Source organism: Rathayibacter sp. AY1A4, from assembly GCF_002930955.1.
Lineage (GTDB): Bacteria > Actinomycetota > Actinomycetes > Actinomycetales > Microbacteriaceae > Rathayibacter.
This window is the reverse complement of record NZ_PSTN01000001.1, coordinates 1-57,671: the sequence shown is the minus strand read 5'-3', so window position 1 is coordinate 57,671 and position 57,671 is coordinate 1. Positions and strand designations below refer to the sequence as shown.

The window sequence follows — 57,671 nt, the reverse complement described above, 5'->3', positions numbered from 1 at the left end:
AGGATGACGGCGGCCGGGGTGCCCCAGGCGGCGGTGCCCTGAGCATTCGTCTCGCGCTCGGGCTGCTCCGCGACCACGTCGGGCAGGCGCACCGAGACCTCCGCGCAGCCGGTGCTCGTCGCATCGGCGGCGGGCTCGAGGGCGACGCTGGCCGAGCAGCCCGAGAGCAGCAGGACGGCGGCGGCGGCGAGGAGGGGGGAGCGGAGTCGGCGGGGGGACATCGCCGTCAACGCTAGCGTGTGAACCATGGCAGAGGATCGGAGTCCCACCCTGGCCGAGCTCAGCGAGGGCGAGGTGCTCGCGAGGGTGCTGGCCCGGCTCGGCGGCCCGGGCGCGGAGACCCTGGTCGGGCCCGGCGACGACTGCGCGGTGCTGCGCGCTCCCGACGGCCGCTTCGTGGTGACCACGGACATGATGGTGCACGGCCCCGACTTCCGGCTGGCCTGGTCGCGCCCGGCGGACCTGGGCTGGAAGGCGGCGGCCTCGAACCTCGCCGACGTCGCGGCGATGGGGGCCCGTCCCACCGGGCTCGTCGTCGCGCTCGCGGCACCCCAGTCGCTGGGCGTCGACGTGCTGGAGGGGATCGCGGGCGGCCTCGCCGCCGGCTGCGCCGCGATGGCGCCGGGATGCGGAGTCGTCGGGGGAGACCTGTCCGCCTCCGCGACGCTGACGCTCTCGATCACGGCGTTCGGCTCGCTCGACGGACGACCGCCGGTGCTCCGCAGCGGTGCGAGGCCGGGGGACGTGCTCGCCGTGGCCGGCCCGCTGGGACGAGCGGGGCTCGGGCTGCGCCTGCTGTTCGAGCAGGCGCGGCGGGACGGGGAGCCGTCGGCCGACCTCGCCGCCCGGCTCCGCGAGCGGCATCCGTCCCTCCTCGAGGCGCAGCTGTGCCCGACCGCGCCGATCTCCGCGGGCGAGGCCGCGGGCGGGACCGCCACCGCGATGATGGACGTCTCGGACGGCGTGGTGCTCGACGCCCGTCGGATGGCGCGTGCGAGCGGAGTGGCGATCGACCTCGATGCCGCGGCGGTCGACGTGCACGCGCGCGGGCTCACGGGAGTGGAGGGCGTGGACCTCGACCTGGCGAGGGCGCTGGTGCTGGGAGGCGGCGAGGACCACGCGATGCTCGCGTGCTTCCCGCCCGCCGCGGCGCTGCCGGAGGGCTTCGTCCCGCTCGGGGTCGTCCGCGAGGGGGGCCCGGAGGTGCGCCTGGGCGGGGTCGCGCTCGAGGGGCGCGGGGGCTGGGACCCGTACCTCGGCTGGGACGGCGCGGCGGGCTGAGGCCGGTCAGCCGGCCGCCGAGGAAGCGGGCGAGGCGGGGGACGCCCACCAGATGGTGGTCTCGCCGTAGTCCTTCCTCCGCTCCCGCTCCAGACCCGCGGGCCAGCGCGGCTCCGGGCTGCGGGAGCTCCGCTCCACGACGACCACCGCGTCCTCGCGCAGCAGCGGCAGCACACCGGCGAGATCGGCGGCCAGGTCGTCCTCGCCGAGGTCGTAGGGCGGGTCGAGGAACACCGTGTCCGTATTGAGGGCCGGGGAGCCGTCGAGGAAGGAGCGGACCGAGCCGGTCACCACCTCGATCCGCGGGGCGGGCCGCTTGTTCTTGGCCGCCGCGGTCGCGATCGCCCGTGCGTTCTCGCCCGCGGTCCTCGCGGCCTTCGGGTCGCGCTCGACCAGGACGACCGCGCTCGCTCCGCGGCTGGCCGACTCGAGCCCGAGGGCGCCGGAGCCCGCGTAGAGGTCGACCACCGTCGCGCCGTCGAGGGCGTCCCGGGCCTCGAGGGCCGAGAAGACGGCCTCGCGCACGCGGTCGCTGGTGGGGCGGGTGCCCGCGCGCGGGACCCGGAGGGTGAGCGAGCCGGCGAATCCGGCGATGATCCTGGTCACCGGACCGAGCATAGGGCGGCACCCCTGCCCACGGCGTCCGGCGGCCGCCGCGCGGCTCCCGCCTGGCGGCACACTGCGAACTCGCGGAACCTGGACCCTTTTCCCGTCAGGACTGCGAGAATCCGTAGCTATGACGTCGCTCGAAGACACCCGCTCCGCTGTCGGCCGCCGAGCGGCTCCCGAGACGCCCCTGACCCGCGAGGAGTTCACGGCGCACTGCGGCGCCGTCCTCGGGAACCTCACCCGCGTGATCGACGGCAAGTCGGCCGAGGTCTCGATGGCGCTGACGGTGTTCCTCGCCGGTGGGCACCTCCTGATGGAGGACGTCCCCGGCACCGGCAAGACGGTCCTGGCGAAGTCGCTGGCGGCCTCGGTCGGCGGCAGCGTCGCGCGCATCCAGTTCACGCCCGACCTGCTCCCCTCCGACGTCACGGGGGTCTCCGTCTACAACCAGGCGACCCGCGACTTCGAGTTCAAGCCGGGCCCGGTCTTCGCGAACATCCTGATCGGCGACGAGATCAACCGGGCCTCGCCCAAGACGCAGTCGGCGCTGCTGGAGTGCATGGAGGAGCGCCAGGTCTCGGTCGACGGCACGACCCACCTCCTCCCGCGCCCCTTCGCCGTGATCGCGACGCAGAACCCGGTCGAGATGGAGGGCACCTACTCGCTGCCCGAGGCCCAGCGCGACCGCTTCATGGCCCGCCTCTCGCTCGGCTACCCCGATGAGCGCGCCGAGCTCGAGATGATCCGCACCCGCGACTCGGCCAGCCCGCTCGAGGAGCTGCGGCCCGTCGTGGGCCTCGCCGAGCTCGAGCGGATGATGGCCTACGTGCGCTCCGTGTACGTCGCACCGCCTGTGCAGGAGTACGTGGTGGCGATCATGCAGGCCACGCGGGTGGACCCCGAGCTGCGGCTCGGGGGGAGCCCGCGCGCCACGCTCCAGCTGATCGCCGCCGCGAAGGCGCTCGCCGCCCTCAGCGACCGCGACTTCGTGGTGCCGGACGACGTGGACGCGCTCGCCGTCCCCGTGCTCGGCCACCGCCTCCTGCCCGCCACCCGCCTCCCCGGCCGCTCCGGCGCCGGATCCTCGCACTCGGTCACCGAGATCGTGCAGCGCATCGTCGCGGCCACCCCCGTCCCCTTCGGCAACCGTGGCGACTGAGGCCCGCGCCGCCGAGACGCCGTCGTCCCGTCTCGGCGGTCTGCCCGCGCTCCGCGGGGTCGCGCTGACGCTGCGCGGCTGGGCGCTCGTTCTGCTGGGCGTCGCGGGAGTGGTGATAGCGCCGCTGTCGGAGTTCCGCGAGCTGCTGTTCGTCGGCCTGGTGCTGCTGGGCCTGCCCCTGGGCGCGCTCGTCTCCCTGCTCCTGGCGCCGGCGTCGTTCCGGGTGCAGTGCCGCTTCGCTCCCCAGACCGTCGCGGCCGGCGACGTGGTGGAGGTCGATGTGCTGCTCGAGAACCGCGGCCGCGCCGTCCGGAGCGGGGCCCGCGCCCACGACCGGCTCGAGCGCGTGGAGCGCGGGGTCGTCGTCGGCCGCCCGGTCGCCGAGGGCGTCTTCGGGCTGCCGGGCGTCCCGTCGGGCGGCCGCGTGCGCGCCCGCTACCGTCTGCCCGCCGAGCGGCGCGGGATCCACCGCATCGGCCCGCTGCGCCTGGTGCGCGGCGACGGCCTCGGGCTCGCGCTCCGCGAGAGCGTCGTGGGGGCTGCGCAGCCGTTCGTCGTGACTCCGCGGGTCGTGCCCCTCCAGAGCGACGTCCTGGACGCGCACGGAGCAGGCGGATCGAGCCCGGTCGCGCACGCGACGGCCGGCGCCGGCACGGACGACGTGATCCCGCGCGACTACCGCCCGGGGGACGCCATGCGCCGGGTGCACTGGCGGGCGAGCGCCCGCTCCGGCGAGCTCATGGTCCGCCAGGACGAGCAGAACACCGATCCGCACGCGTGGATCCTCCTCGAGACCCGGGCCGAGCGCGTGCTCGAGCGGCGCGGCGACGATCGGCTCGAATGGGCGGTGTCGATGACGGCCTCCCTCGCCGTGCACCTGCTCGACCGCGGCTTCGAGACCCACCTCGTCGAGACGGGTGCGGACGGCGAGCCGGAGCACTCGGAGGACGAGCGCGAGGTGGCCCACGACGTGCTGCTGCGCCTGGCCGAGCTGGCGCCCTCGCGCGACTCGGTCGACGCGGTGACCCGGATCTCGGCCGACATGCGCGACACGGGGGGAGTACGCCCGGTCTTCGCCGTGCTCACCCGACTCCTCGAGTCGGACCTCGACGCCCTCGGCTCCCTGGCCGCGCAGTCGCGCCCCGCGATCGCCTTCGTCGTCGCCGGCACCGCTGAGGAGGAGGCGGCTCTCGCCTCGCTCGGCTGGTACGCCGTGTCCGTAGACCAGAGCGCCTCCGTCGAGGAGGCGTGGGCGCAGGCTCTCGCTCTGCGGGTGGTGGCGTGAGCCGCCGCGTCGAGAGCGATCCGCGCGCCGGGTCGGCTCCTCTGAGCGGTCTGCTCTTCCTCGCGATCACGGCCGCCGCCGCCGGGATCGGGCGGCTCCTCGTCGGCGTCGACTGGCTGGTGCTCCTCGCGAGCGCGGTCGCCGTGGTGCTCGGCGTCCCGGCCGCCGCCCGGGCTCTGCGCGTGCACCCCGTCGTCCCGCCGATCCTCGGCACGCTGACGATGGTCGGCGTGCTGACCGCGATGTTCGTGCCCGGTCGGGCCCTGCTGTTCGTGATCCCCACACCCGGCGCCGTCGCGCAGGCGGAGGCGCTCGCGCAGGGCGGCTTCCAGTCCATCGCGCAGCAGGGGCTCCCGGCCATCGCCGACGACGGCATCTCGTTCCTCCTGATCGGCGGGGTGGTCGTGCTCGCCTGGGCGGCCGACCTGTTCGCCTTCTCCGTCCGCCTCCCCGCCCTGGCCGGTCTGTTCCCCGCGGCGCTGCTCGCGGTGCCGGCGATCGTGGACCCCTCCGAGGTGTCCTGGGCGAGCCTCGTCGTCACTGCGCTCGCCTACGCGGGCGTGCTCGCCGCCACGGCCGCCCCCCGCCGCCCGAGCGGCCCGAGCGCGGCCTCGGCCGTGCTGCCCGCCTTCGCGGCCGTGACCGTCGTCGTCCTGGGCGCGGGAGTCGTCGCCGGGTCGGCGGCCGGCTACGCGCGCACCACCGCCCCCTCGGGCGTCTCCGGCAGCCTCTTCAACGGCGCGATCGACCCGGTGGTCGCTCTCGGCGCGGACCTGCGCCGCCCGAACCCCGTGACCGTGCTGCGCTACGCCACCGACTCCGACCTGCCCGTCTACCTCCGCGTGCTGACCGTCTCGGACTTCGACGGCGACGACTGGGCGCCGAGCGAGACGGAGCAGACCGCTCCGATCGACGCGCCGATCGCGCCCGAGGGGCTCTCCGAGAGCGTGCCGCGCGAGGCGGAGGAGGTCGACGTCTCGGTGGAGACGCTGCGGAGCCAGTGGCTCCCCGTGCCGTATCCGGTCTCGTCGCTGACGGGCGTCGGCGACGGCTGGCTCCAGGACGTGCAGGACGGCTCGATCCGCGGCGACGCGACGACCCGCTCCGGAGACGACTACCAGGTGCAGGCGCTGCGGCTCGAGCCCGACCCGCAGCAGCTGCTCGCCGCTCCCGCGCCGTCCGGCGTCGACCGGTACCTCTCGCTCCCCGACGACGTGCCCGAGATCGTCCGCACCACCGCCGAGGAGGTCACGGCGGAGGCTCCGACCGCCTACGACCGGGCGCGCGCGCTGCAGACGTACTTCCGCTCGTCCGAGTTCCGCTACTCCGAGGACACCCCCGCGGAGGAGGGCTACGACGGCGACGGAGTCGGCGTGCTCTCGGCGTTCCTGACGACGAAGGAGGGCTACTGCGTCCACTTCGCCTCGGCGATGGCGGTGATGGCGCGCGAGCTCGGGATCCCGTCGCGGCTCGCCATCGGCTACCAGCCCGGCTCCGTCGTGCCCTCCGGCGGCAGCGACCTGACCACCTACCGCGTCCTCTCCTCCGACCTGCACGCCTGGCCCGAGCTGTACTTCGAGGGGGTCGGCTGGCTGCCCTTCGAGCCGACGCCCAGCCGCGGCGCTCCGGCCTCGTACACCCTGCCGAGCGCGACGGCGTCCTCGGGCCCCACCGCCCCGGGCTCGACCGCGACCACCGCGCCCGGTGCGACCAGCGCTCCCGCCGCGACGCCCACTCCGACGGCTGCGTCGGCGACGCCGACCCCCGGCGCCGTCGGCGCCTCGAGCACCACGGCGGCTCCGGCGGCGACGCTCTGGGTGCTGCTCCTGCTGCTCGTGCTCGTCCCCTGGCTGATGCGCGCCGTCCAGCGCGCGCTGCGGCGCCGGTCCGCGCGCTCCGGCTCCGTCGAGGCCGCGTGGGCCGAGCTGCTGGCGACCGCCCGCGACCTGGGCGTCCCCGTGGAGGACACGGAGTCTCCGCGCGCGCAGGAGGCCCGCATGGCTCCCGCCCTCGACCCCGGAGCGGCGGCACGTCTGCAGGGGCTCCGGGAGCGCGTCGAGCGCCGGCGCTACTCGCCGTCCGCGAGCGAGTCGGAGGCGTGGGACGACGCGACCGCCGTGGCCGCCGCGCTCCGCGGCTCCGCGGGTGCCGGTCGTCGGGTGCTCGCGTCGGTCGTGCCCCGCTCGGCGCTGGACCCGGTCGCCCGGCTCGCGCGTCCGAGGTCCGACCTATGATCGCTAGGTGATCCCGGACCCCCTCGACGCCTCGCTCGCGCCGCTGATCGGGCCGCGCACGGCGAGCGCGGTCGAGAAGGCCTTCGGGTACCGCACGGTCGGCGAGCTCCTGGGCCACTACCCGCGCCGCTACGCGAAGCGGGGCGAGCTGACGGCGCTCTCGCGTCTCCCCGTGGGAGAGAGCGTGACGATCGTGGCGGAGGTGCGCGAGGTTCGCGAGCGGCCGATGCGCAACCGGCGCGGCACCCTGCTCGAGGTCGTCATCTCGGACGGCTCGGGCACGCTCTCGCTGACGTTCTTCGGACAGCCCTGGCGCGCGGCGAAGCTCCACCGCGGCGTGCGCGGGATCTTCGCGGGCACGGTCTCGATGTTCCGCGACACCCCGCAGCTCACGCATCCCGACTACCGCCTGTTCGACGACGAGGAGGCCGCCGCGACGGAGACGGGAGGCGGTGAGCTCGCGAAGGACTGGGCCGAGCGGCCGATCCCGATCTACCCGGCGACCAGCGCGATCTCGAGCTGGCAGCTCCAGGCCGCGATCGGCGTGCTGCTGGACGGCCTGCGCGACGTGCCCGACCCGATGCCCGAGCAGGTGCGCGCCGGCCGCTCGCTGCTGGGCCTCGGCGAGGCGCTGGAGCTGATCCACCGCCCGCAGCGGGAGGGCGAGGAGGCGCAGGCGCGCGAGACGCTGCGCTTCCACGAGGCGTTCCTCCTGCAGCTCGCCCTGCTCGAGCGCCGGGCCTCGGCGCGCAGCAGCCCCGCGACCGCCCGCGTGCCCGGCCCCGGCGGGCTGCTCGAGCGCTTCGACGCCGCGCTGCCCTTCGCCCTCACCGGCGACCAGACCGCGGTGGGGCACGAGATCGCCGCCGACCTGGCCGCCGAGAGCCCGATGACCCGGCTGGTGCAGGGCGAGGTCGGCTCCGGCAAGACCCTCGTCGCGCTCCGGGCGATGCTCGCCACGGCCGAGAGCGGCGGGCAGGCGGCGCTGCTCGCTCCCACCGAGGTGCTCGCGGGGCAGCACCTCCGCTCGATCGCGAGGACCCTCGGCCCGGAGCTCGCGGCCGAGCTGGTGCCGACCCTCCTCACCGGCGGGCTGGGGGCGGCGCAGCGCCGCGCGGCCCTCCTCCGGATCGTCTCGGGCACGGCGAAGATCGTCGTCGGCACGCACGCCCTCCTCGGCGACGCGGTCTCCTTCTACGACCTGGGCCTCGTCGTGATCGACGAGCAGCACCGCTTCGGCGTGGACCAGCGGGACGCCCTGCGCCGGAAGGGCGCCACCCCGCCGCACGTGCTGGTGCTGACGGCCACGCCCATCCCGCGGACCGTCGCCATGACGGTCTTCGGCGATCTCGACACCTCGACCATCCGCGAGCTGCCCGCCGGGCGCCCCGGCATCACGAGCCACGTGGTCCCGCTCGCCGACCACCCCGCGTGGATCGCGCGGGCGTGGGAGCGCGCCGAGGAGGAGATCCGCTCGGGCCACCAGGTCTACCTCGTCTGCCCGGCGATCGAGCCGGGGGAGCCCGCCGAGGGCGCGCAGCCGCCCGAGGAGGACGCCGCCGCGCCGCTCACGACCGTCGCGGCCACGCTGGAGGGCGTGCGCGCGCATCCGCTGCTCGGGAAGCGGCGGTCGGCCGCGCTGCACGGGCGGATGACGACGGAGGAGAAGGACGCCGTGATGCGCTCCTTCGCCGCGGGGGAGATCGACGTCCTGGTGTCGACGACGGTCATCGAGGTCGGCGTGGACGTGCCGAACGCCTCGATGATGGTCGTGCTCGACGCGGAGCGGTTCGGGGTCTCGCAGCTGCACCAGCTCCGCGGGCGCATCGGGCGCGGCGGCGTCGCGGGGGTGTGCCTGTTCGTGACGGCGGCGGAGGCGGGGACGGTCGCGCGCGAGCGGGTGGAGGCGGTCGCCGCGACGCTCGACGGCTTCGCGCTCGCCGAGGTCGACCTGGAGCTGCGCCGCGAGGGCGACGTGCTGGGCGACTCGCAGTCCGGCGGGCGCTCGTCGCTCCGCCTGCTGCGGGTGGTGCAGGACGCGGACGTCATCGTGGAGGCGCGGGCGCTGGCCGAGCGGCTCCTCGCGGAGGACCCGTCGCTCGCCGCGCACGACCGGCTCCGTGCCGCGCTCGAGCGCCGCGTGCAGGACCGCGACCGGGAGTTCCTCGCCAAGAGCTAGGCGGTGCCCGCCCGCTACTCTGTCGGCATGGCCCGCATCGCCGTCGTCCCCGGCTCTTTCGACCCCGTGACCCTCGGTCATCTCGACGTGATCGAGCGGGCCGCGCGCCTGGTCGACGAGCTGCACGTGGTGGTGGTCCACAACCCCGCCAAGACCGCGCTGCTGCCGATCGCCCAGCGCGTCTCGCTCATCGAGCAGTCGATCGCGGAGGCGGGGGTCGAGGGGCGGATCGTCGTCGCCTCGTGGAGCATGGGCCTGCTCGTCGACTACTGCACCGACGTCGGCGCGAGCATCCTGGTGAAGGGCATCCGCTCGCAGGTCGACGTGGCGTACGAGACCCCCATGGCGATCGTGAACCGCAACCTCGCGCACGTCGAGACGGTGTTCCTCCTGCCCGATCCCGCGCACGCCCACGTGTCGAGCTCGCTGGTGCGGCAGGTCTCCTCCCTCGGCGGCGACGTCGCCCCCTACGTGCCGCCCGCGGTCGCCGCGTACCTCGCCGCCGGCTGAGGCGCCGGCGATCGTCCACTCGGGTGATCCCGGGCCGTGGACCCGTGCGCCCGTGGCAGCCGGGAGAATGGACCGGTGAGCGAGACGCGCGTGCAGGCCTGGGCCCTCGACGGCATCCCGGAGGTGACTCCCGGTGACGACCTGCTCGAGCTGATCCTCGCGGCCGTCGCCGCCGCCGCCGAGGAGGACCGGCCCGCGGACGGCGACATCCTCGTGGTCACGAGCAAGATCGTCTCGAAGGCGGAGGGGCGCGTCGTCGCCGCGGCCGACCGCGAGGACGCGATCACGGCCGAGACCGTCCGCGTCGTCGCCACCCGGGCGCACGGGTCCGGCGTCACCCGCATCGTGGAGAACCGCCTCGGGATCGTGCAGGCGGCGGCCGGAGTCGACGCCAGCAACGTCGCGGAGGGGACGGTCCTCCTCCTCCCCGTCGACCCGGACGCCTCGGCGCGGGCCCTCTGCGCGGGCCTGCGAGAGCGGCTCGGCGTGGAGGTGGGCGTGCTCGTCAGCGACACCCTGGGCCGCGCCTGGCGGGTCGGGCAGACCGACGCGGCCATCGGAGCCGCGGGCGTCCTCGTGATCGACGACCTCCGCGGCGGGGTCGACGCCCTGGGGCGCACGCTGGGAGTGACCATGCCGGCCGTGGCGGACGAGATCGCCGCGCTCGGCGACCTGGTGAAGGGCAAGGCGAGCGGTCGCCCCGTCGCCGTCGTCCGCGGGCTCGCCCGCCTGGTGACGGGAGTCGAGAGCCCGGGCGCCCGCACGCTGACCCGCACGGGCCCCGACGACATGTTCCGCCTCGGCGCCGACGAGGCCTTCGCCGAGGGCTTCGCGGCCGGAGCCGCCTCGCGCGAGGAGCGCGCGTGACCGGCTGGAGCGCGGTCGTCGTGTTCAAGGGCCGCGGCGGCTCGAAGACGCGCCTCGACGTGCCGGGCCGCGCGGCGCTGGCCGAGGCGTTCCTCCTGGACACGCTCGCCGCCGTGGCCGCCGCGGAGCCGGTGGCGAGCCTTCTCCTGGTCACCTCCGACGCCGGTGCGGCCGACCGCGCACGGGCGGAGCACCCGCAGCTGGTGGTGGTGCCCGACCCGGGGACCCTCGACGCCGCCGTGTCCGGGGGAGCCGAGGCCGCCCTCCACCGCCGGCCGGGCGCCCCGGTGATCGTGCTGACCGGGGACCTGCCCGCCCTGCTGCCGTCGGACCTCTCCGAGGCGCTCGCGACGCGGTCGCTCCCGGCCGTCGTCCCGGACCGCGAAGGGAGCGGCACCACGGCGCTCCTGCTGGCGGCCGGAGCCCTCGTCGCTCCGGCGTTCGGCCCGGGCTCTCTGGCCCGGCACCGCGACGCGGGCTGCGCCGTCGTCGTGCTGCCCGGCTCGTCGACGCTGAGGCTGGACGTCGACACGCTCGCCGATCTCGGAGACGCGGAGGAGGCCGGCGTCGGCCCGCACACCTCCCGCGCGCTGGCCGCAGCGGCCTGACGCGCAGGGAGACCGAGCCGCGGACGCGATCAGCCGGCGAGCAGCCCCGCCTCGAACGCCGCCGTCAGGCCCGCGTCGATCGCGAGCGGTGCGCCGTCGACCGAGCGGACGGGGATCGCCCGCCGGGTGCTCGACACCAGCCACGCCGCATCGGCACCGGTGAGCGCCGAGACCGGCAGCTCGCGGCGCGACGACGCGAGCCCGCGGCGCTCGCCCAGCGCGAGGACCCGCTCGACCGTCGTGCCGGCGAGCACGCTGTCCGAGAGCGGCGTCGCGAGCACCCCGTCGCCGAGGAGCACCAGGCTCGACGTCGCCCCCTCGAGGAGAAGCCCGTCGCTCGTGCGCCAGACCACGTCGTCCGCGCCCCGGGACGCCGCCTCGCGCAGCGCCGCCCGGGTGACGGCGCCCGAGGTGGTCTTGACGCCCGGGAGCAGCCACGGCGCGAGCGGACCGCTCGCGTACCCGCGGTCCAGCAGGACGACGGCCGCGCCCTTCTCCCGGAGAGCGCTCGAGTCGGGAGTCGGAGCCGCGCGCGCGGTGCACCGGGCGGAGTCGCCCGACCCGTGGGCGGCGATGAAGCGGACCGTCAGGTCGTCGACCCGATCGTGCTCCGCCACGGCGAGGTCGACCGCTCGGGACCAGAGGGGCGCCTCCGGGATCGTCAGCCCGACGGCCCGGGCCGATCCGGCCAGCCTCTCGAGGTGCTCGCCGAGCGCACGGGGACGTCCGTCGAGGACCGCGACGGTCTCGAAGACCCCGTCGCCGCGGAGGTAGCCCGCCTCGTCGACGCGGACGAGCGGACCCTCCGGGTCGCGGAGGACGACGGCGCCGGAGGTGATCTCGACCAGGACGGGGGTGCTCATCCGCCCATCCTGCCCCCGGCGGAGCCTCAGCGGGGGAGGAGGCCGCTCGCCACGTCGGACGGCTCGACGATCTCGCGCCACGGCTCCGGCCGGAGTCCTGCCGAGCCGACCACGTCGGCCCCGGCGAGGAGATCCACGTCGAGACCGGTCAGCTCGCCGATCGCGGCGACCGGCAGCTGGAACGTCCTGAAGCCGCCGAGCGGCACCAGGCCCTCGCGCACGCGCTCCACGAGCTCGCTCTGGTCGAGCAGGTACGCGCTCGTCGCGAGCGTCGATCCGTCCGGGCTCCACGCCGCGATCTTCCAGAAGCGGCGGGGGATGCCCGTACCGCGGTAGACCGGGTCGTCGTCCGCGAGCACGGGCCCGGTGAAGACGCTCAGGCGCGTGCGCCAGGTCTGCGCGTACTCGAGCACCAGCGTCTCGAGCCCGAGCCACAGCTCCTGCGACTGGTTGAAGCCGCTCGCCTGGGGCGCGGCGTTCGTGTAGCAGAAGCTGTCGCGGTTGGCCGCGGCGGCCTCGTCCCGGTCGCCCCAGACGGGGTCGCGGCGGCGGACCAGGTGGCCCCGGTCGAGGTCGTTGCGGGCGTACACCTCCGGCCCGGTCTGCTCGGAGGCGGGGATGCGGTCGTCGAGGTGCCAGTCGTCGCCGCGGCCGAGCTCGACCAGGCGCGCGCCGTCGATGTTCACGGCCGTCGAGACGGCCAGGCGCCGCTCCGGATCCAGCAGCACCTCGAAGTGCGTGTACGGCAGGAGCCGCACCGGGCGCTCGACCCTCAGGCGCGGCGCACCCGCGGGGACGCCGAGGAAGTCCGCGTCGAAGCTCACTCCTCGACCTCCGCCGTCGGAGTCGCCGTGGCTGTCGCTGTCGGGGTCGCCGTGGGCGTCGCCGGGGAAGCCTCGGTCGCGGGGACTCCCGTGCCGGTCGGAGCCGGAGCCGGTGCCTGGGTGGCGGGAGCCGGGACCTGCGAGCCGTTGCTGATCAGCAGGGCGATGTCGGAGTAGCGCGCGACGGTCGTGCCCGCGGCCGGGTCGGTGCCCGCCACCACGCCGGCGGGGAGCGACGAGTCGATGGTCGCCCCCTCCTCGACGTCGAAGCCGAGGTCCTCCAGCGCCTCCGTGGCGTCGTCGACCGAGCGGCCGGAGACGGTCGGCACGGCGATCTGACGGCCGTTCAGCAGGGCGCTGCTGGGCTCCTCGAAGTCGTCTCCGCCGTACTTCTGGTCGGCGCGGGTCATCACCGAGTTCCAGATGTAGTGGCGGATGTTGGAGGCGTACGGGCGGCTCTCGAGCTCCGAGTTCGGGAAGCGGACCTCGCGCATCGAGGTGTGGCCGTCGATGTTGCCCACCCAGACCACGGTCGCGACGCGCGAGCTCGCGCCGTCCATCCAGGTCGACTCCGCGTTGTCGGTGGTGCCCGTCTTGCCGATGTGCTCGATGCCGTCGTCCGGGTCGGACTGGGCGGCCGTGCCGCCGGTGACGACGCGCTGCAGGGCGTAGTTCGCGACCGCCGTCAGCTCGGGGCTGAGGGCCTGGTTGCAGGTGGAGGTCGGCGGCTGGACGGCGGCGCCGGTCGCGTCGGTGATCGAGTCGATGGCGATCGCGGAGCAGGCGGTGCCGTTGTTGGCGAAGCCGGCGAAGGCGGTGACCATCGAGAGGGGGGAGATGAGCGTGTCCGAGCCGAGGACGGCGGACGGCTTGTAGTCGACCTCGCCGCCGTCGGCCGCCTTCACGCCGAAGCCGACCGCGCGGTCGCGGATCGCGCAGAGGTCGAGCTGCTGCGCCATCGAGACGTAGACGGTGTTGATCGACTGCATCGTGCCGGTCAGCACGCTGTAGCTGCCGTTCTCGCTGTCGTCGTTGTTGACCTCGTAGGAGGTGTCGAGCTCGCCGCCCGGCGCGCAGCTGGCGGGGAAGCCCGAGAAGGTGCGCTCGCGGCCGTTGATCGTCTCGTTCAGGGTGCGTCCGCTCGCGAGCCACTGCGCGAGCGTGAACACCTTGTAGGTCGATCCGACCTGGAACCCGGCGGAGCCGCCGTAGGCCGTGTCGGTGTTGAAGTTGACGGCAGAGAAGTTCGCGCCGTTGACGGCGCCGGCCGCGTCGTAGTCCTTGTTCTGCACCATCGCCAGGATCCGGCCGGTGCCGACCTCCATCGAGACGGTCGCGCTGCCGATGTTGGTGTCGAGGGTGGGGACCTTGGGGACGGCGTTGTTCGTCGCGTTCGCCGCGGTGTCCTGCAGGTCGCGGTCGAGCGTCGTGTAGATCTTGTAGCCGCCGCGCTGGAAGTTCGCGAGGCGGGTGTCCGCGTCGTCGCCGAACGCCGGGTCGTTCTGGACGACGCGGGTGATGTAGTCGCAGAAGAAGGCCGCGTTGCCGGCGGTCTGGCATCCGGTGGGCGTCTGCGTGATCGCGGGGACGACCTCCTCGGCGACGGCGGCGTCGTGGTCGGCCTGCGAGATCTTCCCCTCCTGCAGCATCTGGTCGAGGACGTAGTCGCGGCGGATCTTGTTGTCCGGGATGTTCTCGGGCTGGTCGATCCTGAGGCCGTTGGGGTTGTTGACCGTGGCGATCAGGCTCGCGGCCTGCGCCAGGCTCAGGTCGGCCGCGGTGGTCGAGAAGTAGTACTCGGCCGCCGCCTGGATGCCGTAGACCTGCCCGCCGAAGCCCGCGATGTTGAGGTAGCCGAGGAGGATGTCGTCCTTGCTGTACTTCTTCTCGAGGTCGACGGCGAGCTTCATCTCCTTGAGCTTGCGGCTCGGAGTGGTCGCGGTCGCCTCCTCGTAGGCGGCCTCCGAGGCGGCCTCGTCGGTCGCGCTCAGCGACTCCGCCTTCTGCACGAGGACGTTCTTGACGTACTGCTGGGTGATGGAGGATCCGCCCTGGAGGTCACCGCCGACGATGTTGCTGAGCACCGCGCGGATCGTGCCCTGCAGGTCGACGCCGCCGTGGTCGTAGAAGCGCGGGTCCTCGGTCGAGACCGCCGCGTCCTTCACGGACTGGCTGACCTGGTCGAAGGCCACCTCCTCGCGGTTCTGCGCGTAGAAGGAGGCGAGCAGCTCGTCCGAGCCGTCGGTGCGCTTGGCGTAGATCTCGGTCTTCTGGGCCAGCTGGCCGAGCTCGAGGTACTCCGGCACCGTCTCGAACAGCCCGATCGGGTTGTTCTCGGCGAGACCGGTGACGGCGAGGGCGGGAGTGACCCCGACCGTGATCAGCAGGCCCCCGGCGAGGCTGGCTCCGACGATCCCGAGGACCCGGGCGAGCACGCCGCCGCGGGCGGTTCCTTGCGCAGACATGGCTACGAGAGTAGGCGACGAGTCTGGATCCGTCGTGCGGCCGCGCTCGGGGGCCCGGATGCCCGCCCTCCCGGCCCCGGGAGCGGCGGCCGCCGGTACGGTGAGCGGGTGACCAGAGCCCGAGCATGACCGCCTCCGCCGACCCCGCCGAGACGCGCCGCCGCGCGGTGCTCGTGGTGGCCGTCCTCGCCTCCTTCGTCGCCTTCCTCGACGGCACCGTCGTCAACGTCGCCCTGCCCGCCATCACCCGCGAGCTCGGCGGCGGGCTCGCGGTGCAGCAGTGGGTGGTCGACGGGTACCTGATCACGCTCGGCGCGCTGATCCTCGTGGCCGGCTCGCTTGCCGACCGCATCGGCCGGGCCCGCAGCATGACCATCGGCCTGATCGGCTTCGGTGTCACCTCGCTGCTGTGCGCGCTGGCCCCCACCGCCGAGGTCCTCATCGTGGCGCGGATGCTCCAGGGCGCCGCCGGCGCGATCCTCGTGCCCAGCTCGCTCGCCCTCATCATCGCGACCGTCCACGGCGCCGCGCAGGCCCGGACCATCGGCGCGTGGACGGCCTGGACCGGCACGGCGACGATCGCCGGCCCCGTGCTCGGCGGCCTGCTGGTGGACGCGGGCTCGTGGCGGTACGTCTTCGCGCTCAACCTGCTGCCGATCGCGGTGACGCTGGTCCTGCTGCGCAGGCTCGGCGCGGTCGACTCGGGGACCCGGGTGCCGATCGACGGCGTCGGCGCGGTGCTCGGGGTCATCGGCCTGGGAGGGCCGGTGTTCGCGCTGATCGAGCAGGAGCGGCTCGGGATCCAGCATCCGCTCGTGCTGACCGCCCTGATCGGGGGAGTCGCCGCCCTCGTCGCGTTCGTCGTGTGGGAGCGGCGCGCGGCGCATCCGATGCTGCCGCTGTCGCTCTTCGCGTCGCGGAACTTCACCGTCGGCAACGTCTCGACGGCGTTCGTCTACGGCGCGCTCTCTTTCGGCTTCTTCGCGCTGGGCCTGTTCCTCCAGCAGACCCTGGGCTTCTCGGCGACCCTGGCCGGGCTCGCGACGCTCCCGCCGACGATCCTGCTGCTCCTGCTCTCGCAGGTCTCCGGGTCGCTGTCGGCGCGGTTCGGCCCGCGGCTCTTCATGGGCGTCGGACCGCTGATCGCCGCGGCCGGGTTCCTCCTGCTCTCCTTCGTCGACGAGGGCGCCGACTACGCCACGCAGCTGCTCCCGGGGATCCTCCTCTTCGGCTTCGGCCTCGCGGTGACGGTCGCCCCGCTGACCTCGACGATCCTCGGCGCGGTCGAGGACGGGCACAGCGGAGTCGGCTCCGCCGTGAACAACGCGGTCTCGCGCATCGCCGGGCTGGTCGCCATCGCCGCGACCTCGCTCGTGGTCGGAGACTCGCTCGACGTCGAGGGCTTCTCCCGTGCCGCCGTCGCGACCGCTGCCCTCCTGATCGCCGGCGGCGTCGTCTCCCTCCTCGGCATCCGCGACCCGGCTCCCGCCGACCGCTGACGACCGCTCCGGGGAGCGGCACCGACCCCCGTCCGGGGTGCGGCGCCCCGTGTTCACACGGTGTCCGCCGATCCTTCGACGGAACGTGGATGAAATAGTTGTCGCTACATGGAATACTGATCGACGTCGATGCGCTTGCATACATCGGACGGGGACGCTCTCCCCGCGACGACCGTCACACTCGAGGAGAAACCATGACCGACACCGTCACCATCCCCGGCTACAAGGCCGGCACCTGGGTCATCGACCCCACCCACAGCGAGGTCGCGTTCAGCGTCCGCCACCTGATGATCAGCAAGGTCAAGGGCAAGTTCGAGCGCTTCACCGCCACGTTCACCACCGGCGAGAACCCGCTCGACTCCAAGGTCGAGGCCACCGCCGAGGTCGCCTCCGTCAACACCAACGAGCCCAACCGCGACGGCCACCTCCGCACCGGCGACTTCTTCGAGGCCGAGCAGTACCCGGAGATCCACTTCGTCTCGACCGCCGTCCGCCCGAACGGCGACGACTTCCTCGTCGACGGCGAGCTCACCATCAAGGGCACCACCAAGCCCGTCACCTTCGAGGTGGAGTTCGGCGGCTTCGGCACCGACCCCTACGGCAACTACAAGGCCGGCCTCACCGCCAAGGCCGCCATCGACCGCACCGACTTCGGTCTGACCTACAACGCGGCCCTCGAGACCGGTGGCGTGCTCATCGGCGAGAAGGTCACCATCACCCTCGACCTGCAGGCCGCCCACCAGGCGTAGTCCGAGCCGATCGACCGGAGCCGTCCCTCCCCCCGGGGAGCGGACGGCTCCGTCGTTCCCGGAGCCGGTCCGGGATCAGAGGATGCCGAGCTCCGTCAGCTGCTCGGAGATGCCCGCGCCGTCGGGCGCGAAGACCCAGGTCGTGCCGCTGGTCAGGGAGCGGTCCTCGGCCTTGGAGCGGCCTCCCGCGAGCACCGCCTCGCCGGTGGAGAGCTGGCGGATCGCGATCGCCGCGACCTTGTCGGGGTGCTCGTCCGCGAAGTCGGAGTAGATCTCCTCGTCGTGCTGCCCGTCGTCGCCGACCAGCAGCCAGCGCACGTCCGGGAACTCGGCCGCGAGTCGGCGGAGGTTCATCTCCTTGTGCTGCTTGCCGCTGCGGAACCAGCGGTCGTGCGTCGGGCCCCAGTCGGTCAGGAGGAGCGCTCCGGCCGGGTACAGGTGCCGCGACAGGAAGCGGGTGAGCGCCGGGGCGACGTTCCACGCGCCGGTGGAGAGGTAGATGACCGGGGAGCCCTCGTACTGCCGGGCGAAGCGGTCGAGGAAGACCGCCATGCCGGGCGTGGGCATCCGGGCGTGCTCGTCGAGCACGAAGGTGTTCCAGGCGGCGACGAAGGGGCGGGGGAGCGCGGTGACCATCACTGTGTCGTCCACGTCCGACACGACGCCCAGCCGCGCCTCCGGACGCACGATGAAGACGGGCGCCTCGACGGGCTTCGAGCCCGCGGTCGAGAAGGTGATGGTGTGCCAGCCGGGCTCGAGCGTGATCGGGAGGTCCGCGTCGACGACTCCGCCGCGGTCGGCCGTCACCCGGTGGGTCTGCCCGTCGGCCTCGACGGTCACGACGGCCCCGCTCACGAAGACGCTGGTGAAGCTCCGCCAGCCGCGCACGCCCTCGACGGGGCGGACCTCCTCGACCCCGGGAGGGGTCGGCCGCGTGTAGAGGACGCGGGCCAGGACGCGCAGCTGCGTCGTCGAGCCGTAGCCGGTGTAGGGGATGACCCTCGGGACGTAGCCCTTGCGCTTCACGCGCCTCATCCGGAAGGAGTGGAGTCGGTCCTCGAGGCGGGCGGCGCGGTGCATGACCTCCGCCTTGCCTGCGCTCAGGGGCTTGCTCTCGGGCGTCAGCGGCATCCGCCCAGTCTGTCAGACCGGATGCCGGACCGCGGATCGCGCTCTCACGCGATCGTCAGGCTCCGGTGGGCTCGATCAGCTTGGGGCCGTTCGCCGAGACGGAGCCCACGGCTGCACCGACGCCGTGCACCTCGAGCTCCTCGGCCAGCTCGGCCGCACCCTCGGCGGCCGCGCGCAGCAGCTCGCCGTCCCCGGGGGGCGCCGGGTCCAGCCAGTCCTCGATCAGCTCCGGCTGCAGCAGCACGGGCATCCGCTCGTGCACCTCGGCGAGCGGCCCGGCGGAGGGGCGGGTGAGGACCGTCGCCGAGAGCAGCCACGGAGAGCCCGGCTGGGCCGAGCGCCACCACTCGTAGAGACCGGCGAACAGGAGGAGCGAGCCCTCGCCCGGCGAGACGTAGACGGGTGCCTTCGCCCCGTCCGCGCCGACCCGCCACTCGTACCAGCCCGAGGCGGGCACGATCGCGCGCCGGGAGGCGTAGGACTCGCGGAACGACGGCTTCTCGGCGACGGACTCGATCCGCGCGTTGAACAGCGGCGGCCCCGCGGACGGGTCGGCGGCGGAGCGGGGCACCAGGCCCCAGCGGGCTCCGGCGAGCCGGCGCCGCGGCGGGCTGCCCTCCTCGACCCCCTTCATCGACTCCGCGACGACGGCGATCCGCTGGGTCGGCGCGATGTTCCAGGACGGCTCCGGAAGGTCTGCGCCCGGCTCGTCGATGTCGAAGAGCGCCACCAGGTCGGCGGTGGTCTGCGAGAGGACGAAGCGTCCGCACATGGTTTCTCCCGGGTGGATCGGACCCGCGGAGCCGTCGCCCTTCCGGGGGCGCGAAACACGAGGGACTTTCGATGAGACGACCCCGACCGGCGGCCGCCGTGCGTACGATTGTAGGAACCACGACCGAAGGAGCCCGCCGTGCCTCTTGGAAACCTCGTCGATCGACCGTTCGGTGAATCGTCCCAGGTCCGCAACGAGCCGGTGCAGGTGCGCAGCGCCGCCCGTCTCGCCTCGCTGCTCGACGCGGCGGCCGCCGTCGTCGACGAGGTCGGCTTCGACCGCCTGACCACGGCGATGGTCGCCGAGCGCGCGGGAGCCGCGATCGGCACGGTCTACCGCTACTTCCCGGACCGCATCGCCGTCCTCCAGGCGCTGCGCGAGCGGGCCCTCGAGCGCTTCCGCCGCCGCGTCATCACCGAGATCCGCGACACCCACCCGGGCAACTGGTGGGGCGCGGTCGACTGCGCCATCGACGCCTTCTGCGAGATGCACCGCAACGAGCCGGGCTTCCGCTCCATCCGCTTCGTCGACACGATCCACGCCCCCGAGGTCGCGGGCGAGGCGTTCGAGGCCGGCTTCTTCGCCCGCCGCTTCGCCGAGATCCTCGCGTCCGAGTACGGCCTCCCGGGCGGCGCGCAGCTGTCCTTCCGCCTCGAGGTGACCATCGAGGTCGCGGACGCGCTGCTCACAAGGGCGTTCCTCATCGACCCCAACGGCGACCAGCGCTTCATCGACGAGAGCCGCTCGCTGCTGCGCCACTACATGACCTCGCACTACGGAGCCGTCGAGGAGTCCTGACCGGCTAGGACTGTCAAGGCCCTAGTCGCTCCCGGAACATCCCGCAACACTTCGCGGTCCGGGTTGGCAGGCGGCTGCTATTGGTGTTTTCCTTGCCGCCTGGCCCCGTTCGGGGCCGCGGGCCGTGCAACGGCCGGACGCGCGGAGCGAGAGCGGGCACAGTCGTGGACCAGGGACAGATCGGCGAGCACACCGCCGGACGGCGGGCGGCCTCGTGATCGAGTTCCGCAACGTCAGCAAGCAGTACCCGGACGGCACGCGGGCGGTCGACGACTTCTCGCTCGTGCTGCCCTCCCGGCAGACGACCGTCTTCGTCGGCTCCTCGGGCTGCGGGAAGACCACGATCCTCCGCATGATCAACCGGATGATCGAGCCGACCTCCGGCACCATCGAGATCGACGGCGAGGACATCTCGTCCCTGCCCGCCGTCGCGCTCCGCCGCCGCATCGGCTACGTGATGCAGAACTCCGGCCTCCTGCCGCACCGCAAGGTCATCGACAACATCGCGACCGTGCCGCGGCTGAACGGGGTCGCCAAGAAGCAGGCGCACGCCCGCGCGCTCGAGCTGATGGACACGGTCGGACTGGACCGTGCGCTCGCCGCCCGGTACCCCAGCCAGCTCTCCGGCGGCCAGCAGCAGCGCGTCGGCGTGGCGCGCGGCCTCGCGGTCGACCCGAACATCCTGCTGATGGACGAGCCGTTCGGCGCGGTCGACCCTCTCGTGCGCGCCGACCTGCAGCGCGAGACCCTGCGACTCCAGGACGAGCTCGACAAGACCGTGGTCTTCGTCACCCACGACATCGACGAGGCGTTCCTGCTCGGCGACCAGGTCGTCATCCTCGAGAAGGGCGGCCGGATCGCGCAGAAGGGCTCGCCCGCCGAGATCCTGGCGAACCCCGCGAGCGAGTTCGTCGCCGGCTTCGTCGGTGCGGACCGCGGCAAGCGCTCGCTCCGGATCGAGGAGCGCGACGGCGCCCGCATCGTGGTCGACGGCGACGGGCGTCCGACCGGAGTGCTGCGCGCGCAGGACGGCCCCGCCGCGTGAACTGGGTCGTCAACAACACGGACGCGATCGTCGCGAACCTGCTGGCGCACCTGGCCCTGTCGGTCCCGCCGATCCTGCTCAGCTTCCTCGTCTCGCTGCCGTTCGGCTGGTTCGCGAACCGCTACCGCTGGAGCCGCGGCACCCTGCTGACAGGGCTCGGCGTGCTCTACGCCATCCCCTCGCTGGCCATGTTCATCCTGCTGCCGGTCCTGCTGGGCATCCCGCTCCGCTCGACCGCCAACGTGATCACGGGCCTCACCCTCTACGGCGTCGCGCTGATGGTCCGCACCACCTCGGACGCACTGGGCGCGGTGTCGGACGACGTCCGCCAGTCGGCGACCGCGATGGGCTACTCCGGCTGGGCGCGCTTCTGGCGGGTCGAGTTCCCGCTGGCCGGCCCGGTCCTGCTCTCGGGCCTGCGCGTGGTCACGGTCAGCACGGTCAGCCTGGTGACGGTCGGCGCGGTGCTCGGGATCCAGAGCCTCGGCCTGCTCTTCACCGACGGCTTCCAGCGCGGCATCACCGGTGAGATCGTCACGGGCATCGTCCTCACGATCGTCCTCGCGCTGGTGCTCGACGGACTGCTGGTGCTGATCGGCCGTCTCCTCATGCCCTGGACGGCTCTGGACCGCACGCGCCGCTCGCGCAGACCGGTCGCGGTCGAGAGGGCGGTGACGTCGTGAACCTCATCGCCGAGGCCTTCGCCTGGATCGCCGACCCCGCGCACTGGACCGGGGTCTACGCGATCCCGACCCGTGTCGCCCAGCACGTCGGCATTAGCCTGCTGGTGCTCGTGATCGCGGCCGCGATCGCGATCCCGATCGGCTACCTGATCGGGCACACCGGGCGCGGCAAGGGCATAGCCGTGCCGGTCGCAGGCGGCCTGCGCGCCCTGCCGACGCTGGGCGTGCTCGTCCTCGCGGCGATGAGCCTGGGGCTCGGCCTCGGCGCTCCGGTGATCGCCCTCGTCGTGCTCGCGATCCCGTCGGTGCTCGCCGGCGCGTACTCCGGGCTCGAGGCGGTCGACCGCCGCACTGTCGACGCGGCGCGCTCGATGGGCATGACCGAGTGGCAGATCCTGACGAAGGTCGAGATCCCGCTGGGGCTGCCGCTGCTGATCGGCGGGCTCCGCTCGGCGGCGCTGCAGATCATCGCGACCGCCACGCTCGCGGACTACATCGGCGCCGGCGGCCTCGGGCAGTACATCTTCCGCGGAGTGAAGTCGGGGGACTACCCGCAGATGCTCGCCGGCTCGATCCTGGTGATCGTGCTGACGCTCCTCAGCGAGATCCTCTTCGCCCTCCTCCAGCGGCTCGCCGTGCCGCGCGGAGTCGTGCTCGGCCTGGCCGGCACCGCCGGCCGCACAGGTTCCCGCGCCTCGTCGCCCCGACGACGCGCGGTGATGGGAATCCCCATCGAAGAAGGGAAATAGCAATGTTCACAGCACATTTCACGAAGGGCCGTGTCGCGCTCAGCGCACTCGCGGTCGGTGCCGTCGTGGCACTGGCAGGGTGTTCCTCGAGCGATCCGCTCGATGAGGGATCGGGTGCGACTGCGGGCAGCGAGACCATCGTGGTCGGCTCGCAGGACTACTACTCGAACGAGATCCTCGCCGAGATCTACGCGCAGGCGCTGGAGAACGACGGCTTCACCGTCGACCGCCAGCTGCGCATCGGCCAGCGCGAGATCTACCTGCCCGAGATCGAGAGCGGATCCATCGACGTCTTCCCGGAGTACGACGGCAGCCTCCTGCAGGCGCTCGAGCCCGACGCGACGGCCACCACCGCCGACGACGTGTACTCCGCGCTCGGCGACGCGCTGCCCGACGGCCTCCGCGCCCTCGACGCCGCCGAGGCCAGCGACCAGAACTCGTACACCGTCACCCAGGCCTTCGCCGACAAGTGGGACCTGACCGACATCGCGTCGCTCAAGAACGTCACCGACCCGATCGTGGTCGGCGGCAACTCCGAGCTGCAGACGCGCCCCTACGGGCCCGACACCCTGCAGTCGAAGTACGGCATCACGACCACCTTCCAGGCGATCGAGGACAGCGGCGGATCGACCACCGTCGACGCGCTCACCAGCGACCAGATCCAGCTGGCGAACGTCTACACGGCCGACCCGAACATCCAGAAGAACGACCTCGTCGCTCTCGAGGACCCGGACGGACTGTTCGTGGCCGACAACGTCGTGCCGATCGTCTCGAGCAAGATCACGGACGACGCGGCCGAGGTGCTGAACGCGGTCAGCGCGAAGCTCACGGCGGACGACCTCGTCGCCCTCAACTCCGAGAGCGTCAACGAGCAGAAGTCCGCGTCCGCGATCGCGGGCGAGTGGCTGAAGTCGGCGGGTCTCGTCGACTGATCCTCCCCGGATCCACGCCCGGAGGCGCGTCACTCGTCGAGGTGACGCGCCTCCGCTCTGTTCAGGAGCTTCTTCCCGAGGAGCACGAGCAGGGCGAAGACGACGATGACGCCCACGAAGACGTAGCCGGCGCCGTGCAGGCTCTCCGAGAGTTCCCGGTAGCTGCCCGCCGCGGCTGCGCCGACGCCGACGTAGGCGGACGACCAGAGCACGCACGCCGGGATCGTCCAGGCCATGAAGGTCCGATAGCGCATCCCGCTCATCCCCACCGTCAGCGGGATCAGCGAGTGCAGCACCGGCAGGAAGCGCGAGAGGAACACGGCGAACCCGCCGCGCCGCGCGAGGTAGCGCTCGGCCTTCAGCCAGTTCTTCTCGCCGAGCCGGCGTCCCAGGCGCGACGCGCGGATCCGCGGCCCGAACCAGCGGCCGAGGTAGAAGCCGACGGACTCGCCGCAGAGGGCGCCGATGACGACCGTGACGGCCAGCGCCGCGAACTGCAGCGGGCTGGTCACGCCGGTCGCGCTGACGATCACGATCGTGTCGCCGGGGACGACGAGGCCCGCCAGGATCGTGGTCTCGAAGAAGATCGCGAGTCCGGCGAGGAGCGTCCGCCAGACCGGGGGGACGCTGACGACGAAGTCCAGGATCCCGGTGAGGGTGTCGTTCACCGGGCGCCCCCGCCCGCCGGGGACTCGATCGGGGGCTGGGGCCGACGGCGGCTCCGGATGCTCGGCATGGCTCGATCGTAGGGGCGCACGGCTGGGCGGCGGCAGGGCTGCGCCCGGAAGGCCGGTGGACGCCGGGCGGTCAGGGGACGGCGACGAGCGCGGAGGCCGCCGGGCCGGTGCCGTTCGCCGTGACCGCCTGCACCGAGAGGGTGTAGCTGCGGCCCGGGACCAGCTTCGTGAAGGTCTGCGAGCGCTTGGTCGCGGCGACCACGGCGCTCCAGGCTCCGGCTCCGCTCGTGTCGGACCCGTCGCGCGACACCCGGTAGCCGGTGACCGCCGAGCCACCGGTCCCCGCGGGGGGCGACCACGCGAGCGTCGCCGTGCCGTCCGAGCCCGCCGTGGCGGTGACGGCGGTCGGAGCGCCGGGGAGCCCGGCGGAGACGAGGGTCGCGGTCAGCGTGGTGCTGCTCCCGGGAGTGACGACGCTGTGCGAGGCGGCGCCGCCGTCCGACCAGGACGAGAACCGGTAGGCCGTGCCCGACGCGTCGGTCTGGTCCGGGACCTCCAGCTGGAGGGCCGAGCCCGCCCACGAGACGACGGTCGTGCCTCCGGCGACCTCGGTGCCGTTGACGACGACCGTCCGGCCGGCGGGAGCGGTGGCCAGGGTGACGGAGACCTTCTGCGGGGAGAACGTCCGCGTCGCCGTCGTCGACACTCCGCTCGAGTCAGTCGCGGTGACGCTGATCAGGAGGTCGCTGTCCGCGGCGGCGGCGAGGTCCTCCGGGCCGGGGGCGACGAAGGAGAGGTCGTTCCCCGTCAGCGGCCCGAGGAAGGGATGCGTGTGCTGAGCGTGGCGGCGCTGGACGGTCCAGGTGAGCGCCGAGGCGGGCAGGACGCCGTCCTCGGCGTCGGTCGCCGTGGCGCGGAGGCCGTAGCTCCGGCCCGTGACGAACATCCCTCCGTCGGCGGGTGCGGTGATGCTCACCGTCGGGGCACTGTCGCCCGAGGTGATCCTCGTCGTCGCGGGGGCGGAGACGGCTCCCTTCGGATCGCGGACGCGGAGGGACGCGGTCCAGCTGCCGGCGGCGTAACTGTGGGTGAAGGTCGGGCCGGTCGTGATGCGGTCGGGGGTGCCGTCGCCGAACGACCACAGGTAGGTCAGGGCACCGCCCTCCGGGTCGCTGCTGCCCGAGCCGTTCAGCCGCGCGGCGAGAGGAGCCGCGCCGGAGGAGGGGGCGGCGGTGAGGGCCGCGGTCGGAGCGCGGTTCGCCGCGGCGGTGTAGGCGAGGCGCCGGACCTCGCCGCCGTTCGCGTAGCTGGTGTAGAAGAGGTCCTGGGTCCCGCGCGAGGGACCGAAGGCCATGGCGACGGCGCTGCTGCCGCCGAGGCCGGTCACGAGGTCGCCGGCTGCGCCGGTGCGGCCGAGGGTCCGGATCTTCCCGCACACGTAGTCGCCGAAGAGGTACGCGCCGTCGTAGGCGGCCGGCCAGACGCCGCGGGGGACGTAGGCGCCGCCCGTGATCGAGGCGCAGCCGCTGCTGTGCGCGTAGTCGTGGACCGGGTCGGTGAGCCCGGCGGGCGCCGCGGCTCCGCAGTTCGAGGCCGAGCCGGTCTTCGCGCAGTGGCCCTCACGGGTGTTCCAGCCGTAGTCGGCGCCGGCGACGCCCTGGTCGATCTCCTCCCAGGCGTCCTGGCCCACGTCGTTGATGCGGAAGACGGTGCCGGTCGCGTTCGGGTCGAAGGCCATCCGGAACGGATTGCGCAGGCCGCTCGCGAACGTCTCGCGGCAGCGCACGCCCGCGGCGGCCGGGGCGAGCCGGCAGGAGGCGGTCCCGGTGCCCAGGTAGGGGTTGCCGGCCGGGACGCCCCCGGTGAGGGTGATCCGGAGGATCTTGCCGTTCAGGATGTTCGGGTCGCGGGCGGCGTCGTTCCGGCCACCGCAGCCGCTGCCGCCCGGCGAGCCGACTCCGCCGCGGTAGTCGCAGCCGCCGTCGCCGACGCTGACGTAGAGCAGGCCGTCCTTCCCGATGGCGAGGTCGCCGCCGTTGTGGTTGCTCGCGGGGGAGTAGATGCCGTCGAGGAGGACGCGCTCGGAGGCCGGGTCGATGCGGTCGTCGGTGCCGAGCTGGAACGAGGAGACGCGGTTGCGCGGGGCTCCCGCGGGGTTCACCGTGCCGCCGGCGTTGGTCGGGCAGGAGGAGTCGGAGCCCTTCGCGGTGTAGTAGACGACGACGGTGCGCGAGCCCGGTGCCGGGTCGACCGCGAGGCCGAGCACACCGCGCTCGCCGTTGGCGCAGACCTTCGAGCGCAGGTCGAGGGCCGGGGTGGCGACAAGGCTGCCTCCGCGGATCACCCGGATCGCTCCGGTCTGCGAGGAGACGAGGGTGCGCCCGTCGGTCGTGAAGGCGAGGGCGGTCGGCGCGGGGACGGCCGCCACCCGCGAGTCGGTGAAGCCGGCGGGCACGACGGGAGCGGCGGACGCCGGACCCGCGGGCCCGGCGACGAGCGCGGCGGCCGTGATCGCCAGGACGGTGAGCAGGGCGAGACCGCGGGGGCGGATCCTCGAGCGGGGCATCGGTGACTCCGAGACGGTCGGCGCTGCTGAGCGAGCGGCGGTCTGCGGCGGTGCAGAGGGCGCTGTCGGCGATGACGCGGGGCCAGGATAGGCGCGCGCGATGGAGGGGCCGTGTCCCCCTTCAGGGTCAACACTGGGGGCTCCGGGCGCGGTGTCCCCGGGCCGCTCACGTCGAGCGGGGCTGCAGTGCGCCGGCCCGCCGGTTCACTCCAGAGCGGGCAGGACCACCGCGCGGACCGCCTCCGAGAACCGGGCGTAGCCGGCCTCGTCGAAGTGCAGGCCGTCGTCGACGAAGAGGGAGGGGTCGACAGAGCCGTCGGAGGTGACGAGCGCGTCGGCGGTGGGGACGAAGGTGACGCGGTCGTCCGTCTCGGCGTAGGCGCTGACCGCGGTGTTGGCGGCGCGGACCTCGGCGCCGACGGAGGCGCGGGCGGGCGTCTCCGCGATCTCGACGTAGAACAGCTCGGCGTCGGGGGCGACCTCCTCCACGCGCTGGAGGTACTCGACGACGGCGCCGGCGGTCTGGGCGCCGGTGCGCGAGCCCTCCTCGCCGCTGATGTCGTTCGCTCCCACGTACACGATCACGGCGCGGGGATCGAAGGGGGCGACCATGCGGTCCAGCCACGCGAGGTGATCGGCGACGGTCGTGCCGCCGATCCCGATGTTGTAGGTCTCGAGCGGACGCAGGTCCTCCTTGGAGGTCGTCCAGCGGCCGATCGTGGAGCTGCCCGTGAGGACGATGCTGTGCTGCGGGAACCCGGCGGCGAAGCGCTTCTCGAGACCGGCGACGCGCTCGGCCATGTCGACGGAGGAGGTCGGGCCGGGGTCGGGGGAGCTCGCGGCCGGAGCGCCCGCGCCTCCGCTCCGAGAGGCGAGCGAGAGGGCGATGCCCGCGCCGGCGAGGACCAGCGCGAGCACCAGCAGCGCGACCAGGAGGCGGAGGCGGATGCGGCGGGGGCCGGGGGCGGAGCCGGAGGGCGTCGCTCGAGTCATGGCTCGATCCTCGGGCATCGGCGGGGGCGCGTCGTCCACGAGGAGGCCGTCCGAGGACCCGCGCACCCGGTGGCCGTCTCTCCGTCACCGGATCGCCGTGATCGGATTCGCGCAGAACATCACAGAGGATGCACAGCCGTGCGACACTTGCACATCGCCATCGTCATCGTCGCCGCCGGCCGACTTCCGATGGACGATCACGACGAGGACTCATGGCACGCGCACGCATCACCTGGGTGGACACGGCGAAGGGCATCGCGATCATCCTGGTCGCCCTGGCCCACTCCGTGCAGTGGACCACGACGGCCGGGATCGCCCCCGACTCGTGGAACGAGATCAACCTCCTCCTCATCACCTTCCGGATGCCGCTGTTCTTCCTCGCCTCGGGGCTGTTCGCCGGCTCCGTGCTCACCCGGTCGTGGCCGGAGCTCTGGCGTTCGCGGCTGAGCCTGCTGGTCTGGGCCTTCCTGCTCTGGTCCGTGGTGCGGTTCCTCTTCTTCCTGGTGGTGCCCAACCCGGGCGGCACCGACGAGTCGGACCCGCTCGCGCTGCTCCTCCAGCCGGTGATGCCGCACAACGGGCTCTGGTTCCTCTACGCGCTCACGATCTTCTTCGTGGCCGCCAAGCTCGCGCAGGGCCGGATCGACTGGCGGGTGCAGATCGGCATCGCGACCGCGATCGCCGTGGTCTGGTACGCCGTCCGCTCCAGCACCTCCGAGGGCACCGGGAACATCGCCTGGGACGGCATGGCCCGCTACTTGATGTTCTTCCTGCTCGGCCTCTACCTGCGGAACGCGGTGATCGCGTTCGTGGAGCGCCGCGGGATCCTCAGCGGAGTCGGCTTCGGCGTGCTGTTCCTCGCGCTCGCCGGCGTGATCCTCGCCGTCCGCGCCCGCTTCCCGCTGCTGACGATCGGGCTGGTCCTGGTGAGCGTGCTGGCGGTCCTCGCCGGGCTCGTGGTCGCCCGCTTCCTCTCGAACCGGCGCGGCGCGGGCTGGATCACCTTCATCGGCCGCAACACGCTCCCGGTGTACGTGGTGCACGTCCTCTTCGTCTCGCTCGCCACGAGCGCCCTGCTGCTCTTCGACGGAGAGCGCTGGCTCGACGTCATCGGGCCGGTCGTGCCGCTCCTGGTCTGCGGGATCGGCGTCGCGGCGGCACTGGGCTACTGGCGCCTCACCCGCGACCTGCCCGTGCTGAAGTACGGCTTCCAGGCGCCCGCCTGGTTCTCCGGCTCCCGCTCTCGCGTCGACGCCGGCTGACCGCGGGGCGCCCGCCGGCGGCGCCTCGGCATCGGCTCCGGGAGTCTCTTCACCGGGCGAGTCCGTCGAGGCGTCGCGCAGTGAACGGATTCCCACGGCCGATCTCGCGGATGTGCGCCTGGGAATTCACTGAAGGTCCGTGGGAGGAAGTCTCAGCGTTCCGCCTCCGGCCTGATCGCTCGGCGTCGAGAGGCCGGCGGCGGCGGGTCCGACGGAGGCGAGCCCCGCTCGGCAGTCGCCGCGCGGGGGACTCCCTCGACGTCGAGAGGGACTGTCTCGACGTCGAGCGACCGGTCGGCGGGAGTGCTCGGAGGGGCGTCCGGGGCCACCCCGGAAAGGGTGCCGCCAGGAGCTCGCGGAAGGCAGCACATCCGCCCCAGTACTGGGATCGGGGGCCGTCGGACCCCTCCTGTCCACCTACTCTCGGAGCTGTGAACGAACTCCTGGACCCGCTCCTGCTGTCGAGATGGCAGTTCGGTCTGACGACGATCTACCACTTCCTGTTCGTGCCGCTCACGATCGGCATGGCGCTCACCGTCGCGATCTTCCAGACCTGCTGGGTGCGCACCGGGAAGGTGCACTACCTGCAGCTGACGAAGTTCTTCGGGAAGCTCTTCCTGATCAACTTCGCGATGGGCGTCGTGACCGGGATCGTCCAGGAGTTCCAGTTCGGGATGAACTGGAGCGACTACTCCCGCTTCGTCGGCGACGTCTTCGGGGCGCCGCTGGCGTTCGAGGGCCTGCTCGCCTTCTTCCTCGAGGCGACCTTCATCGGCCTCTGGATCTTCGGCTGGGACAAGCTGCCCGAGAAGCTGCACCTGGCCACCATGTGGCTGACCACGCTGGGCACCACGCTCTCGGCCTACTTCATCATCGCCGCGAACGCGTTCATGCAGAACCCGGTCGGCTTCCGCATCAACGAGACCAAGGGCCGCGCGGAGCTCACCGACATCTGGGCACTCCTCACCAACAAGGTCGCTCTCGCCGCGTTCCCGCACACGATCTTCGCCTGCTTCATGGTCTCGGCCGCCGTCATCATCAGCGTCGCGGCCTACCACCTCTCGCGGAACCAGCACCTCGAGACCATGCGCCCCGCGCTGAGGTTCGGCGCCTGGATGATGCTCGTCAGCGGCGGCCTGACCCTGTTCACCGGCGACTCGCTCGGCCTCGCGATGGTCGACACGCAGCCGATGAAGATGGCGGCCGCGGAGGCGCTCTACAGGACCTCCACGGGCGTCGACGCCTCCTTCTCCGTCTTCACCTGGGGCACGCCGGACGGCTCGAGCGAGCTGTTCTCGATCCGCATCCCCTACCTGCTCTCCTTCCTCTCGACGCACACCTTCACCGGCACGGTCGAGGGCATCAACGACCTCCAGGCGCAGTACACCCAGGTCTACGGACCCGGCGACTACACGCCGATCATCTGGGTCACCTACTGGTCGTTCCGCTGGATGATGGCGCTCGGCGTCCTGGCCATCGGCGTGGCCGCGGCCGGCCTCTGGTTCACCCGGAAGGGCCGCGAGCCGAAGCAGTGGATGTGGAAGGTCGCGATCTGGGCCGCCCCGCTGCCGCTGATGGCGATGATCGTGGGCTGGGTCTTCACCGAGATGGGCCGCCAGCCGTGGCTCGTGTTCGGACTGCTGAAGACCGCCGACGGAGTCTCGCCCGGAGTGAGCGGCCTCGAGGTCCTGATCTCGCTGCTCGCCTTCACCGCGATCTACGGCACGCTCGCCGTGGTCGAGTTCCGCCTGATCAAGCGGGCCGCGCAGGCCGGTCCCGACGACGCTCCCGAGGTCGACGAGGAGAGCGGTCGCCCGCAGCTCGTCGGCACCGTCTACTAGGAGGCACCCCTCATGGATCTCGCCGTTCTCTGGTTCTGGATCGTCGCGTTCTTCTTCATCGGCTACTTCGTCCTCGACGGGTTCGACTTCGGCGTCGGCATGTCGCTCCCGTTCCTCGGGCGCGACGACACCGACCGCCGCGTGCTGATCAACACGATCGGCCCGGTGTGGGACCTCAACGAGACGTGGGTGATCGTCGCCGGCGCCGCCCTGTTCGCCGCGTTCCCGGAGTGGTACGCCACGCTCTTCAGTGGGTTCTACCTGCCGCTTCTGCTCATCCTGCTCGCGCTGATCGCCCGCGGCGTCTCGTTCGAGTACCGTCACCAGCGTCCGGAGGCGCAGTGGAAGCGGCGCTTCGACACGATGATCGTCGTCGGCTCCGCGGTGCCCGCCTTCCTCTGGGGCGTGGCCTTCGCGAACATCGTGCAGGGCGTCCCGATGGACGCCGACCACAACTTCACCGGCACCGCCCTGGACCTGCTGAACCCCTACGCCCTGCTGGGCGGAGCGACGACCCTCCTGCTCTTCTTCACGCACGGAGTCGTCTTCGTCGCCCTGAAGACGGAGGGGGAGATCCGCGAGCGTGCGCGCCGCCTGGCGACCCGCGCGGGGCTGCTCACCGTGGTCGTCGCCGCGGTCTTCCTGGCCTGGACCAACCTCGGCCAGGGGAGCGCCGCCTCCTGGGCGCTCTCGGCGGGCGCGGCCGCGACCCTCGTCGGCGGCTGGCTCGCGATCACGCGGGGCCGGGAGGGACGCGCCTTCGCGCTGCTGGCCGGCACCATCGCGCTCGCCGTGCTCGCCCTCTTCGCGACGCTGTTCCCCGCGGTGATGCCGGCCTCGAACGTCCCCGCCTACGGGCTGACGATCGAGAACGCCTCCAGCACGCCCTATACGCTGACGGTCATGAGTTGGACCGCCCTGGTGTTCGTGCCGCTCATCGTCGGCTACCAGGCCTGGACCTACTGGATCTTCCGCAAGCGCATCAGCCGCGCGCACATCCCGGTCGACGCCCACTGACGTGAAGCCCCTCGATCCGCGCCTGCTCCGCTACGCCCGGGCGGCCCGCGTGTTCCTCCTGCTCGGCGGGGTGCTCGCGCTGGCGAGGACCCTGGCGATCGTCGCCTTCGCGTGGCTCGTGGCGCAGCTGGTGGCCGGTGCGGTCGACGGGAGGACCGCCGACGATCTCGCGCCGCTGCTGGCCGCCCTGCTCGCGGTCGTCGCGGCGCGGGCGGCTCTCGCCTGGGCGACCGAGGTGAACGCGGTGCGCGGAGGAGCAGGAGCGAAGGCGCAGCTGCGGCAGGCGGTCCTCGCCGCACTGGTCGAGCTCGGCCCGGCGGGCCGCTCCGAAGGGGGCTCGGGCGGGGTCGTCGCGCTGCTGGGTGGCGGACTGGACTCCCTCGACGGCTACTTCGCCCGCTACCTCCCGCAGCTGATCGCCACCGCGGTGGCGACGCCGCTCCTGACGCTCGTGGTCTTCCTCGCCGATCCGCTCAGCGCGGTGTTCCTGGTGGTGACCCTGCCGCTCATCCCGGTGTTCATGGTGCTGATCGGCTGGGCGACCCAGGCCGTGCAGGCACGGCAGTGGGAGCGGCTGCAGGCCCTCGCGTCCGGCTTCGTCGACACCGTCGGCGGCCTCGCAACACTCAAGATCTTCGGGCGGGCCGAGCGGCAGGCGACGCGGATCCGCGCGCTGACCGAGGACTACCGCGTGCACACGATGAAGGTGCTTCGGGTGACCTTCGTCAGCGGCTTCGTGCTGGAGCTCGCCGGCTCGCTCTCGGTCGCACTGGTCGCCGTGTCGATCGGGCTGCGGCTCGTCGACGGCTCGCTGGGGCTGGCCGTCGGGCTGTTCGTCCTGGTGCTGGCGCCGGACGTGTTCCTGCCGGTGCGCCAGGTCGGTGCCGAGTTCCATGCGGCGGCCGACGGGGTGCAGGCGGCGGACCGCGCCTTCGCCGTCCTCGAGCGCGCGGCGGCCCTGCCCCCTCGCGGGACGGCTCCGGCGGCGACGGGGGCGCTCGAGCTGCGGGGTCTCGCGGTCGACGACGGACGCGGGCGGACGCTCGCTCCTGTCGACGCGGTACTCCCCGTCGGGTCGATCACCGTGGTGACCGGGCCCAGCGGATCCGGGAAGTCGACGCTGCTCGCCGCGCTCGCGGGCTTCGTGCCCTTCTCGGGCACGCTGCTGCTCGGCGGGTCGCCGGTCGCGGATCTGCGGTCGACGCTCGCCTGGGCGGGCCAGCGGCCCGACCTGCTCCCGGGGAGCGTCGCCTCCGCCGTCGGGCTCGGAGCACTCTCGCCGGACCCCGAGCGCGTGCGGCGGGCCCTGGCGATCGCCGCGGTCGACGTGGACCCCGAGCGCCGGCTCGACGCCGAGGGGACGGGCCTCTCGGGCGGGCAGAGCGCCCGCGTCGCCGTCGCCCGCGCCGTGCACCGCCTGCTCGAGCGCGGGTGCGCGGTGCTGGCCCTGGACGAGCCGACCGCCGCCCTCGACGAGGAGTCCGAGCGGGCGCTGCTCGCCGGACTCCGGACGCTGGCGGAGAGCGGGACGATCGTCGTCGTCGCCAGCCACCGGCCCGCGACGGTCGCGGCGGCCGACGCCGTGATCGCCCTGGCGCCGGCGGGGGCGGTCGCGAGGTGAACCGCTCCGACGTCCTCCGCGCCGCGATGCCCGGGCCGCGCCGCTTCCTGCCGGGGCTGTCCTTCGGTCTGCTCTCCTCCTCGGCCGTCGTGGCGCTGCTGGCCTGCTCGGCCTGGCTGATCGTCCGCGCGGCCGAGCAGCCGCCGATCCTGTTCCTCTCCATGGCCGTCGTGGGCGTGCGGGCGTTCGCGCTGGCGCGGGCCTTCTTCCGCTACCTCGAGCGGCTGACCGGCCACGACGCCGCCTTCCGCGCGCTCGCGGAGCTCCGGGCGGGCGTCTACGAGCGCCTGGTGCCGGTCGCGCCGGACGGGCTGGGCCGCGTGCGCCGCGGCGACCTGGTCTCCCGGGTGGTATCGGACGTCGACGCCCAGCAGGACGTGCCGCTGCGCGTCGTGCAGCCGCTGGTCGTCGCGGCGCTGGTCGCTGCGGTCTCCGTGGTCGGCGTCTGGCTGCTGCTGCCGGCGATGGGCGCCGTGCTGCTGGCGCTGCTCGTCCTCGCCTTCGCCGGCGGGGCTCTGGGCGCCGGCCGCCTCTCCGCGCAGGCGGATCGCGAGCTGGCGCCCCTGCGCGGGGAGCTCGCCGAGCGCCTCAACCTGCTGGTCACCCGCCTCGACGTGCTCATCGCCTTCGATGCGGCGGGTGACGCTCTGGCGGACGTGGCACGCGCGGAGGAGTCGCTCGCCCGAGCGGCGCGTCGGCGGGCGGCCTCCGCCGGACTGGCCGCGGCCGTCCTCGCCCTCTGCTCGGGCGGTGCGGTCTGGGCGGGCCTCGCGCTCGGGATCCCGGCGATCGGCGACCTCGGCGGTCCGGCGCTGGGAGTCGTCGCGCTCGTGCCGCTCGCGGTGTTCGAGGTCGCCGCCGCCGCGCCGCTCGCCGTGCAGGCGGCGCGCACCGCGCTCTCGAGCGCTCAGCGCCTGGCCGATCTGGACGCCGAGGCGGCGTCGCCGGCGCTCGCGACCGACGCGGACGTGGACCCGGACGCCCCGGCTCCCCGGGGCGCCGGCATCGTCCTGCGCGACCTGTCGGTGAGCTGGCCCGGCGCGCACACGCCCGCGCTGCGGGGCGTCTCGCTCGACCTGCCGGAGGGTGCGCGCGTCCTCGTCACCGGCGGCAGCGGCTCCGGGAAGACCACGCTCGCGCACGCTCTGGTGCGCTTCCTCGACCACTCCGGCAGCTACCTCCTGGGCGGAGTCGAGGCGCGCACGCTGCCGCAGGCGGAGGTGCGGAAGCGGGTCGGACTCGTGGAGCAGCAGCCGTACCTCTTCGACGACACGATCCGGCAGAACCTCCTCTTCGCGCGGCCCGAGGCCGATGGCGCCGTGCTCGAGGCGGTGCTCGAGCGGGTCGGGCTCGGGCCCTGGGTCGCTGCACGCGGCGGGCTCGACGCGCGGGTGGGGGAGCGGGGCTCGCTCGTCTCGGGCGGCCAGGCTCAGCGGATCGCCCTCGCACGCGCACTCCTGGCCGATTTCCGCGTCCTGGTGCTGGACGAGCCGACGGCGTCGGTGGACGCTCCCGTGGCCGACGCCCTGCTCGGGGATCTGCTCCGCGCCGCCGAGGGGCGGACGGTGGTCCTGATCGCGCACCGGGTCGATCCGGGCCTGGAGTTCGACACGCGGATCCGGGTGGCGGACGGCACGGCGGCTCAGGAGTACCGGGCCGCCTGAGCAGGCGTCCGGCTCCGCGGGGCGGTCGGTCCGAGCGGCCGTTCAGCCGTGCTCCGTCGGGACCGAGGCCCGCGCCAGGGAGGCCGCGCGCGCCAGGCGCCCGCCCTCCGCCTCCCAGCGGTCGAGGACCGCGTCCGCCCGGGTCCGCGCCGCTCCAAGCAGCCCGGCCAGGAGCGGAGCGACGACGTCGCGGGCCAGCGGGTCGCTCAGCTCGTCCACGCGGGAGTCGCGGACGAAGCCCTCGAGCCGGGTGAGGTCGGAGCCGCGCAGCCACTCGGCTCGGGACTGCAGCAGCACGACGGCCGCCAGCCGCGGCTCGACTACCGCCGGCTCCCACAGCTCGGAGGAGAGGGCTGTCACGTCGTCGTGCTCGAGCGAGCGGAACTTCCTCAGCGCGTCGCGGACGGTGCCGCGGACCGCCCCGACCGAGGCGCCCGTCGAGTCGAGCCCTGCTCCCAGGCGCTCGCGCACGTCCTGCGCGCGCCAGACGTCGCCCTCGTACTCCAGGGCCGAGCGGATGAAGTCGCCGGGGTCGCTCACCCCTCCATCATGCGTCGCGCGTCAGCCCCGGCTGGCCCAGACGGCCCGTCCGATGCCGTCGTACTCGACGAGGCGGCCGTCGTCCTGCAGCACGAGGCGGTAGGGCGCGACGACGCCGCTCTGGCCGATGCCGAAGGAGATCCTCGGGAACCGCAGCCAGAGGATCCGGGAGTCGGCCACGTCGAGCCGGCCCTCGGAGCTCATCGAGAAGGCGGCACCGGAGGCGGAGGAGGTGTTCGTCGCCCAGTCCGCGCCGTTCGGCCCGTAGACGACGAAGTTGCCGTCGCGCTGCATCTCGGCCCGCCACTGCCCGCTCGCCGAGGTCAGCCGCGTGCCCGCGACGACGAGGCCGCTCGGGGAGAGCGAGTCGCGCACGACGAGCGCGGCACTGCTCCAGAGCACACCGGAGTCGTCCGCGATCCGGAGATCGCCCTCGCGGAGGACCATCGTGGCGCCCGGCTCGCCGGACGTGTCCGAGGCCCACAGGGGCGCGCCGTCCGCGGTGTAGACCACGGCGTTCCCGTCGTCCTGCATCCGGAGGACGTTGCCCCGGCCGCGGGTGCCGCTCGCCCAGAGAGCCCCGCCCTGCCCGTAGACCACGAGGTTGCCGTCCGCCTGCATCACCGCCGTGGTGCCTCCCTGGGTGGCGAGCCGGTTCCCCGCGTAGAGGGTGCTGCCGCGGCGGAGGGTGTCGGTGCGCGGCTCGTCGATCCGGCCGCCGATGCTGCTGGCCCAGGCGGCCGAGCCGCTGCGGCGGTAGATCACGAGATTGCCGTCGTCCTGCATCCGCAGCTCGCCGCCCGGGTCGGCCACCGTGCCGCTCGCCCAGACCGGGCGCCCGTCCGCGGCGTACACGACGAGGTTGCCGTCGTCCTGCATCCGCAGGCTGTCGCCGCGCCCCTGCGTGCCCGAGGCCCAGGTGGGACGGCCGCCGGCGGCGTAGACCACGGCGTTGCCGTCGGTCTGCATCACGAGGGAGGAGGCGCCGTCGGGGGACACCAGGCGCTCGCCGCGCGCGAGCTGCTCGCCGGCACGGAGGACCGCGGCGGAGGCGACGGCGGAGGACGCCGAGGGCGGGGCCTCGACCGCGGAGGCGGGCAGCGAGCCCAGCAGGAGCGCGCCCGTGGCGGCGAGCGCCGCGAGGGAGGCGGTCAGGGAGCGGCCGGAGGGGAGGTGCGTCATCGCAGGGGTCCTGTCGGGGAGGGCGGCGGGGTCGGGGGAATCGTCCCACGGCGGGGGAGACGACGACGCCCCCCGGTCCGGGGACCAGGGGGCGTCGTGGCGGAGGGGCGTCAGCCGCGGCTGGCCCAGACCGCGCGGCGGCTGTCGTACTCGACGAGGTTGCCGTCGTCCTGCATGACGAGCTTGTAGGGGCCGACCGACGCGGCGGGCGGGACGACCGACCATCCGCTCGTCGTCTCGGTGCCCACGGCGATCTGCCCGCTGGTGTCGAGGGCGAAGAAGCCGCCGGCGCGGGTGGTCTTCGACGCCCAGATCGGGCCGTTCTTGCCGTAGACGACGAAGTTGCCGTCCGCCTGCATCACCGCTCGGTAGACGCCGTTCGCGGAGCGGAGGAAGCTGCCCGCCTCGAGCGAGTTCGCCGCGTAGAGGGTGGTCGAGGGGAAGGCGGCCTGGCTGGTCCAGATCACGTCGTCGGACGGGTTCACGATGATCAGCGAGCCGGCGTTGTTGATGCCCAGGCGGAGGTCCTTGCCGCGCGTGCCCGAGAACCACTTGACAAAGCCGTCGGAGCCGTAGATGACGGCGTTGCCGTCCTTCTGCATGGTGATGCGGTTGCCGGAGCCGCCGGTGCCGGTGCCCCAGACGGCGCCCTGGGGGCCGTAGCCGACGAAGTTGCCGTCGTTCTGCATGACGGCGCTGAAGCGGCCGTCGGCGGAGGTGAGCTGGTGGACGGGGCGGAGGGTCTGCTCCGTGAACAGCGTGTCGGTCACCGGCTCGGCGATGACGCGGCGGACGCTGCTCGCCCAGGCGGGCGAGCCGTTCTCGCGGTAGACGACGAGGTTGCCGTCGGGCTGCATGATCACCGAGGCTCCCGCCTCGTTGATCGTGTTCGTGCTCCACACGGGGCCGCCCTTGGCGGAGTAGACGACCATGTTGCCGTCGGTCTGCATGACCAGGTGGTCGCCGCGGCCCTGGGTGTTCGTGGCGAAGGTGGGGCGGCCCTGCGGGTCGTAGACCACGGCGTTGCCGTCGGTCTGCATCCGGAACGAGTAGCCGTTCGTGCCCGAGACGATCCGCTGTCCGGCGGCCAGCTCCTCGCCGCCGACAAGGGCGTTGTAGTAGCTGACGGCCGCGCGGGCGGTCTGCTGGGCGGCCTCGGGCGACTCGCTCGCGGGAGCGAGGCCGGTCGGCGCCTCCTCGGAGGAGGACAGGGGCTTCTGCGGGTTCTCCGCGGCGAGGGCCGGGGTCGCGCCGAAGAGCAGGGCACCGGTCGCGACGAGCGCGATCAGCCCGGAGGCGAGAGGGCGGGGGGAGGGGGAACGCGTCATCGCAGGACTTTCTCGAGTGGCCGGCGGGGGCCGGGAGAGGGGGTACTCGATGCTCGCACGGCCGACGCCCGAGTGCGACCGGAACGGGGGCCCTCCGTCTGGGGGACGCGCGGGAGCTGAGGTCCTCCGCGGGGTCAGAGCGCCGGGAGGGGCCGCCTGAGAGCGTCCAGCCGCTTCCGCCAGGCGTCCAGGCGGCCCGGCTCCGCGGCGAGCGCCGGTCCGTCCACCCAGGCGGTCACCAGCCGGAGACCGTGCAGGGCGTTGGCCGTCCAGACCTCACGGCCCTCCAGCGACTCCGGCTCGGCCGGGGCCTCGATCACGTCCACGCCGAGCGCGCCGGCGAGCACTGAGACCGTGCGGGCCGTCACGCTGCGCACGCGCGTACTCGTCGCCGGAGGGACGACCAGCGCATCGCCCAGCCACCACAGGATCGCGCTGCTCGCTCCGTCGATGACGGCGCCGTCGGCGTCGAGCAGCACGGCCTCGTCCGCTCCCGCGGCGTGCGCGCGCGTGCGGAGGAGGGCAAGACGTGCGATGTCCGGCCCCTTCCAGGAGGGTGTCCGGCGCGGATCCACTGGGCTCGTCCACAGCACCACGGAGCGGGTCGTCGGCGGGGCGGGTCGCAGCCGGAGCCGCAGGGCGCCTCCCGAGAGCTCGACGCGCGGGAAGGACCGGCCCTCGCGGGGCAGGGCGGCGATCGCTGCGTCGAGGAACGCCTCGACGTCCGGGTGTCCTCCCGCCGAGGCGACGGAGGCGGCGAACCGCTCGCGGTGCAGGTCGAGTCCGCGGACCCGGCCCTCGTCCACCAGCCAGGAGTCGGCCGCGTCCAGGGAGGTGCCGGGTGGCTCGGGAACGCTCGTCAGGGCCCGCCCGTCCCACTCCCGAACCTGCTCGCCGTCCACGACCGCCTACGCTAGCCCAGTGGTCTCGGAGGATCGGCACGTCCGCTCGGTCGAGCTGCCCTGGGTCGATCCGGAGCTCGCGCACCACGCCCTGTTCGCCACGGCCGAGGCGTCGTTCTGGCTCGACTCGGGCCTCGGAGCGACGAGCGGCCGCTCCTACCTCGGGGCGTGCGCCCGCGAGGACGTGCTCCTCGTCGAGGCCGGCGGCGACGTGGCGGCGGCGCTCGCCGCGATCGACGACGAGGCCCCCGCGGGCGACCGCGCGCTCGGCCGCTACGGCTGGATCTCCTACGAGGCGGGAGCCGCCTCCGTCTCCCTGCCCTCGGCGCCGACCGGCCCCGCGGATCCGCCCGCTCTCGCCCTGCTCCGGGGCGACCCCGTGCTCGAGTTCGACCACGGGGCCCGGACCGTCCGCCTGGTCGCCACGGGAGACGTGCAGGAGCTCACCGCGCGCCTGCTCGAGCTCGTCGGGGCGCCCGCACCCGCGGACCCCGCGGATCCCGAGCCCGCCGGCGTCCCGGTCCGCCGTCACTCCGCCGCCGAGTACACGGCGCTGATCGGCCGCTGCCAGGAGGCCATCCGCGCGGGGGACGCCTACCAGCTCTGCCTCACCGACGAGATCGTCGTCGAGGGCCGGTTCGATCCGGTCGAGGCGTACCGTCGCCTCCGCCGCTCCAGCCCGAGCCATCACGGCGGGCTGATCCGCCTCGGCCCGCTCGCGCTCGTCAGCGCCTCGCCCGAGCGGTTCCTCACCGGCGGGGCCGACGGACGCGTCGCCACGCATCCCATCAAGGGCACGCGTCCCCGGGGCCGGGACGCCGACGAGGACCGCGCGCTCCGGGACGAGCTCGTGTCGAGCGTGAAGGAGCGGGCCGAGAACGTGATGATCGTGGACCTCGTCCGCAACGACCTCGCCCGGATCGCCGCCCCCGGCTCCGTCGTCGTCGACCGCCTGCTCGAGGTGGAGAGCTACCCGCACGTCCACCAGCTGGTCAGCGAGGTCTCGGCCCGCCGCGCGCCGGGCGTCGGGATCGCCGAGCTGATCGCGGCCCTCTTCCCGGCCGGCTCGATGACGGGAGCGCCCAAGCGCCGGGCGGTGGAGCTGCTGCGGGAGTGGGAGGGCGGTCCCCGCGGCGTCTACTCCGGCGCCTTCGGCCGCCTGGGCTCGGACGGCTCACTGGACCTCGCGATGACCATCCGCACCCTCGTGCTCGACGGCGAGCGCGCCCGCCTGGGGACCGGCGGCGGCATCACCGCGCTCTCGGTGCCGGAGGAGGAGGTCGAGGAGACGCGGCTGAAGGCGCGGGCGCTCCTCGCGGTGCTGGGCGCCGCCGAGGAGTGAGCGGGCGCCGCGTTCGTCTGCCGTGCGCGCAGGGCCAGTAGGGTTGATGGTCGAACGCAGCCGCCCACGCGTGCGCGTTCTCCCCCTCCTTCAGAAGTGAGAAGCACCTGTGGCAGAAGACACCTCCCGGCAGACCGGCGCGAGCGACGAGGAGCGCTACGACTTCCGAGCGCTCCAGGAGAAGTGGCTCCCGATCTGGGAGGAGACGCGCCCGTTCGCGACGGACGACCCCGACGACAAGCGCCCCCGCAAGTACGTGCTCGACATGTTCCCGTACCCCTCGGGCGACCTGCACATGGGCCACGCCGAGGCGTACGCGCTCGGAGACGTGATCGCGCGCTACTGGCGCCAGCAGGGCTTCAACGTCCTCCACCCGATCGGCTGGGACAGCTTCGGCCTGCCCGCCGAGAACGCCGCGATCAAGCGCGGGCTGAACCCGGTCACCTGGACCTACGACAACATCGAGCAGCAGAAGCGCTCGATGAAGCGCTACGCCGCGTCCTTCGACTGGGACCGCGTGCTGCACACCTCCGACCCTGAGTACTACAAGTGGAACCAGTGGCTGTTCCTCAAGATGTACGAGAAGGGCCTCGCCTACCGCAAGGACAGCTGGGTCAACTGGGACCCGGTGGACCAGACGGTTCTGGCGAACGAGCAGGTCCTCGCGGACGGCACCTCCGAGCGCTCCGGCGCGGTCGTGGTCAAGAAGAAGCTCACGCAGTGGTACTTCAAGATCACCGACTACGCCGACCGCCTGCTCGACGACCTGAACCAGCTCGAGGGATCCTGGCCGTCGAAGGTCATCGCCATGCAGCGCAACTGGATCGGCCGCTCCATCGGCGCCGACGTCGAGTTCGAGATCGAGGGCCGCGACGAGCGCGTCACCGTCTTCACCACGCGCCCCGACACGCTCTACGGGGCGACCTTCATGGTCGTCGCGCCCGACTCCGACCTCGCCTCCGAGCTGGTCGAGGGCTCCGAGCCCGCGATCCGCGACGCGTTCCGCAGCTACCTCGAGACGGTGCAGAAGTCGAGCGAGATCGAGCGCCTGACCGCCGACCGCCCCAAGACCGGCGTGTTCCTCGGCCGCTACGCGGTGAACCCCGTGAACGGCGAGCGGCTGCCGATCTGGGCCGCCGACTACGTCCTCTCCGACTACGGCCACGGAGCCGTCATGGCCGTGCCGGCGCACGACCAGCGCGACCTCGACTTCGCCCGCGCCTTCGACCTGCCCGTGCGCGTGGTCGTCGACACCAACGCCTCCGTCACCGGGGCGATCCCGGTCATCCCGGAGGACCCGGAGGAGCTGGCCGCGCTCGAGAAGGAGTACTCGCTCGACCCCGCCACGACCGGCGAGGCGCTGACCGGCGACGGCCGCCTGATCAACTCCGGGCCGCTCGACGGGCTCTCCAAGCGCACCGCCATCGAGCGCGTCATCAGGATGCTCGAGGAGCGCGGCCGCGGCCGCTCGGCCAAGAACTACCGCCTGCGCGACTGGCTGATCTCGCGCCAGCGCTACTGGGGCACCCCCATCCCGATCATCCACGGAGCCGACGGCGAGCTCGTGCCGGTTCCCGAGGACCAGCTGCCCGTCGTCCTGCCCTCCACCGACGGCCTCGATCTGCAGCCGAAGGGCTCGTCGCCGCTCGGAGCGGCGGAGGACTGGGTGAACGTGCCGCACCCGGTGGACGGCTCGCCCGCGCGCCGCGACCCGGACACGATGGACACCTTCGTCGACTCCTCGTGGTACTTCCTCCGCTTCCTCTCGCCGAAGGACGACACGCAGGCCTTCGATCCGAAGCTCGCCGAGAAGTGGGCGCCCGTCGACCAGTACGTCGGAGGCGTGACGCACGCGATCCTGCACCTGCTGTACGCGCGCTTCATCACCAAGGTGCTGTTCGACCTGGGCTACGTGTCGTTCACGGAGCCGTTCACGGCGCTGCTCAACCAGGGCATGGTGCAGATGGACGGCGCGGCGATGTCGAAGTCGAAGGGCAACATCGTCCGCCTCTCGGACCAGCTGGACGAGTTCGGCGTCGACGCCGTGCGCCTGACGATGGCGTTCGCCGGCCCGCCCGAGGACGACATCGACTGGGCCGACGTCTCGCCCGGCGGCAGCGCGAAGTTCCTCGCCCGCGCCTGGCGCCTGGCGAAGGACGTCACCTCGAGGCCCGACGTCGAGTGGAAGTCGGGCGACGCGGCTCTGCGCCGCCAGACCCACCGCTTCCTCGCGGAGTCCCCGTCGCTGATCGAGGCGTTCAAGTTCAACGTCGTGGTCGCGCGGCTGATGGAGCTCGTCAACGCGACCCGCAAGGTCGTCGACTCGGGCGCCGGGGCCGGGGACCCCGCGGTTCGCGAGGCGGTCGAGGTGGTCGCGATGGCTCTCAACCTGTTCGCGCCGTACACGGCCGAGGACATGTGGCACCGTCTGGGCTACGAGGGCACCGTCGCGCACGCGCTGTGGCGCAAGGCCGACCCGTCGCTGCTGGTCGAGGAGAAGGTCACGGCGATCCTGCAGGTCGACGGCAAGGTCCGCGACCGGCTCGAGGTCTCGCCGAAGATCTCCTCCGACGAGCTCGAGGAGAAGGCGCGGGCCACGGCCGGCGTCGCCCGGGCTCTCGTCGGCCGCGAGGTCGTGAAGGCGATCGTGCGGGCCCCGCGCCTGGTGAACCTGGTGACGAAGGCGGTCTAGCCGCCGATCCGTCCCGACGGGGCTCCTCCTCTCGCGGGAGGGGCCCCGTCGTGCGTCCTGCGCCGGTGCTGCCCTCTCCTCCACAGGGAGGCGATCCGGCGGGCTCTCCCCGGATCGGTGTCGGCGGCCGCTCCGGGCGGGGACACGGGTCCTACCGTCGGCGGATGCCAGAGACCAGCGGGACGGACGACGAGCAGCTGACGGCGCTGCTGCGGCCCCGCCGCGCCCGCCCGCGCTGGCGCGTGGGAGTGGGAGCGGCGGTCGTGCTCGTCATCGGCGCCGCGGTGGTCGCGGTGCTGCTCGCGGGAGCGCGGTCGAGCGGTCATGAGCGGGTCCTGGAGCCCGCCGTGTCGACGAGTGCGCCCGCTGCTGCGGCGGTCGAGTCGCTGTACGTGCACGTGGCCGGGGAGGTCGCCTCTCCGGGGCTGTACGTCCTGTCGCCGGAGGCGCGGGTGGCGGACGCGGTCGCCGCCGCCGGAGGGTTCCAGGAGTCGGCGGAGCGCGCGGCGGTCAACCTGGCCCGGAGGCTCGTGGACGGCGAGCAGATCGTCGTGCCGGCCGTGGGAGCGGCGCCGGCCGCGGCGGGAGCCGCTCCGGGCGGGGCCGCTCCAGGAGGGGCCTCCGCCGCCGGATCCGTGCTGAGCCTGAGCACGGCGACGGCGGCCCAGCTGGAGGAGCTGCCCGAGATCGGCCCGGCGACCGCGAAGAAGATCGTCGCCCACCGGGAGGCGAACGGCCCGTTCTCCTCTGTCGACCAGCTGCTCGAGGTCCCCGGGATCGGGGAGAAGACGCTCGCCGCGTTCCGCGACCAGGTCGCGCCGTGAGGAGCGTGCGGGCGGCGGACCTGCGGCTCCTGCCGGCAGCGGTGTTCGCCTGGACCACGGCGTGGGCGGCCGGGATGCTGCCGGTCGCGGCGGTGCTCGACGGGGGCCTCTCGTGGTGCGCCGCGGGCTGGGTGCTCCTCGGGGCGGCGTGCGTCCTGCTCCGGCGCGGCCTCGGCGAGCGGCTGGTCGGAGCGGTGCTCGTCGCGGGCGCGGGTGCCGCCCTCGCCCTCACCTCCGTCGTCGCCGCGGCGCCCGGTGACCACCCGGCGTCGATGCGGGAGGCGCAGGAGGATCGCGCCCTCACCCCGGTCACCGTGCGCGTCGATACGGGTGCCCGACCGCTCGCGACCGGGGGAGTGTGGTTCGACGCGACGGCGCTGCGGGTGGGAGACGCGTCGACCGCGGCCCCCGTCCGCGTGCTGCTCGCCGATCCCGGCGGTCGTCTGCCCGTGGGCGCCGAGCTCGACCTGGAGGCGCGTGCTGCGGCGCAGGAGGGGCCCGTCGGCGAGGCGACGATGCTGAGAGCGGCGTCCGTTGAGGACCGGCGCGGTCCCGGGGGAGCGGCGGCCGTCGCGGAGGTGCTGCGCTCGCGCTTCCTCGAACGCGCGGCGCTGGTCGGCGGCGATGTGGCGGGTCTGCTGCCGGGCCTCGCGACCGGCGACACGTCCGCGCTCGACGTGGGGCTCGAGGAGGCGATGCGCACCGCGTCGCTCACCCACCTGACCGCCGTCTCGGGCGCCAACTGCGCCGTGGTGGTGGTCGCCGGCTGGACGATCGCGGCGCTCCTCGGCGCAGGGCGCCGCCTCCGGACCGTCGCCGCCCTCGCCCTGCTCGCCGGCTTCGTCGTGCTGGTGACCCCCGAGCCGAGCGTGGTGCGGGCCGCCGTGATGGCGACGGTGGTCCTCCTCGCGCGGCTCGGGCGCCGCTCCGGAGCGGCCGTGCCCGCTCTGCTCGCGACCGTCGTCCTCCTCGTGGCCGCCGACCCCTCGATCGCGGGGAGGCTCGGCTTCGTGCTGTCCGTCCTCGCCACCGCCGGACTCCTGCTTCTCGCCGAGCCGATCGCGGGCGCTCTCGGGCGGGTGCTGCCCCGGCCTCTCGCCCTGCTGCTCGCGGTGCCGACCGCGGCGCAGCTCGCCTGCCAGCCCGTGCTGCTGCTCGTGGACCCGTCGGTGCCGGTGTACGGGGTGCTCGCCAACCTGCTCGCCGAGCCCGCGGCACCCGCCGCGACCGGGCTCGGGCTCGTCGGCTGCCTGCTCGCTCCCTGGTGGCCCGGAGCCGCCGACGCGGCGATCCGTCTCGCCGCCGTTCCCGCCTGGTGGATCGCCTCGATCGCCCGCGCCGTCGACTCGTGGCCCGCTCCGAGGATCGCCTGGTGGCCCGGCGTGGGAGGAGCGCTCGCGCTCACCGTGCTGACCCTGCTCGCCCTCGTGCTCGTCACGCAGTCGCCGCGGCTCGCGCGGGTGCGCCGGATCGCCGCCGTCGGGCTGGCGTGCGCGATCGCGGCCGCCGGCGGCACCACCGTCGCCACGCCGCTCCTCCGCGCCGCCTCGGTTCCCGAGGACTGGCGTGTCGCGATGTGCGACGTCGGGCAGGGCGACGCGGTCCTCCTCCGCGGAGACGCGGGCGTGCTGCTCGTCGACACGGGGCCCGAGCCCGCACCGCTCGAGGCCTGCCTCCGCCTGATGGGAGTGGACCGGATCCCGCTGCTGGTGCTCACGCACTACGACCTCGACCACGTCGGCGGGCTCCAGGCCGTCCTCGGACGGACCGACGCCGCGCTCGTCGGGCCCGCCGCGGGCCGCGACGACGAGCGCGACCGGGCGGCGCTCACCGGCGCGGGGGTCGCCGTGCAGGAGGCGGTCCGCGGCGACAGCGGCGCGCTCGGCTCGCTGCGCTGGCGGGTCGAGTGGCCGGAGCGGCGGAGCGCGCTGCGGGGCAACGAGGCGAGCGTGACCCTCCGGGTCGACATCGGCGCGGACGCCCGCGGCGGCCCGCTCTCCGTCGCGCTCCTGGGCGACCTCGGCGAGCAGGAGCAGGGACGCGTCTCCCGGCTGCCGGTCGGCCGGGTCGACGTCGTCAAGGTCGCGCATCACGGCTCCGCCGACCAGTCGCCCGCCCTCTACGACGCGCTCGGCGCGAGCGTCGGGCTGATCTCCGTCGGGGCGGAGAACGACTACGGACATCCGAATCCGTCGCTCCTCGCTCTGCTGGCCGAGCGCGGGGTCGAGGCGCTGAGGTCGGATGTCGAGGGTACGGTCGTGCTCGCGTCCCGCAGCGACGGGATCGCGGTCTGGGTGAGCGGCGCGACGGCTCCCGCGGCGGCCTCGGGGCGCCGTGAGCGGGCCGTAGGGTGGAGGGCGCTCGGACGGGCGCGGCACGGAAGGACACGGCATGGCAGGCAGGGCCCCGGCGCGCGCGAAGGCAGCGCCCTCGAAGGCGGCGATCCCGCAGCTCGCCTGGAACCAGACCCGGCCGGCGCCGATCGTGCTGATCACCGGCCCGGAGCAGTTCCTCGCCGACCGCGCGCTGCGCTTCCTCCGTGAGTTCCTCCGGGCCGAGGATCCGAGCCTCGAGGTCAGCGACATCGACGCCGGCGGCTACGCGCCGGGGGAGCTGCTGACGCTCGCGAGCCCGTCCCTCTTCGACGAGCCCCGCCTCATCCGCGTCTCGAACGTCGAGAAGTGCACGGACGCGTTCCTCCTCGAGACCCTCGACTACCTCTCGGCGCCCGCGGACGGGGCGACCCTGGTGCTCCGCCACGGCGGCGGCAACCGGGGCAAGAAGCTCCTCGACGCCATCCGCTCGGGTACGGGCGGCGGCATCGAGATCGTCTGCGCCGAGCTCAAGCGCGAGAGCGACAAGGTCGACTTCGCGATCGCCGAGTTCCGCACCGCCGGCCGCACGGCGACCACCGGTGCCGTCCGAGCCCTGGTGTCGGCGTTCTCCGACGACCTCGACGAGCTCGCGTCGGCGTGCCAGCAGCTGCTGTCCGACGTCACCGGAGAGATCACCGAGGCGACCGTGGCGAAGTACTACGGCGGCCGCGTCGAGACCACGGCCTTCACCGTCGCCGACTCGGCGATCGCGGGCCGTCACGGCGAGGCGCTGCTCGGGCTCCGCCACGCCCTCGCCTCCGGTGCCGACCCGGTACCGATCGTCGCCGCGTTCGCGAGCAAGCTGCGGACCATGGCGAAGGTCGCCGGCTCGCGCGAGGGCTCGGGCCAGGTCGCCTCGCGTCTGGGCCTCGCTCCGTGGCAGGTGGACCGGGCCCGGCGCGACCTTCAGGGCTGGACCGGCGAGGGCCTCGGCACCGCGATCCTGACGATCGCCGATGCCGACGCGAACGTGAAGGGCGCCACCCGCGACCCCGTGTACGCCCTCGAGCGCATGGTCTCCGTCGTCTCCGCCCGGGGCCTCTGACCCGCCCGAAAGGCCCTGCTCCCGCGATCCGCTTCGACCTCGTCTCCGGCGGGTCTCGATCCGCCGCTCCGCGGCTACTCGACCAGCAGTGAGGGGATCACCTCCCCTCGCAGGGTCGCACCGCGGCCGACGAAGAGTCGGACGACGACCCCGCAGGGTCACCGGCGATCCGCGTGTCAGCGGATCGTCGTACCCGGAACGCTCCCCGCTCCTCCCACCGCGACCGTCATGAGACCCGACCGCGCCACGTCCGATGGACGACGAAGCGTCGCCCGTCGACCTCGCAGGGTCACCGGCGATCCGCGTGCGAGCGGATCGTCGTACCCGGAACGAAACCCGCTCCTCCCACCGCAACCATGCGCGGAAGCCGACCGCGCGACGGGCGACGAGGCACGAGGAGCCCGTCGACCGCGAAGCTGCAACGACGAAGGGCCCGGCCAATGGCCGGACCCTTCGTCGTTGCAGCTTCGCGCAGTATTACAGCGCGGCGACCTGCTTCGCGATGGCCGACTTGCGGTTCGCTGCCTGGTTCTTGTGGATGACGCCCTTGCTGGCGGCCTTGTCGAGCTTCTTGGCGGCGAAGGCGAGGGCGGTGCCGGCCTTCTCGGTGTCACCGGCGGCGATGGCGGTGTGGACCGAGCGGATGGCGGTCTTCAGCTCGCTCTTGACGGCCTTGTTGCGCTCGTTCGCCTTCTTGTTGGTGAGGTTGCGCTTGATCTGCGACTTGATGTTTGCCACGTGGATTACCTTCTTCTCGGATGTGCGTGTGTGCAGCCGGCTACTCGACGGAGTGCCCCTTCCGCGGGCGTCTGAACGCCCTGCGGTGCGACTGGAGGTCGCCGGCTTCTGATCACTCCACGCCTGCCGGGTGTCCGGAGGGGGAGCGCAAGCCAACAAGGAACTTTAGCGCACCCGTCGTCACCCTTCAACCGCGCCGCGCCCGCGGGTGCGGCGCCGTCCGGGTCGGGGCCGCCGGGGCGACACGCCGGGGGAGGCGGACCGCCGTGGCGTCTCGCGGTCCGGGCCCGCCGGTAACGTGACGCCGGTGCCCCGTCTCGCCGATCACCTCTCCGCGGTGCCGCCCTCGGGCATCCGCCACCTGTTCGAGATCGCGCTGCGGCTCGACGGAGTCACCCTCCTCGCGGTGGGCGAGCCCGACGTGCCGACCGCGCCGCACATCATCGAGGCGGCCCGAGCGGCGTGGGCGGCCGACGACACCCGCTACGGGCCCAACGGCGGCGTGCCCGAGCTCCGGCGGGCCATCGTGGAGAAGCTGGCGCGCGACAACGGCATCGAGGCGGACGTCGAGCAGGTCTGGGTGACCGTCGGCGCCACGCAGGCGCTGCACCAGGCGATGACGCTCCTGCTCGGGCCCGGCGACGAGGTGCTCATCCCCGACCCGGGCTACACCGTCTTCACGACCAACGCGCGGACCATCGGCGCCGTCCCCGTGCCGTACACGCTGCGCGCCGAGAACGCCTTCCTCCCCGATCCCGACGAGGTCGAGCGCCTGATCACCGACCGGACCCGCGTCCTGATCGTCAACAGCCCCTCCAACCCGCTCGGCGTGGTGTTCCCGAGGGAGGTCCTCGAGCGCCTGCTCGACATCGCCCGGCGCCACGACCTGTGGGTGCTCAGCGACGAGGTCTACGAGTACTTCACCTACGGGCGCCCGCACGTGAGCCTCGCGGCGATCGCCCAGGAGCGCGGGGACGACGCCGACCGCGTCCTCAGCGTCTTCTCCTTCTCGAAGACGTACGCGATGACCGGTGTCCGCGTCGGCTACCTCGTGACGCCTCCGGGCTTCACGTCGATCATGGTCACGGTGCAGGAGGCGGCCATCAGCTGCGTCGCCACTCCGGACCAGCGCGCCGCCCTCGCCGCTCTGACCGGGCCGCAGGACGCCGTGGCCTCCGCCTCCGACCACTACCTCGCCAACCTGCGGCTCGCGACGGGCGTGCTCGACGAGCGGGGGATCGCCTACCGCGAGCCCGAGGGCGCGTTCTACCTGTGGATCGACATGGCGCACGCGACCGGCGGGGACGTCGCCTCCTGGGTCGAGTCGTTCCTCCTCGAGACCCTCGTCGCCGTCGCTCCCGGCAGCGCCTTCGGCCGCACCGGCGAGGGCTGGATCCGCGTCTGCCTCGCCGCTGACCCCGCGGCGCTGGAGCACGGGCTGCGCGCCCTCCCGGCCCCGGTGCGCGGATGAGCGCCGCCGAGGTGCTGGTCCGGCGCGTCCGGGCGGAGGAGTACGACGAGGTCTCGCGCCTGCGGCTCGCCGCCTACGCCCACGACTACGAGCTGGGGGAGGAGTACGCCGCCGACGTCGCCGCGGTCGCCCGGCACGACGTCGAGGGCGAGGTCTGGGTCGCCGTCGAGTGCGACGGGCGGATCCTCGCCACGGTCACCACCGCGCGCCCGGGCGCGAACCTGTACGAGCTCGGCCGCCCCGGCGAGCTGGACTGGCGGCTTCTCGCCGTCGCCCCGGAGGCACGCGGGCGGGGTCTCGGGCGGCTGCTCACCGAGTTCGTCGTGATGCTCGCCGCCGAGCGGGGCCTCCAGCGGGTCGTGATGAACAGCGGCACGCTGATGACCACCGCGCACGCCCTCTACGAGAGCATGGGCTTCGTCCGCCTCGGCGAGCGGGAGAACCCGCCCGGCGTCGAGCCCACCCGCACCTACGGACTCGATCTGTAGCCGCCGGTCCCGGCCTCCGCCGCCGGGCATGGGACACTGGTCCCACGATGTCTCCACGTGCACACTCCGGGCTCGAGCCCGCCGCGACCGATCCGGCGTCCATCCGCAACTTCTGCATCATCGCCCACATCGACCACGGCAAGTCCACCCTCGCCGACCGGATGCTCGGCATCACGGGTGTCGTCGAGGACCGGGCGATGCGCGCGCAGTACCTCGACCGCATGGACATCGAGCGCGAGCGCGGCATCACGATCAAGTCGCAGGCCGTGCGGATGCCGTGGGAGCGCGACGGGCGCACGTTCGCCCTGAACATGATCGACACTCCGGGCCACGTCGACTTCTCCTACGAGGTCAGCCGCTCGCTGGCGGCCTGCGAGGGCGCGATCCTCCTGGTCGACGCGGCGCAGGGCATCGAGGCCCAGACGCTCGCGAACCTCTACCTCGCGCTCGAGAACGACCTCACGATCATCCCGGTCCTGAACAAGATCGACCTGCCGGCCGCGGATCCCGAGAAGTACGCGAAGGAGCTCGCGAGCCTGATCGGCGGCGACCCGGACGACGTCCTCCGCGTCTCCGGCAAGACCGGCATGGGCGTCGAGGCGCTGCTCGACCGCGTCACCGAGCTCATCCCGCCGCCCGTCGGCGACCCCTCCGCCCCTGCGCGCGCCATGATCTTCGACTCCGTGTACGACGCCTACCGCGGGGTCGTCACCTACGTCCGGATGATCGACGGCAAGCTCTCGCCGCGCGAGAAGATCCAGATGATGTCGACCCGCGCCACGCACGAGATCCTCGAGATCGGCGTGTCGAGCCCCGAGCCCGTCGCGACGCAGGGTCTCGCGGTCGGCGAGGTGGGCTACCTGATCACCGGTGTGAAGGACGTGCGCCAGTCGAAGGTCGGCGACACCGTCACCACGGCGTCCAAGCCCGCGACGCAGGCGCTGCCCGGCTACACCGAGCCGCTCCCGATGGTCTTCTCGGGCCTGTACCCGATCGACGGCAGCGACTACCCGGACCTGCGCGAGGCCCTCGACAAGCTCAAGCTCTCGGACGCGGCGCTCGTGTACGAGCCCGAGACGTCGGTGGCGCTCGGCTTCGGCTTCCGCTGCGGCTTCCTCGGCCTCCTGCACCTCGAGATCATCACCGAGCGCCTGCAGCGCGAGTTCGGTCTCGACCTCATCACCACGGCGCCCTCGGTCATCTACGAGGTCTCGACGGAGGACAAGAAGACCGTCACCGTCACGAACCCGAGCGAGTTCCCCGTCGGCAAGATCGCCGCCGTCACGGAGCCGATCGTCAAGGCCGCGATCCTCGCGCCGAAGGACTACGTCGGCACGATCATGGAGCTCTGCCAGAGCCGCCGAGGGACCCTGATCGGCATGGAGTACCTGGGCGAGGACCGGGTCGAGATCCGCTACCACATGCCCCTCGGCGAGATCGTCTTCGACTTCTTCGACAACCTCAAGTCGAAGACCGCCGGCTACGCCTCGCTCGACTACGAGCCCGCCGGCTCACAGGAGGCCGACCTGGTGAAGGTCGACATCCTGCTGCAGGGCGAGCAGGTCGACGCGTTCAGCGCGATCGTGCACCGCGAGAAGGCCTACGCCTACGGCGTGCTGATGACGGGGCGCCTGCGCAAGCTGATCCCGCGGCAGCAGTTCGAGGTGCCGATCCAGGCCGCCATCGGCGCCCGGATCATCGCCCGCGAGTCGATCAGCGCGATGCGCAAGGACGTCCTGGCCAAGTGCTACGGCGGCGACATCACCCGCAAGCGCAAGCTCCTCGAGAAGCAGAAGGAGGGCAAGAAGCGCATGAAGATGGTGGGCCGCGTCGAGGTCCCCCAGGAGGCGTTCATCGCCGCGCTCTCCGGCGACGTCGAGACCAAGGACAAGAAGTAGCGCGACCCCCCTCGCCGGCGCCCTCCTCCCTCCCGGACGGGTGACACACCCCCCGTCCGGGACATCGTGTCCGCGGGGATTGCGGCGCCTCACAGCGGACCGATAGCTTTCGGACGCCAGGACGCGGCCGTGGATCGAGACCGATCCGCACGGGGGGCTGCAGCGTCGACGACCGGTCCTCCACCATGACGAAGGGTGGTAGTCCGTGGTGCCTACGAGCACGAGGAAGCGCTGGATCAGGACGGGGGCGGCGCTCGCGAGCATCGCGGCCGTCGCAGCGGGATCGCTGGTGGCGGCGGGACCGGCCTCCGCAGCGAACAAGGTGATCCCGGTCGCGCCCGCGCCCTACTTCTGGTCGGACAGCGCCCGGTTCGGCACCGACGTGCCGCTGCCGGTGGCCGCAGACGCGACCACGCTGACCGTCGAGCTGCCCGACTCCACCGCTCCCGACACCTTCACCGAGTGGTCGTACCCCGGCTACCGGGTCGTGGAGTGGCAGCTGGGCAGCACCGCGACGGACCTCGCGAGCGGCGAATCCGTCGTCGACACCGCCACCAACTCGATCGAGATCCCGATCGGGCGCGCCGCCGGCTCCTTCGGCGGCACCTCGCTCTCGCTCCTCCTGAACGGCGCCGAGGACGAGGCGGACGACGCGTACGCTCCGGCCGGCGTCGACCGGACCGGCTTCGTCCTCGCCCTCTCCGCCACCCTCGCGGTGACGGCTGCGAGCGGAACCGCGGATGCCGACCTCGACCTGTCGACGTCCACCTCCTCCGACCGCGCCGTCGGCGGCGAATTCTGGGCCGGCGGCGGCACCGTCACCGAGGCCGGCGCGGGCGACGTCATCGTCCTCGACTCCGGTGTCCCCGGCTTCTTCGACCTCGCGGGCCTCAGCGCCACGGTCGGCACGGAGGACGGCGGCCGCCTGAAGGCCGCTCCCACGGTCGTGGAGGGCGGACGGGGCGTCGCGATCCGGCCGACCCAGGAGTTCTTCGACCGCTACCTGAACTTCAGCGACACGACGCCGCTCGGCGCCCCGTCGGTCGAGGTGAAGGGACTCAGCCGCGGCGGGGAGCAGCCTTCCGGCACCGGCGTCATCGTGCGCGCGCCGCTGCGCGTCGTCCCGTCGACCACCACCCCGACGCCGACGCCGGGCACCGGCCCGGAGGTCGTCCGCCTCGCGGGCACCGACCGCCAGGGCACCGCCGTCGAGATCTCGAAGGCGACCTTCACCACCCCCGGCGTGCCCGTCGTCTACATCGCCACCGGCGCGAACTTCCCCGACGCGCTCAGCGCCGGACCCGCCGCCGCGAAGCAGGGCGGCCCGCTCCTCCTGGTCGACCGCGACTCGGTGAGCCAGGTCGTCCGCGACGAGCTCACCCGTCTCGCGCCCCAGCGGATCGTCGTCGTCGGCTCCGACCTCAGCGTCAGCGACGCCCTCGCCACGGACCTCGGCCAGTACGCGAACGGGAGGGTCTTCCGCCTCGGAGGCACCGACCGCTACGACACGTCGCGGAAGATCATCGAGAGCGCCTTCGGAGGCGGCTCGCCGAAGGGGGCCTGGCTCGCGACCGGCGAGAAGTTCCCCGACGCGCTCAGCGCCACCGCCGCCGCAGGCAAGAACTCCGCCCCCGTCGTCCTCGTGAACGGCGGCCTCCCGGCGGCCGACCCGACCACGGTCGGGATCCTGCGGGGGCTCCGGCCTCCGGTGCTCACCATCGCGGGCTCCGAGCTGTCGGTCAGCGCGGGCATCCAGAACTCCCTCACGGTGCCGGCCGGACCGGCCGTGACCCGCATCGGCGGAGTCGACCGCTACGACACCTCGGAGCAGCTCAACCGGGCGGCCTTCCCCCGCGGGTCGAAGACCGTGTTCCTGGCCACCGGCGAGAACTTCCCCGACGCCCTGGCCGGAGCCGCGGCCGCCGGGCGCACGGGGAGCCCCCTCTTCGCCGTGCCCCCGACCTGCGTTCCGGTCAAGGTGCTGCAGGACATCAAGGCCGGCGGAGCGACGCGCGTCGTCCTCCTCGGCGGCACCGGCACCCTGTCGGCGGCCGTCCAGAAGCTGACTCCCTGCAGCTGACCCGACCCGCACCACGACGAGGGCCCTCCTCCCGCTCCGGCGGGGGAGGGCCCTCCGTCGTTCCCGGCTCGGGGCGGCGACGGTCGGATACGCTGGGTCGGATGGACAGCACCACCCGGCGCGCGGACTCGACGCGCGCCGCGCTCGAGGAGTCCGGGAAGAAGGTCGGGACGTGAGCATCCGCCGCTCCAACTTCGAGGGCCAGCCGCAGGTCACCTACGCGGCCGTCGGCGGCACTCTGGCCCCCGACCTGCTCGAGTACCCGCCGGACGGCTTCACGGCCGAGCGCTTCGAGGCCCGGCTCGGCTCGGGTGACGAGCGCTTCGCCATCACCACCGCCTCCCTGATGACCTGGGGCGTGCAGCGCGGCAGCGGCATCGAGGTGACCGACATCACCAGCGGCAGCGGCGTGCATTACACCGGGGTCAACTTCGACGCCGCGGGCACCCCGATCGACCTCGTCAGCCGGCCGACGGAGGAGCACTTCGCTCCCGACGGCACCCCGTACATCACCGCCGGCGTGACCGCCGTGCTCCGTGTGACCCTGCTCGGCCGCGTCTTCGACGCCCCGGTGCGCGTCGTCTACGTCGTCGACGAGCCCGACCAGGTCGGCTTCGCCTACGGCACCCTCGAGGGCCACCCCGAGAGCGGCGAGGAGTCCTTCGTCGTCGAGAAGCGCGCGGACGACTCGGTCTGGCTCGTCATCCGGGTCTTCTCGCGTCCCTCCACCCGCCTCTACCGCCTGGGCGCGCCGGTGCTGCGCGCCGTGCAGAAGCGCCAGGTCGCCAAGTACCTGCGCGCGCTGCTGCCGGCGCGCGTCAGCTGACGTGGGGAGCGCCCTCCCGATCGCCGATCCTGCTCCGCTCGACGGCGGACTGCCCGCGTCCGTCGTCGACGGCGTGGAGCAGCGCGACCTCGGCCTCTACGTGCACGTGCCGTTCTGCCGGGTCCGCTGCGGGTACTGCGACTTCAACACCTACACGGCGACCGAGCTCCGCGGGGCGAAGCAGCAGGACTACGCCGACGAGGCGATCACCGAGATGGCTCTCGGCGCCGAGGTGCTCGAGCGCTCGGGCCTGCCCCGGCGCCCCGCCCGCACGGTCTTCTTCGGCGGCGGGACGCCCACGCTGCTGCCCGCCGGCGACCTGGTGCGGATGCTGGACGGTCTCCGCACCCACTTCGGGGTCGCGCCCGACGCCGAGATCACCACCGAGGCGAACCCGGACTCCGTCGACGCCGCCTACCTCCGCGCGCTGGCCGAGGCGGGCTTCACCCGCGTCAGCTTCGGGATGCAGTCGGCCGTGCCGCACGTCCTCGCCACGCTCGAGCGCACCCACGACCCGGAGCGGGTCCCGCTCGTGGTCGAGTGGGCGCGGGAGGCCGGCCTGCAGGTCAGCCTCGACCTCATCTACGGCACGCCGGGGGAGTCCCTGGCCGACTGGGAGCGGTCGCTCGACTCCGCGCTCGCCAACCGGCCGGACCACCTCTCGGCCTACGCCCTGATCGTGGAGGACGGCACGAAGCTCGCCCGGCAGATCCGCCGCGGCGAGGTCGCGACCCCGGACGACGACCTCACGGCCGACATGTACGAGCTCGCCGACGCGCGCCTGGCCGCTGCCGGGTACTCCTGGTACGAGGTCAGCAACTGGGCGCGCGACGACGCCCACCGCTCCCGGCACAACCTCTCGTACTGGCTCGGCCACGACTGGTGGGGCGTCGGTCCCGGCGCGCACAGCCACGTCGGGGGCGTGCGCTGGTGGAACGTGAAGCACCCGGCGGCCTACGCCGACCGGCTGAGCACCGGGGCCTCGCCCGCTGCCGGGCGGGAGACGCTCGACGCGGGCACGCGGCGTGTGGAGGACGTGCTGCTGCGCTCGCGCCTGGCGGACGGGCTGCCCATCGACGCGATCGACGCCGGTCGGCGCAGCGAGGTGGCGGGGCTCATCGCCGACGGCCTCGTCGACGGCCGGGCGGCGCTCGGCGGCCGGATCGTGCTGACTCTGCGCGGCCGTCTGCTGGCCGACGCGGTCGTGCGCCGCCTCACCGACGGCTGAGGCCGGATCCCGGGGCGGCCGACGCACGGCCGCCCGGTTCCGCGGCTACTTGAAGAACGGGATGCTGAGCGGATAGGTGTAGTACTCGCCCGCGCTGGCGCGCACCGAGGCGATGATCGCGAAGACGATCACCAGGATCGGCACGACCAGGAACACGATGAAGCCGACGAGCACGAAGGACAGGATCGTCCCGGCGACGTAGGCGATCAGCGTCGTCAGGTGGAAGTTGAGGGCCGTCTTGGCGTGCGCCTCGAGGAACGGTCCGCGCCCCTTGAAGACCAGGAAGACGATCACCGAGGGCAGGAAGCTGAAGAAGATGCCGGTCACGTGCGTGACGATCGCCCAGGTCTTCTCGTCCGCCGGGTTCAGCGGCGGAGCCGGGGTCCCGTAGACGGGGGGCGGGGGAGGGGTGGCCGACATGATGGTCTCCGTTCCGGCGGCGGCGACGGGCGTCCCCCGTGCGCTCGGCGTCCATCGTGGCATGCGGCGACTCCCTCCGCACCGGGCCGCGCAGGACCTCCTCCTCGGGGATGACGGGGCTCCTCCCCGCGGCCCTGCAGGAGTGCACCCCGGCCGATCCCCGCGCAACCCCGCCGGGCGGTCCGCCTCCCGGTTATGATTGGCACTCAGAGTTGCGGAGTGCCAGGCTCCGCGCGGCGTCAGCGCCGCAGACGGTCGTGCCCGCGGGCACTCGGAGTCCGGCGGGAGGTCGGTCGTATGGTCACGGAGCGCGGTCTCCAGGTCCTGCGCGTGATCGTGCAGGACTACGTGGCGAACCGGGAGCCGGTGGGCTCGAAGTCGATCGTCGAGCGCCACGCGTTCGGCGTCTCGGCCGCCACCATCCGCAACGAGATGGCCCAGCTGGAGGAGGAGGAGCTGATCGCGGCTCCGCACACGTCCTCCGGCCGCGTGCCGACCGACAAGGGCTACCGCCTCTTCGTCGACCAGCTCGCCGACCTCCGCCCGCTGACCTCCGCGCAGCGCCAGGCGATCGAGACGTTCCTCGGGCAGAGCCCGGACCTCGACGAGGTGCTGGTCAAGACCGTCCGCCTGCTCTCGCAGCTCACCAACAGCGTCGCGCTCGTGCAGTACCCGTCGTTCGGAGCCGCGCGGCTGCGCCACGTGGAGCTCGTCGCCCTCGCTCCCCGCCGCCTCCTGTCGGTGCTGATCACCGACACCGGCCGGGTCGACCAGCGCGTGCTCGAGACCCCGGAGGACGTGGACGACGCGCTCCTCGGTGAGATCCGCGCGAAGCTCAACACGGCCGTGCTGGGCCTCGGGCTCCAGCAGGCGGCCGAGACGCTCGGCTCCGTCGCGGAGCGCTTCAGCCCCGAGCGGCGCCACGTGCTGACGCCGATCGTGCAGACCCTGCTCGAGCAGGTCGGCGCCAACCGGCAGGACCGCCTGGTCATGGCCGGCGCCGCCAACCTCGTCCGCACCGAGGAGGACTTCTCGGGCAGCATCTACCCCGTGCTCGAGGCGATCGAGGAGCAGGTGGAGCTGCTGCGCCTCTTCGCCGAGATGACCCCGGACCTCCGGGGAATCTCGGTGCGCATCGGCCGCGAGAACGCGCCGTTCGGGCTGCAGGAGACCTCGGTGCTCACGAGCGGGTACAACACCGCGGGCGGCCAGGTCTCGCGCCTGGGCGTGCTCGGCCCGATCCGGATGGACTACTCCGGCAACATCACCGCGGTGCGCGCCGTCGCCCGCTACCTCTCCCGCCTCCTCGGCGAGGAGTAGGCCCGACCTCCCGGCCCCCGCCGGATCGGGCCGAGCACGCCCAGGCGCGAGACCTGGCCGCCCGCGGTGTTGTACCCGCTCGTGAGCAC

General features: G+C 73.3%; 48 protein-coding genes (1 of these 48 running past the window's edge). 32 read left to right on the top strand and 16 right to left on the bottom strand.

What is annotated here, in order from left to right:
- Positions 1-221: the start of a DUF3515 family protein gene (locus C5B92_RS00240; protein ID WP_104223096.1), read on the bottom strand. The gene continues 283 nt to the left of window position 1, outside the view; 221 of the gene's 504 nt are visible here — the first part of the coding sequence; its start codon is at positions 219-221; the stop codon falls past the left edge of the window.
- A gap of 25 nt (positions 222-246) precedes the next feature.
- On the opposite strand from C5B92_RS00240, the gene thiL reads away from it, so the two are divergent.
- Entirely contained in the window at positions 247-1,281 is a 1,035-nt protein-coding gene (gene thiL, locus C5B92_RS00235) for a thiamine-phosphate kinase (protein WP_104349967.1), read from the top strand.
- 6 nt (positions 1,282-1,287) lie between these two features.
- On the opposite strand, the gene C5B92_RS00230 is transcribed toward thiL, so the two are convergent.
- Positions 1,288-1,887 (bottom strand): RsmD family RNA methyltransferase, encoded by a 600-nt coding sequence (locus C5B92_RS00230; protein WP_104350015.1) that lies wholly within the window; start codon positions 1,885-1,887, stop codon positions 1,288-1,290.
- A gap of 130 nt (positions 1,888-2,017) precedes the next feature.
- Between C5B92_RS00230 and C5B92_RS00225 the strand changes: the two genes are divergently transcribed.
- From C5B92_RS00225 to cofC, 7 genes are all read left to right on the top strand, one after another.
- On the top strand, positions 2,018-3,049 hold the full coding sequence (locus C5B92_RS00225; protein ID WP_104225624.1) for a MoxR family ATPase: 1,032 nt from the start codon (positions 2,018-2,020) through the stop codon (positions 3,047-3,049).
- On the top strand, positions 3,039-4,334 hold the full coding sequence (locus C5B92_RS00220) for a DUF58 domain-containing protein (RefSeq protein WP_104349966.1): 1,296 nt from the start codon (positions 3,039-3,041) through the stop codon (positions 4,332-4,334). Before C5B92_RS00225 ends, C5B92_RS00220 begins: the two co-directional genes overlap by 11 nt.
- A complete protein-coding gene (locus C5B92_RS00215) occupies positions 4,331-6,568 on the top strand; it encodes a DUF3488 and transglutaminase-like domain-containing protein (RefSeq protein ID WP_104349965.1) in 2,238 nt (745 codons plus the stop codon). The genes C5B92_RS00220 and C5B92_RS00215 overlap by 4 nt, the downstream gene beginning before the upstream one ends.
- 7 nt (positions 6,569-6,575) lie before the next feature.
- Positions 6,576-8,747 (top strand): ATP-dependent DNA helicase RecG, encoded by a 2,172-nt coding sequence (locus tag C5B92_RS00210; RefSeq protein WP_374952905.1) that lies wholly within the window; start codon positions 6,576-6,578, stop codon positions 8,745-8,747.
- Between the two features lie 27 nt (positions 8,748-8,774).
- Positions 8,775-9,257, top strand: coding sequence for a pantetheine-phosphate adenylyltransferase (gene coaD / locus C5B92_RS00205; protein ID WP_104223138.1), 483 nt, complete (start codon positions 8,775-8,777; stop codon positions 9,255-9,257).
- Positions 9,258-9,332: 75 nt separating this feature from the next.
- Positions 9,333-10,124, top strand: coding sequence for a coenzyme F420-0:L-glutamate ligase (locus tag C5B92_RS00200; protein ID WP_258059296.1), 792 nt, complete (start codon positions 9,333-9,335; stop codon positions 10,122-10,124).
- Positions 10,121-10,732 carry a 2-phospho-L-lactate guanylyltransferase gene (gene cofC, locus C5B92_RS00195; protein WP_104225626.1) on the top strand — a complete coding sequence of 204 codons (612 nt, stop codon included), beginning with the start codon at positions 10,121-10,123 and terminating at the stop codon, positions 10,730-10,732. Before C5B92_RS00200 ends, cofC begins: the two co-directional genes overlap by 4 nt.
- A gap of 29 nt (positions 10,733-10,761) precedes the next feature.
- Here cofC and C5B92_RS00190 read toward each other — a convergent pair whose 3' ends face one another.
- Genes C5B92_RS00190 through C5B92_RS00180 form a run of 3 tightly spaced genes read right to left on the bottom strand, consistent with a single transcriptional unit; the run spans position 10,762 to position 14,884 of the window.
- On the bottom strand, positions 10,762-11,595 hold the full coding sequence (locus C5B92_RS00190) for an aminotransferase class IV (RefSeq protein ID WP_104349964.1): 834 nt from the start codon (positions 11,593-11,595) through the stop codon (positions 10,762-10,764).
- Between the two features lie 26 nt (positions 11,596-11,621).
- Positions 11,622-12,419, bottom strand: a complete 798-nt coding sequence (locus tag C5B92_RS00185) for a DNA/RNA non-specific endonuclease (RefSeq protein WP_258061192.1) — start codon at positions 12,417-12,419, stop codon at positions 11,622-11,624.
- Positions 12,416-14,884 carry a transglycosylase domain-containing protein gene (locus C5B92_RS00180; RefSeq protein WP_104349963.1) on the bottom strand — a complete coding sequence of 823 codons (2,469 nt, stop codon included), beginning with the start codon at positions 14,882-14,884 and terminating at the stop codon, positions 12,416-12,418. The genes C5B92_RS00185 and C5B92_RS00180 overlap by 4 nt, the downstream gene beginning before the upstream one ends.
- A gap of 125 nt (positions 14,885-15,009) precedes the next feature.
- On the opposite strand from C5B92_RS00180, the gene C5B92_RS00175 reads away from it, so the two are divergent.
- Both C5B92_RS00175 and C5B92_RS00170 read left to right on the top strand, forming a co-directional pair.
- Positions 15,010-16,383, top strand: a complete 1,374-nt coding sequence (locus tag C5B92_RS00175; protein WP_104255132.1) for a DHA2 family efflux MFS transporter permease subunit — start codon at positions 15,010-15,012, stop codon at positions 16,381-16,383.
- A 194-nt stretch (positions 16,384-16,577) separates the two neighbouring features.
- The gene (locus C5B92_RS00170) at positions 16,578-17,132 is read left to right on the top strand and encodes a YceI family protein (RefSeq protein WP_104255133.1); all 555 of its coding nucleotides are present in this window, start codon (positions 16,578-16,580) and stop codon (positions 17,130-17,132) included.
- Between the two features lie 75 nt (positions 17,133-17,207).
- On the opposite strand, the gene C5B92_RS00165 is transcribed toward C5B92_RS00170, so the two are convergent.
- On the bottom strand, positions 17,208-18,263 hold the full coding sequence (locus C5B92_RS00165) for an App1 family protein (RefSeq protein ID WP_244229442.1): 1,056 nt from the start codon (positions 18,261-18,263) through the stop codon (positions 17,208-17,210).
- Positions 18,264-18,318: 55 nt separating this feature from the next.
- The gene (locus C5B92_RS00160) at positions 18,319-19,035 is read right to left on the bottom strand and encodes an SOS response-associated peptidase (RefSeq protein ID WP_104349962.1); all 717 of its coding nucleotides are present in this window, start codon (positions 19,033-19,035) and stop codon (positions 18,319-18,321) included.
- 138 nt (positions 19,036-19,173) lie between these two features.
- Here C5B92_RS00160 and C5B92_RS00155 point away from each other — a divergent pair, with 138 nt between their 5' ends.
- The 5 genes from C5B92_RS00155 (at position 19,174) to C5B92_RS00135 (ending at position 23,242) form a co-directional block, all read left to right on the top strand.
- Positions 19,174-19,833, top strand: a complete 660-nt coding sequence (locus C5B92_RS00155; protein WP_104223107.1) for a TetR/AcrR family transcriptional regulator — start codon at positions 19,174-19,176, stop codon at positions 19,831-19,833.
- A 214-nt stretch (positions 19,834-20,047) separates the two neighbouring features.
- Positions 20,048-20,878, top strand: a complete 831-nt coding sequence (locus C5B92_RS00150) for an ABC transporter ATP-binding protein (RefSeq protein WP_104225631.1) — start codon at positions 20,048-20,050, stop codon at positions 20,876-20,878.
- Positions 20,875-21,561, top strand: coding sequence for an ABC transporter permease (locus C5B92_RS00145; RefSeq protein ID WP_104223109.1), 687 nt, complete (start codon positions 20,875-20,877; stop codon positions 21,559-21,561). The genes C5B92_RS00150 and C5B92_RS00145 overlap by 4 nt, the downstream gene beginning before the upstream one ends.
- Positions 21,558-22,310: an ABC transporter permease gene (locus tag C5B92_RS00140; protein ID WP_104223110.1), complete on the top strand. Its 753-nt coding sequence runs from the start codon at positions 21,558-21,560 to the stop codon at positions 22,308-22,310. Before C5B92_RS00145 ends, C5B92_RS00140 begins: the two co-directional genes overlap by 4 nt.
- A 2-nt stretch (positions 22,311-22,312) precedes the next feature.
- Positions 22,313-23,242, top strand: a complete 930-nt coding sequence (locus tag C5B92_RS00135) for an ABC transporter substrate-binding protein (RefSeq protein ID WP_104223111.1) — start codon at positions 22,313-22,315, stop codon at positions 23,240-23,242.
- A gap of 29 nt (positions 23,243-23,271) precedes the next feature.
- Here C5B92_RS00135 and C5B92_RS00130 read toward each other — a convergent pair whose 3' ends face one another.
- From C5B92_RS00130 to C5B92_RS00120, 3 genes are all read right to left on the bottom strand, one after another.
- On the bottom strand, positions 23,272-23,910 hold the full coding sequence (locus C5B92_RS00130; protein ID WP_104223112.1) for a DedA family protein: 639 nt from the start codon (positions 23,908-23,910) through the stop codon (positions 23,272-23,274).
- 139 nt (positions 23,911-24,049) lie between these two features.
- A complete protein-coding gene (locus C5B92_RS00125; RefSeq protein ID WP_104255135.1) occupies positions 24,050-26,485 on the bottom strand; it encodes a PQQ-dependent sugar dehydrogenase in 2,436 nt (811 codons plus the stop codon).
- Between the two features lie 204 nt (positions 26,486-26,689).
- Positions 26,690-27,478 carry a GDSL-type esterase/lipase family protein gene (locus C5B92_RS00120; RefSeq protein ID WP_146083679.1) on the bottom strand — a complete coding sequence of 263 codons (789 nt, stop codon included), beginning with the start codon at positions 27,476-27,478 and terminating at the stop codon, positions 26,690-26,692.
- A gap of 212 nt (positions 27,479-27,690) precedes the next feature.
- On the opposite strand from C5B92_RS00120, the gene C5B92_RS00115 reads away from it, so the two are divergent.
- The 5 genes from C5B92_RS00115 (at position 27,691) to cydC (ending at position 34,883) form a co-directional block, all read left to right on the top strand.
- Complete coding sequence (locus C5B92_RS00115) at positions 27,691-28,740, top strand: acyltransferase family protein (protein ID WP_181028701.1); 1,050 nt, start codon at positions 27,691-27,693, stop codon at positions 28,738-28,740.
- A 431-nt stretch (positions 28,741-29,171) separates the two neighbouring features.
- Positions 29,172-30,581, top strand: a complete 1,410-nt coding sequence (locus C5B92_RS00110) for a cytochrome ubiquinol oxidase subunit I (RefSeq protein WP_104349961.1) — start codon at positions 29,172-29,174, stop codon at positions 30,579-30,581.
- Positions 30,582-30,593: 12 nt separating this feature from the next.
- Positions 30,594-31,598 (top strand): cytochrome d ubiquinol oxidase subunit II, encoded by a 1,005-nt coding sequence (gene cydB / locus C5B92_RS00105; protein ID WP_104349960.1) that lies wholly within the window; start codon positions 30,594-30,596, stop codon positions 31,596-31,598.
- 1 nt (position 31,599) lies between these two features.
- Positions 31,600-33,219, top strand: a complete 1,620-nt coding sequence (cydD, locus tag C5B92_RS00100) for a thiol reductant ABC exporter subunit CydD (RefSeq protein ID WP_104349959.1) — start codon at positions 31,600-31,602, stop codon at positions 33,217-33,219.
- A complete protein-coding gene (cydC, locus tag C5B92_RS00095) occupies positions 33,216-34,883 on the top strand; it encodes a thiol reductant ABC exporter subunit CydC (RefSeq protein WP_104349958.1) in 1,668 nt (555 codons plus the stop codon). The genes cydD and cydC overlap by 4 nt, the downstream gene beginning before the upstream one ends.
- A 42-nt stretch (positions 34,884-34,925) precedes the next feature.
- On the opposite strand, the gene C5B92_RS00090 is transcribed toward cydC, so the two are convergent.
- From C5B92_RS00090 to C5B92_RS00075, 4 genes are all read right to left on the bottom strand, one after another.
- On the bottom strand, positions 34,926-35,423 hold the full coding sequence (locus C5B92_RS00090) for a DNA alkylation repair protein (RefSeq protein ID WP_104349957.1): 498 nt from the start codon (positions 35,421-35,423) through the stop codon (positions 34,926-34,928).
- 21 nt (positions 35,424-35,444) lie between these two features.
- On the bottom strand, positions 35,445-36,605 hold the full coding sequence (locus C5B92_RS00085; protein WP_181028700.1) for a hypothetical protein: 1,161 nt from the start codon (positions 36,603-36,605) through the stop codon (positions 35,445-35,447).
- Between the two features lie 110 nt (positions 36,606-36,715).
- Positions 36,716-37,933 carry a hypothetical protein gene (locus C5B92_RS00080; RefSeq protein ID WP_104255140.1) on the bottom strand — a complete coding sequence of 406 codons (1,218 nt, stop codon included), beginning with the start codon at positions 37,931-37,933 and terminating at the stop codon, positions 36,716-36,718.
- Positions 37,934-38,067: 134 nt separating this feature from the next.
- A complete protein-coding gene (locus C5B92_RS00075) occupies positions 38,068-38,835 on the bottom strand; it encodes an aminotransferase class IV (RefSeq protein ID WP_258061191.1) in 768 nt (255 codons plus the stop codon).
- Positions 38,836-38,854: 19 nt separating this feature from the next.
- Here C5B92_RS00075 and pabB point away from each other — a divergent pair, with 19 nt between their 5' ends.
- From pabB to holA, 5 genes are all read left to right on the top strand, one after another.
- Positions 38,855-40,177: an aminodeoxychorismate synthase component I gene (pabB, locus tag C5B92_RS00070; RefSeq protein WP_104255141.1), complete on the top strand. Its 1,323-nt coding sequence runs from the start codon at positions 38,855-38,857 to the stop codon at positions 40,175-40,177.
- Positions 40,178-40,286: 109 nt separating this feature from the next.
- Positions 40,287-42,869, top strand: coding sequence for a leucine--tRNA ligase (gene leuS, locus C5B92_RS00065; RefSeq protein WP_104225642.1), 2,583 nt, complete (start codon positions 40,287-40,289; stop codon positions 42,867-42,869).
- A gap of 164 nt (positions 42,870-43,033) precedes the next feature.
- Positions 43,034-43,693, top strand: a complete 660-nt coding sequence (locus C5B92_RS00060) for a ComEA family DNA-binding protein (RefSeq protein WP_104255142.1) — start codon at positions 43,034-43,036, stop codon at positions 43,691-43,693.
- Positions 43,690-46,236, top strand: coding sequence for a ComEC/Rec2 family competence protein (locus tag C5B92_RS00055; protein ID WP_146084799.1), 2,547 nt, complete (start codon positions 43,690-43,692; stop codon positions 46,234-46,236). Before C5B92_RS00060 ends, C5B92_RS00055 begins: the two co-directional genes overlap by 4 nt.
- Complete coding sequence (gene holA / locus C5B92_RS17575; RefSeq protein ID WP_219814245.1) at positions 46,136-47,113, top strand: DNA polymerase III subunit delta; 978 nt, start codon at positions 46,136-46,138, stop codon at positions 47,111-47,113. The genes C5B92_RS00055 and holA overlap by 101 nt, the downstream gene beginning before the upstream one ends.
- Positions 47,114-47,590: 477 nt before the next feature.
- Here the strand turns inward: holA and rpsT are convergent, their stop codons facing one another.
- On the bottom strand, positions 47,591-47,851 hold the full coding sequence (rpsT, locus tag C5B92_RS00045) for a 30S ribosomal protein S20 (protein ID WP_097165711.1): 261 nt from the start codon (positions 47,849-47,851) through the stop codon (positions 47,591-47,593).
- A gap of 307 nt (positions 47,852-48,158) precedes the next feature.
- Here rpsT and C5B92_RS00040 point away from each other — a divergent pair, with 307 nt between their 5' ends.
- The 6 genes from C5B92_RS00040 to hemW all read left to right on the top strand — a co-directional run bounded on the left by C5B92_RS00040 (position 48,159) and on the right by hemW (position 55,842).
- The gene (locus C5B92_RS00040; protein WP_104255144.1) at positions 48,159-49,322 is read left to right on the top strand and encodes a pyridoxal phosphate-dependent aminotransferase; all 1,164 of its coding nucleotides are present in this window, start codon (positions 48,159-48,161) and stop codon (positions 49,320-49,322) included.
- Complete coding sequence (locus C5B92_RS00035) at positions 49,319-49,810, top strand: GNAT family N-acetyltransferase (protein ID WP_104255145.1); 492 nt, start codon at positions 49,319-49,321, stop codon at positions 49,808-49,810. The genes C5B92_RS00040 and C5B92_RS00035 overlap by 4 nt, the downstream gene beginning before the upstream one ends.
- Before the next feature lie 47 nt (positions 49,811-49,857).
- Entirely contained in the window at positions 49,858-51,708 is a 1,851-nt protein-coding gene (gene lepA, locus C5B92_RS00030) for a translation elongation factor 4 (protein WP_104223127.1), read from the top strand.
- Between the two features lie 205 nt (positions 51,709-51,913).
- Entirely contained in the window at positions 51,914-53,788 is a 1,875-nt protein-coding gene (locus C5B92_RS00025) for a cell wall-binding repeat-containing protein (RefSeq protein WP_104255146.1), read from the top strand.
- A gap of 172 nt (positions 53,789-53,960) precedes the next feature.
- Positions 53,961-54,614 (top strand): DUF1990 family protein, encoded by a 654-nt coding sequence (locus C5B92_RS00020; RefSeq protein ID WP_258061189.1) that lies wholly within the window; start codon positions 53,961-53,963, stop codon positions 54,612-54,614.
- 1 nt (position 54,615) lies between these two features.
- On the top strand, positions 54,616-55,842 hold the full coding sequence (hemW, locus tag C5B92_RS00015) for a radical SAM family heme chaperone HemW (protein WP_104255147.1): 1,227 nt from the start codon (positions 54,616-54,618) through the stop codon (positions 55,840-55,842).
- 45 nt (positions 55,843-55,887) lie between these two features.
- Here hemW and C5B92_RS00010 read toward each other — a convergent pair whose 3' ends face one another.
- Positions 55,888-56,325, bottom strand: a complete 438-nt coding sequence (locus tag C5B92_RS00010) for a DUF4870 domain-containing protein (protein ID WP_258061188.1) — start codon at positions 56,323-56,325, stop codon at positions 55,888-55,890.
- A gap of 234 nt (positions 56,326-56,559) precedes the next feature.
- Here C5B92_RS00010 and hrcA point away from each other — a divergent pair, with 234 nt between their 5' ends.
- Positions 56,560-57,582 (top strand): heat-inducible transcriptional repressor HrcA, encoded by a 1,023-nt coding sequence (hrcA, locus tag C5B92_RS00005; RefSeq protein WP_104255149.1) that lies wholly within the window; start codon positions 56,560-56,562, stop codon positions 57,580-57,582.
- Positions 57,583-57,671: the final 89 nt, after the last annotated feature.

Coding starts and splice junctions, on each gene's coding strand:
- thiL (WP_104349967.1), top strand. CDS start 247: ATGGCAGAGGATCGGAGTCCCACCCTGGCCGAGCTCAGCGAGGGCGAG.
- C5B92_RS00225 (WP_104225624.1), top strand. CDS start 2,018: ATGACGTCGCTCGAAGACACCCGCTCCGCTGTCGGCCGCCGAGCGGCT.
- coaD (WP_104223138.1), top strand. CDS start 8,775: ATGGCCCGCATCGCCGTCGTCCCCGGCTCTTTCGACCCCGTGACCCTC.
- C5B92_RS00190 (WP_104349964.1), bottom strand. CDS start 11,595: ATGAGCACCCCCGTCCTGGTCGAGATCACCTCCGGCGCCGTCGTCCTC.
- C5B92_RS00180 (WP_104349963.1), bottom strand. CDS start 14,884: ATGTCTGCGCAAGGAACCGCCCGCGGCGGCGTGCTCGCCCGGGTCCTC.
- C5B92_RS00175 (WP_104255132.1), top strand. CDS start 15,010: ATGACCGCCTCCGCCGACCCCGCCGAGACGCGCCGCCGCGCGGTGCTC.
- C5B92_RS00170 (WP_104255133.1), top strand. CDS start 16,578: ATGACCGACACCGTCACCATCCCCGGCTACAAGGCCGGCACCTGGGTC.
- C5B92_RS00165 (WP_244229442.1), bottom strand. CDS start 18,263: ATGCCGCTGACGCCCGAGAGCAAGCCCCTGAGCGCAGGCAAGGCGGAG.
- C5B92_RS00160 (WP_104349962.1), bottom strand. CDS start 19,035: ATGTGCGGACGCTTCGTCCTCTCGCAGACCACCGCCGACCTGGTGGCG.
- C5B92_RS00135 (WP_104223111.1), top strand. CDS start 22,313: ATGTTCACAGCACATTTCACGAAGGGCCGTGTCGCGCTCAGCGCACTC.
- C5B92_RS00125 (WP_104255135.1), bottom strand. CDS start 26,485: ATGCCCCGCTCGAGGATCCGCCCCCGCGGTCTCGCCCTGCTCACCGTC.
- C5B92_RS00120 (WP_146083679.1), bottom strand. CDS start 27,478: ATGACTCGAGCGACGCCCTCCGGCTCCGCCCCCGGCCCCCGCCGCATC.
- C5B92_RS00115 (WP_181028701.1), top strand. CDS start 27,691: ATGGCACGCGCACGCATCACCTGGGTGGACACGGCGAAGGGCATCGCG.
- cydB (WP_104349960.1), top strand. CDS start 30,594: ATGGATCTCGCCGTTCTCTGGTTCTGGATCGTCGCGTTCTTCTTCATC.
- C5B92_RS00085 (WP_181028700.1), bottom strand. CDS start 36,605: ATGACGCACCTCCCCTCCGGCCGCTCCCTGACCGCCTCCCTCGCGGCG.
- C5B92_RS00080 (WP_104255140.1), bottom strand. CDS start 37,933: ATGACGCGTTCCCCCTCCCCCCGCCCTCTCGCCTCCGGGCTGATCGCG.
- C5B92_RS00060 (WP_104255142.1), top strand. CDS start 43,034: ATGCCAGAGACCAGCGGGACGGACGACGAGCAGCTGACGGCGCTGCTG.
- C5B92_RS00035 (WP_104255145.1), top strand. CDS start 49,319: ATGAGCGCCGCCGAGGTGCTGGTCCGGCGCGTCCGGGCGGAGGAGTAC.
- lepA (WP_104223127.1), top strand. CDS start 49,858: ATGTCTCCACGTGCACACTCCGGGCTCGAGCCCGCCGCGACCGATCCG.
- C5B92_RS00010 (WP_258061188.1), bottom strand. CDS start 56,325: ATGCCACGATGGACGCCGAGCGCACGGGGGACGCCCGTCGCCGCCGCC.
- hrcA (WP_104255149.1), top strand. CDS start 56,560: ATGGTCACGGAGCGCGGTCTCCAGGTCCTGCGCGTGATCGTGCAGGAC.